52 protein-coding genes, 1 pseudogene and 1 other annotated feature (2 of these 54 running past the window's edge) are annotated in these 56,883 nt (G+C 56.9%); of the genes and pseudogenes, 24 read left to right on the top strand and 29 right to left on the bottom strand.

The features are described 5' to 3' along the window. A pseudogene (locus ACNQ0W_RS02460) lies at window positions 1-1,278 on the top strand (PLP-dependent aminotransferase family protein); it begins 166 nt to the left of the window's first position. On the opposite strand, the gene ACNQ0W_RS02455 reads toward ACNQ0W_RS02460, so the two are convergent. From ACNQ0W_RS02455 to acrA, 6 genes are all read right to left on the bottom strand, one after another. Beyond that, a complete protein-coding gene (locus ACNQ0W_RS02455) occupies window positions 1,250-1,717 on the bottom strand; it encodes a YlaC family protein (RefSeq protein WP_017383209.1) in 468 nt (155 codons plus the stop codon). The pseudogene ACNQ0W_RS02460 and the gene ACNQ0W_RS02455 overlap by 29 nt on opposite strands. Window positions 1,718-1,833: 116 nt before the next feature. Continuing rightward, window positions 1,834-2,385, bottom strand: coding sequence for a maltose O-acetyltransferase (gene maa / locus ACNQ0W_RS02450; RefSeq protein ID WP_017694396.1), 552 nt, complete (start codon window positions 2,383-2,385; stop codon window positions 1,834-1,836). A gap of 208 nt (window positions 2,386-2,593) precedes the next feature. Continuing rightward, window positions 2,594-2,812, bottom strand: coding sequence for an HHA domain-containing protein (locus ACNQ0W_RS02445; RefSeq protein ID WP_015571250.1), 219 nt, complete (start codon window positions 2,810-2,812; stop codon window positions 2,594-2,596). Between the two features lie 27 nt (window positions 2,813-2,839). Next, window positions 2,840-3,214 (bottom strand): Hha toxicity modulator TomB, encoded by a 375-nt coding sequence (gene tomB, locus ACNQ0W_RS02440; RefSeq protein ID WP_006809850.1) that lies wholly within the window; start codon window positions 3,212-3,214, stop codon window positions 2,840-2,842. 508 nt (window positions 3,215-3,722) lie between these two features. Next, the gene (acrB, locus tag ACNQ0W_RS02435) at window positions 3,723-6,869 is read right to left on the bottom strand and encodes a multidrug efflux RND transporter permease subunit AcrB (RefSeq protein ID WP_062932281.1); all 3,147 of its coding nucleotides are present in this window, start codon (window positions 6,867-6,869) and stop codon (window positions 3,723-3,725) included. Between the two features lie 22 nt (window positions 6,870-6,891). Then, window positions 6,892-8,085, bottom strand: coding sequence for a multidrug efflux RND transporter periplasmic adaptor subunit AcrA (acrA, locus tag ACNQ0W_RS02430; protein ID WP_062932280.1), 1,194 nt, complete (start codon window positions 8,083-8,085; stop codon window positions 6,892-6,894). A gap of 141 nt (window positions 8,086-8,226) precedes the next feature. On the opposite strand from acrA, the gene acrR reads away from it, so the two are divergent. Together acrR and mscK are read left to right on the top strand one after the other, a co-directional pair. After that, on the top strand, window positions 8,227-8,880 hold the full coding sequence (acrR, locus tag ACNQ0W_RS02425; protein WP_062932279.1) for a multidrug efflux transporter transcriptional repressor AcrR: 654 nt from the start codon (window positions 8,227-8,229) through the stop codon (window positions 8,878-8,880). 113 nt (window positions 8,881-8,993) lie between these two features. Continuing rightward, complete coding sequence (gene mscK / locus ACNQ0W_RS02420) at window positions 8,994-12,341, top strand: mechanosensitive channel MscK (RefSeq protein ID WP_062932278.1); 3,348 nt, start codon at window positions 8,994-8,996, stop codon at window positions 12,339-12,341. A gap of 1 nt (window position 12,342) precedes the next feature. Here the strand turns inward: mscK and rsmS are convergent, their stop codons facing one another. Together rsmS and priC are read right to left on the bottom strand one after the other, a co-directional pair. Further along, complete coding sequence (gene rsmS, locus ACNQ0W_RS02415) at window positions 12,343-12,519, bottom strand: pleiotropic regulatory protein RsmS (RefSeq protein ID WP_022650501.1); 177 nt, start codon at window positions 12,517-12,519, stop codon at window positions 12,343-12,345. Window positions 12,520-12,531: 12 nt separating this feature from the next. Next, on the bottom strand, window positions 12,532-13,059 hold the full coding sequence (gene priC, locus ACNQ0W_RS02410) for a primosomal replication protein N'' (protein ID WP_062932277.1): 528 nt from the start codon (window positions 13,057-13,059) through the stop codon (window positions 12,532-12,534). Between the two features lie 50 nt (window positions 13,060-13,109). Between priC and ACNQ0W_RS02405 the strand changes: the two genes are divergently transcribed. The 9 genes from ACNQ0W_RS02405 to ACNQ0W_RS02365 all read left to right on the top strand — a co-directional run bounded on the left by ACNQ0W_RS02405 (window position 13,110) and on the right by ACNQ0W_RS02365 (window position 22,499). Beyond that, on the top strand, window positions 13,110-13,487 hold the full coding sequence (locus tag ACNQ0W_RS02405; protein WP_015571246.1) for a DUF454 family protein: 378 nt from the start codon (window positions 13,110-13,112) through the stop codon (window positions 13,485-13,487). 151 nt (window positions 13,488-13,638) lie between these two features. Next, complete coding sequence (gene apt / locus ACNQ0W_RS02400) at window positions 13,639-14,190, top strand: adenine phosphoribosyltransferase (RefSeq protein ID WP_000127359.1); 552 nt, start codon at window positions 13,639-13,641, stop codon at window positions 14,188-14,190. Between the two features lie 88 nt (window positions 14,191-14,278). Continuing rightward, on the top strand, window positions 14,279-16,207 hold the full coding sequence (gene dnaX, locus ACNQ0W_RS02395) for a DNA polymerase III subunit gamma/tau (RefSeq protein WP_045615006.1): 1,929 nt from the start codon (window positions 14,279-14,281) through the stop codon (window positions 16,205-16,207). Next, window positions 15,537-15,601, top strand: a sequence feature (DnaX frameshifting element). (Overlaps the previous gene by 65 nt.) A 53-nt stretch (window positions 16,208-16,260) precedes the next feature. After that, window positions 16,261-16,593 carry a YbaB/EbfC family nucleoid-associated protein gene (locus tag ACNQ0W_RS02390; RefSeq protein WP_003858972.1) on the top strand — a complete coding sequence of 111 codons (333 nt, stop codon included), beginning with the start codon at window positions 16,261-16,263 and terminating at the stop codon, window positions 16,591-16,593. Beyond that, window positions 16,593-17,198 carry a recombination mediator RecR gene (gene recR / locus ACNQ0W_RS02385; protein WP_006809843.1) on the top strand — a complete coding sequence of 202 codons (606 nt, stop codon included), beginning with the start codon at window positions 16,593-16,595 and terminating at the stop codon, window positions 17,196-17,198. Before ACNQ0W_RS02390 ends, recR begins: the two co-directional genes overlap by 1 nt. Before the next feature lie 110 nt (window positions 17,199-17,308). After that, on the top strand, window positions 17,309-19,183 hold the full coding sequence (htpG, locus tag ACNQ0W_RS02380; protein ID WP_047717979.1) for a molecular chaperone HtpG: 1,875 nt from the start codon (window positions 17,309-17,311) through the stop codon (window positions 19,181-19,183). A gap of 217 nt (window positions 19,184-19,400) precedes the next feature. Continuing rightward, window positions 19,401-20,045 (top strand): adenylate kinase, encoded by a 645-nt coding sequence (adk, locus tag ACNQ0W_RS02375; protein ID WP_006809841.1) that lies wholly within the window; start codon window positions 19,401-19,403, stop codon window positions 20,043-20,045. Between the two features lie 124 nt (window positions 20,046-20,169). Then, window positions 20,170-21,132: a ferrochelatase gene (gene hemH, locus ACNQ0W_RS02370; RefSeq protein WP_017383216.1), complete on the top strand. Its 963-nt coding sequence runs from the start codon at window positions 20,170-20,172 to the stop codon at window positions 21,130-21,132. Between the two features lie 62 nt (window positions 21,133-21,194). Then, window positions 21,195-22,499 (top strand): inosine/guanosine kinase, encoded by a 1,305-nt coding sequence (locus ACNQ0W_RS02365; RefSeq protein WP_032104066.1) that lies wholly within the window; start codon window positions 21,195-21,197, stop codon window positions 22,497-22,499. 93 nt (window positions 22,500-22,592) lie between these two features. Here the strand turns inward: ACNQ0W_RS02365 and ybaL are convergent, their stop codons facing one another. Together ybaL and ACNQ0W_RS02355 are read right to left on the bottom strand one after the other, a co-directional pair. Next, the gene (gene ybaL / locus ACNQ0W_RS02360) at window positions 22,593-24,269 is read right to left on the bottom strand and encodes a YbaL family putative K(+) efflux transporter (protein WP_017383218.1); all 1,677 of its coding nucleotides are present in this window, start codon (window positions 24,267-24,269) and stop codon (window positions 22,593-22,595) included. Between the two features lie 232 nt (window positions 24,270-24,501). After that, complete coding sequence (locus ACNQ0W_RS02355) at window positions 24,502-25,722, bottom strand: MFS transporter (RefSeq protein WP_015571242.1); 1,221 nt, start codon at window positions 25,720-25,722, stop codon at window positions 24,502-24,504. Window positions 25,723-25,886: 164 nt separating this feature from the next. Between ACNQ0W_RS02355 and ushA the strand changes: the two genes are divergently transcribed. Further along, window positions 25,887-27,539 carry a bifunctional UDP-sugar hydrolase/5'-nucleotidase UshA gene (ushA, locus tag ACNQ0W_RS02350; protein WP_062932276.1) on the top strand — a complete coding sequence of 551 codons (1,653 nt, stop codon included), beginning with the start codon at window positions 25,887-25,889 and terminating at the stop codon, window positions 27,537-27,539. An 89-nt stretch (window positions 27,540-27,628) separates the two neighbouring features. Here ushA and ybaK read toward each other — a convergent pair whose 3' ends face one another. From ybaK to copA, 3 genes are all read right to left on the bottom strand, one after another. Then, the gene (ybaK, locus tag ACNQ0W_RS02345; RefSeq protein WP_062932275.1) at window positions 27,629-28,108 is read right to left on the bottom strand and encodes a Cys-tRNA(Pro)/Cys-tRNA(Cys) deacylase YbaK; all 480 of its coding nucleotides are present in this window, start codon (window positions 28,106-28,108) and stop codon (window positions 27,629-27,631) included. Between the two features lie 198 nt (window positions 28,109-28,306). After that, the gene (locus tag ACNQ0W_RS02340; protein ID WP_062932274.1) at window positions 28,307-29,101 is read right to left on the bottom strand and encodes a TraB/GumN family protein; all 795 of its coding nucleotides are present in this window, start codon (window positions 29,099-29,101) and stop codon (window positions 28,307-28,309) included. 50 nt (window positions 29,102-29,151) lie between these two features. After that, window positions 29,152-31,650, bottom strand: a complete 2,499-nt coding sequence (gene copA, locus ACNQ0W_RS02335) for a copper-exporting P-type ATPase CopA (RefSeq protein ID WP_003858946.1) — start codon at window positions 31,648-31,650, stop codon at window positions 29,152-29,154. A gap of 108 nt (window positions 31,651-31,758) precedes the next feature. On the opposite strand from copA, the gene cueR reads away from it, so the two are divergent. Next, window positions 31,759-32,169: a Cu(I)-responsive transcriptional regulator gene (cueR, locus tag ACNQ0W_RS02330; RefSeq protein ID WP_017383222.1), complete on the top strand. Its 411-nt coding sequence runs from the start codon at window positions 31,759-31,761 to the stop codon at window positions 32,167-32,169. Here the strand turns inward: cueR and ACNQ0W_RS02325 are convergent. The 3 genes from ACNQ0W_RS02325 to ACNQ0W_RS02315 all read right to left on the bottom strand — a co-directional run bounded on the left by ACNQ0W_RS02325 (window position 32,166) and on the right by ACNQ0W_RS02315 (window position 34,538). Further along, entirely contained in the window at window positions 32,166-32,618 is a 453-nt protein-coding gene (locus tag ACNQ0W_RS02325) for an NfeD family protein (protein ID WP_047051108.1), read from the bottom strand. The two genes, cueR and ACNQ0W_RS02325, sit on opposite strands and share 4 nt — an antisense overlap. After that, complete coding sequence (locus ACNQ0W_RS02320; protein WP_003858941.1) at window positions 32,615-33,529, bottom strand: SPFH domain-containing protein; 915 nt, start codon at window positions 33,527-33,529, stop codon at window positions 32,615-32,617. Before ACNQ0W_RS02320 ends, ACNQ0W_RS02325 begins: the two co-directional genes overlap by 4 nt. A gap of 154 nt (window positions 33,530-33,683) precedes the next feature. Next, complete coding sequence (locus ACNQ0W_RS02315) at window positions 33,684-34,538, bottom strand: hypothetical protein (protein WP_015571236.1); 855 nt, start codon at window positions 34,536-34,538, stop codon at window positions 33,684-33,686. Window positions 34,539-34,680: 142 nt separating this feature from the next. Between ACNQ0W_RS02315 and fetA the strand changes: the two genes are divergently transcribed. Further along, a complete protein-coding gene (gene fetA / locus ACNQ0W_RS02310) occupies window positions 34,681-35,352 on the top strand; it encodes an iron efflux ABC transporter ATP-binding subunit FetA (protein WP_015571235.1) in 672 nt (223 codons plus the stop codon). After that, the gene (fetB, locus tag ACNQ0W_RS02305) at window positions 35,345-36,127 is read left to right on the top strand and encodes an iron efflux ABC transporter permease subunit FetB (protein WP_017383223.1); all 783 of its coding nucleotides are present in this window, start codon (window positions 35,345-35,347) and stop codon (window positions 36,125-36,127) included. The genes fetA and fetB overlap by 8 nt, the downstream gene beginning before the upstream one ends. A 51-nt stretch (window positions 36,128-36,178) precedes the next feature. Here fetB and ACNQ0W_RS02300 read toward each other — a convergent pair whose 3' ends face one another. From ACNQ0W_RS02300 to tesA, 3 genes are read right to left on the bottom strand one after another with little or no spacing between them, the layout of a single operon-like run. Continuing rightward, window positions 36,179-37,033 carry a co-chaperone YbbN gene (locus ACNQ0W_RS02300; RefSeq protein WP_003858935.1) on the bottom strand — a complete coding sequence of 285 codons (855 nt, stop codon included), beginning with the start codon at window positions 37,031-37,033 and terminating at the stop codon, window positions 36,179-36,181. 58 nt (window positions 37,034-37,091) lie between these two features. Then, entirely contained in the window at window positions 37,092-37,901 is an 810-nt protein-coding gene (locus ACNQ0W_RS02295) for an SDR family oxidoreductase (protein ID WP_116329812.1), read from the bottom strand. Next, window positions 37,882-38,514 (bottom strand): multifunctional acyl-CoA thioesterase I/protease I/lysophospholipase L1, encoded by a 633-nt coding sequence (gene tesA, locus ACNQ0W_RS02290; protein WP_062932312.1) that lies wholly within the window; start codon window positions 38,512-38,514, stop codon window positions 37,882-37,884. The genes ACNQ0W_RS02295 and tesA overlap by 20 nt, the downstream gene beginning before the upstream one ends. On the opposite strand from tesA, the gene ybbA reads away from it, so the two are divergent. The 3 genes from ybbA (at window position 38,485) to ACNQ0W_RS02275 (ending at window position 42,910) form a co-directional block, all read left to right on the top strand. Next, on the top strand, window positions 38,485-39,171 hold the full coding sequence (gene ybbA / locus ACNQ0W_RS02285) for a putative ABC transporter ATP-binding protein YbbA (protein WP_062932272.1): 687 nt from the start codon (window positions 38,485-38,487) through the stop codon (window positions 39,169-39,171). The genes tesA and ybbA overlap by 30 nt on opposite strands. Then, window positions 39,168-41,582, top strand: a complete 2,415-nt coding sequence (gene ybbP, locus ACNQ0W_RS02280; protein WP_062932271.1) for a putative ABC transporter permease subunit YbbP — start codon at window positions 39,168-39,170, stop codon at window positions 41,580-41,582. Before ybbA ends, ybbP begins: the two co-directional genes overlap by 4 nt. 182 nt (window positions 41,583-41,764) lie before the next feature. Continuing rightward, on the top strand, window positions 41,765-42,910 hold the full coding sequence (locus ACNQ0W_RS02275; protein ID WP_017383228.1) for a porin: 1,146 nt from the start codon (window positions 41,765-41,767) through the stop codon (window positions 42,908-42,910). Between the two features lie 90 nt (window positions 42,911-43,000). On the opposite strand, the gene mnmH is transcribed toward ACNQ0W_RS02275, so the two are convergent. The 5 genes from mnmH to ppiB form a co-directional block, all read right to left on the bottom strand. Continuing rightward, on the bottom strand, window positions 43,001-44,071 hold the full coding sequence (gene mnmH, locus ACNQ0W_RS02270) for a tRNA 2-selenouridine(34) synthase MnmH (protein ID WP_062932270.1): 1,071 nt from the start codon (window positions 44,069-44,071) through the stop codon (window positions 43,001-43,003). 84 nt (window positions 44,072-44,155) lie between these two features. Then, window positions 44,156-45,223: a 5-(carboxyamino)imidazole ribonucleotide synthase gene (gene purK / locus ACNQ0W_RS02265; protein WP_062932269.1), complete on the bottom strand. Its 1,068-nt coding sequence runs from the start codon at window positions 45,221-45,223 to the stop codon at window positions 44,156-44,158. Next, window positions 45,220-45,729 (bottom strand): 5-(carboxyamino)imidazole ribonucleotide mutase, encoded by a 510-nt coding sequence (purE, locus tag ACNQ0W_RS02260; protein ID WP_003858921.1) that lies wholly within the window; start codon window positions 45,727-45,729, stop codon window positions 45,220-45,222. Before purE ends, purK begins: the two co-directional genes overlap by 4 nt. A 119-nt stretch (window positions 45,730-45,848) precedes the next feature. Then, window positions 45,849-46,571, bottom strand: coding sequence for a UDP-2,3-diacylglucosamine diphosphatase (gene lpxH, locus ACNQ0W_RS02255; protein ID WP_062932268.1), 723 nt, complete (start codon window positions 46,569-46,571; stop codon window positions 45,849-45,851). Between the two features lie 3 nt (window positions 46,572-46,574). Further along, window positions 46,575-47,069: a peptidylprolyl isomerase B gene (gene ppiB / locus ACNQ0W_RS02250; protein ID WP_000256009.1), complete on the bottom strand. Its 495-nt coding sequence runs from the start codon at window positions 47,067-47,069 to the stop codon at window positions 46,575-46,577. Window positions 47,070-47,244: 175 nt separating this feature from the next. Between ppiB and cysS the strand changes: the two genes are divergently transcribed. Beyond that, window positions 47,245-48,630, top strand: coding sequence for a cysteine--tRNA ligase (gene cysS, locus ACNQ0W_RS02245; RefSeq protein WP_022650518.1), 1,386 nt, complete (start codon window positions 47,245-47,247; stop codon window positions 48,628-48,630). 89 nt (window positions 48,631-48,719) lie between these two features. Here the strand turns inward: cysS and ACNQ0W_RS02240 are convergent, their stop codons facing one another. From ACNQ0W_RS02240 to folD, 5 genes are all read right to left on the bottom strand, one after another. After that, the gene (locus ACNQ0W_RS02240; protein ID WP_062932267.1) at window positions 48,720-49,247 is read right to left on the bottom strand and encodes a metal-dependent hydrolase; all 528 of its coding nucleotides are present in this window, start codon (window positions 49,245-49,247) and stop codon (window positions 48,720-48,722) included. Window positions 49,248-49,320: 73 nt separating this feature from the next. Further along, entirely contained in the window at window positions 49,321-50,337 is a 1,017-nt protein-coding gene (malI, locus tag ACNQ0W_RS02235; RefSeq protein ID WP_023296051.1) for a Mal regulon transcriptional regulator MalI, read from the bottom strand. 83 nt (window positions 50,338-50,420) lie between these two features. Then, window positions 50,421-51,920, bottom strand: a complete 1,500-nt coding sequence (locus ACNQ0W_RS02230; RefSeq protein WP_003858916.1) for a PTS transporter subunit EIIC — start codon at window positions 51,918-51,920, stop codon at window positions 50,421-50,423. A 282-nt stretch (window positions 51,921-52,202) separates the two neighbouring features. Further along, window positions 52,203-52,415: a ribosome-associated protein YbcJ gene (gene ybcJ / locus ACNQ0W_RS02225; protein ID WP_017694378.1), complete on the bottom strand. Its 213-nt coding sequence runs from the start codon at window positions 52,413-52,415 to the stop codon at window positions 52,203-52,205. A 2-nt stretch (window positions 52,416-52,417) separates the two neighbouring features. After that, window positions 52,418-53,284 (bottom strand): bifunctional methylenetetrahydrofolate dehydrogenase/methenyltetrahydrofolate cyclohydrolase FolD, encoded by an 867-nt coding sequence (gene folD, locus ACNQ0W_RS02220; RefSeq protein WP_006809817.1) that lies wholly within the window; start codon window positions 53,282-53,284, stop codon window positions 52,418-52,420. 311 nt (window positions 53,285-53,595) lie between these two features. On the opposite strand from folD, the gene fimA reads away from it, so the two are divergent. The 4 genes from fimA to ACNQ0W_RS02200 all read left to right on the top strand — a co-directional run. Continuing rightward, the gene (gene fimA / locus ACNQ0W_RS02215) at window positions 53,596-54,159 is read left to right on the top strand and encodes a type 1 fimbrial major subunit FimA (RefSeq protein WP_003858911.1); all 564 of its coding nucleotides are present in this window, start codon (window positions 53,596-53,598) and stop codon (window positions 54,157-54,159) included. Window positions 54,160-54,228: 69 nt separating this feature from the next. Next, window positions 54,229-54,771, top strand: a complete 543-nt coding sequence (gene fimI / locus ACNQ0W_RS02210) for a type 1 fimbrial protein subunit FimI (RefSeq protein WP_062932266.1) — start codon at window positions 54,229-54,231, stop codon at window positions 54,769-54,771. A 34-nt stretch (window positions 54,772-54,805) separates the two neighbouring features. Then, a complete protein-coding gene (fimC, locus tag ACNQ0W_RS02205) occupies window positions 54,806-55,498 on the top strand; it encodes a type 1 fimbria chaperone FimC (RefSeq protein WP_062932265.1) in 693 nt (230 codons plus the stop codon). Between the two features lie 14 nt (window positions 55,499-55,512). Next, window positions 55,513-56,883, top strand: partial view of a fimbrial biogenesis usher protein gene (locus tag ACNQ0W_RS02200; RefSeq protein WP_062932264.1) — the 5' portion only. Its footprint extends 1,188 nt past the window's final position; only the first 1,371 of its 2,559 coding nucleotides appear in the window; the start codon lies at window positions 55,513-55,515; the stop codon falls past the right edge of the window.

Below are 56,883 nucleotides of genomic sequence, written 5' to 3'. Positions count from 1 at the left end.
AATACCGTCAACGCGGCGCTGGACCAGCTCACGCTCGAAGGTTATTTGCTGCGTAGCCGCCAGGGCACGCGGGTGGGGCAATTCGCTCCTCGGACGATTGCCCGGACATTACCGGACCCGGACGTCAGGCTGACAAAACGTGTCGCCCTGCTGCCCGCGCCTGTGCCGCGCGACACTCCGGTGATGGCGTTTACGCCGGGAACGCCTGCCATCAACTATTTCCCCTTGCCGCTGTGGCGGCGGTTGTACGATCGCGTCCTGCGCGAGGAGGGTAGCGCCCTGTTAGGATATGGCGACCCGGCCGGTGAGCCGACGCTGCGGGCCGCCATTGCCCGCCATCTTGCGCTCTCCCGCGGCATTGACTGTGACGCCAGCCAGATAGTGATAACCGAAGGGGCGCTGGAGGGCGTCAATCTGTGCACGATGCTGTTAAGCGAGCCGGGGGATGTCGCCTGGGTGGAAAATCCCGGCTATAGCGGCGCCAAAAGCGCTTTTGTCAAAACCGGCCTGGCGATGACCGGCATACCGGTGGATGACGAGGGGATGTGCTGGGAAGGGCTGTCTGCGCCTTCACCCACGCTGATTTTTACTTCGCCATCGCATCAGTTCCCTTACGGAAGCGTGCTCAGCGCGCGGCGGCGTCTGGCGCTGCTGGAACTGGCCCGGCAGCACAGCGCGTGGATCATTGAGGACGATTACGACAGCGAATTTCGTTATACCGGTGAGCCCGTCCCGGCGATGCTGGGCATGCTCAACAATGCGCCCGTTGTGTATCTGGGGACGTTCAGCAAAACGCTGTTTCCGTCGCTCCGGATGGGGTTCATGGTGTTACCGCCAGCGCTGGCGAAGGCGGCGCGTCCTGCCATCGGCTCGCTGCTGCGCGGCGGGCATCGCGCTGAACAGCGCACCCTGGCGCTGTTTATTGAGGAAGGCCACTATGCACGACATCTTGCCGCCATGCGCCGCCTTTACCGTAAGCGTTACCGCCAGCTGAGGGAGGTGCTGAGCGCAGAGCTTCATACGCCGTACCGTGTTCTTGCCGGGGAAGGGGGAATGCACCTGACGCTGGCGATTGACGGTATCGACGACCAGCGGCTGGTGGAGCAGGCAAGAGCGTTTCAGCTGGCACCCGCTGCGCTGAGCGGATATTACCTTGAGACGAAGCAGGGACAAACCGGTCTGGTTTTAGGTTACGGCAATACCTCTGCTTCGCAGTTTGCGCCGGGTATCCGACGTCTTCAGGCGCTCATTACGCAGCAGTGGAGCGGGAAAGGGTAAAGACATCATAAAAAGAGAGCTGGCCCTTGGTGGTGACCATTTTCTGCAACTTCTCTTTTTGCCCGGCTTCGACGGCCGGCGAGTGCAGGATGCTGTCGATCAGCTCTTTCGGCACGTAACGCGTGTTGTACCACTCCCCGTTGTAGCACACGCGGAAATCGAGTACGTCGATATCTTCATACCGGTAACGTGGATTGACGTCGAAAAAGAAAAACGCGTTAAACACCACGAACAGCACAACCAGCAGCCAGACGGAATCGACCAGCGTTTCAGACTTCAGCATGACGATAAGCGTTGCCAGCCAGGCGGCGTACATGGCGACGAACAACCCGGGGTGTTTGCGAATAAAGCTGATGCTAAAGCGCGGGCGATTGTCGCGCTTTTCGCGGGTATTGAGATCGTCGATGGTGGCGGTAAGCAGGCGCTGTATCTCTGTCATTTTTTGCCTTTATGATTGTTGAAAATACAGGTGATCTGCCTATTTTATGAGAGGGGTTTAGGCGATGAAAGTAACAGTTATGCCAGGAAAAAGCATAACAGTTACTCAGGATGCGCTTACAGCATTTTAATGATTTTCGCCGGATTGCCGCCCACGACAGCATTGGCCGGTACGTCTTTGGTCACTACCGCGCCGGAAGCGATAACCGCATTATCGCCAATGGTGACGCCCGGGTTAATGACTGCACGTCCGCCGATCCAGACATTATCACCAATGGTGACCGGTTTACCGTACTCCAGCCCGCTGTTACGTTCGGTCGCATCCAGAGGATGCGTGGCCGTATAAATGTGCACTCCAGGCGCAAGCATACAGTTATCGCCAATGCGGACAGGGCAGACGTCCAGCATGACGCAGTCAAAGTTGGCGTAAAAATTTTTACCCAGATAGATGTTATACCCGTAGTCGCAGCGGAAGCTCGGCTCTATATAGGCGCCTTCGCTTTGACCCAGCAGGTCAGCTAATAAGGCGCGACGTTCGGCCTTCTCATCGGGGGCGGTATGGTTATAGCGATGAACAAGATGACGCGCGCGTAAACGGTCAGCCCTCAGCGTGTCATCGCCAGGGCGGTAATATTCACCTGCAATCATCTTCTGTTTTTCTTCACTCATGGGAACCTCTCTGGAATCGTTTTACGTAGCGTAAAGAGGATTAACCAGAAAGGGAACGTTCCCTAAAAGTGGCTGTGACGGGAGTCACAACATTCTTGCGCATAAATACGTTTTATACGGGAACCTGGCGTTTGCACTTGAAGCGTAATTCGAAAGGTAAATTCAGCTTAACAACGGGCGTAGTGCCTTTACAGTCTCTCTTCAATGATTAACGAACAAATTTCCATACCGAAGAGGGGATCTTGTCATACAGTTTATTCATGGTCAGTTCAGCCAGACGATGGTCGGCAGCTGAATAAAATACCGCCAGTTCATTATCAGACAGCTCGTATTTATTTTTCTCAATAACACGTTCGAGGGTGTCAATTGACTGGCAGCGTCGCAGGCGCATCAAATAATCGACTTTTGTTAATGGTTTATCAGACATAAATTCACCTTAGTAATTGTAATAATTTTAACAGGAAAGACTAACCGGATTAGCTCTGCTGACATTAGTGAAGCAGCGAAATAGACGGTTTCCTGATTTACGCCATTTCTGCAAATCCTGTGCGTTAATGCCGTAGCTGCTGAACAACATAAAGGTGTCGTCCAGGTATTCATCAATTTGCTCTATCAACTTATTATCTTCATTGTACTTAATTTTATAATTAAGTGCGAAGGTGGCGATATGCTCGATCAGCTCGTTGAGCTGTAAATTGATAGCAGACGTTGGATCGTTCACCCAGCCATGGTTACTTTCTTCAAGATTGGCAAGGCAGTCATGGTACAAGGATTCGCAGAGAAATTTCAACTGCGCGATATCATGCCTTTTTGGCGAGTACTCGTCCATAGCGCATCCCCTTCTGAGTGATTTTTTACTCACCGAACATCATGTCGGGATGGATACAACTTGCTTAGCCACACGGGAGCTGTGTTCCTGATAACTCTAACTATAAGCCACTCTGATCAAGATTTCACCGCGCTATTACGAAAAATTACAATTAAATCGTTACTGTTCGAGCCTTTACGCAAATCTACCTTTTGCCGCGACCGCGTTAATCAATAAAAAAGACGATTTTTATCGGTTCCTTAGAATTCATTGAGTTAGCGCAAAGTTTCATGTGAAGTCCGAAACCAGATATCTTCAGATATTTTCCATTGCTTAGGAATAGTCCGAATAATTTACGTCACGAAATGATAATAAAAGAATGCTGAGTTCCTGGTGTAAGTTATCGGCCTATTATGCCAGGCGTGATTAAAAAGAAAAAATAAATAGAAAGGCAATAGGTCTATTTTATGATTTTTTCTGAAAATGAAAAAGGCCGCAAATGCGGCCTTTTTATCATGTGAAACCGGTATCAGTGATGTTCTACCGAATGATTGTGCTCAACATCTTCATTTTTGCGGCTGAAGCGGCGACGAACCACCACGAAGAACACCGGCACAAAGAAGATGGCGAGAACGGTCGCCGTGACCATACCACCCATTACACCCGTACCTACGGCGTTCTGTGCGCCGGAGCCCGCACCTGAACTGATCACCAGCGGCATAACGCCAAGGATAAACGCCAGGGACGTCATCAGGATTGGACGCAAACGCATACGAACCGCTTCCAGCGTTGCTTCAATCAGGCCTTTTCCTTCTTTCTCCATCAGATCTTTGGCGAATTCGACGATAAGTATCGCGTTCTTCGCCGACAAGCCAATGGTTGTCAGCAGGCCTACCTGGAAGTAAACGTCGTTGGTCAGCCCACGGAACGTTGCGGCAAGCAGCGCACCGATAACCCCCAGCGGAACCACCAGCATAACGGAGAACGGAATCGACCAGCTCTCATACAATGCCGCCAGACACAGGAACACCACAATCAGGGAAATGGCGTACAGGGCAGGGGCCTGGTTACCCGACAGACGTTCCTGATAGGACATGCCGGTCCAGTCGTAGCCGATACCCGCAGGCAGTTTGCTGGCCAGTTCTTCCATCAGGTTCATGGCTTCACCGGTGCTTCGGCCCGGCGCTGCCTGACCGAGGATTTCCATCGATGGCAAGCCGTTATAACGCTCCAGACGCGGCGAACCATATTCCCAGCGCGAGGTTGAGAAGGCGGAGAACGGCACCATCTGACCATTGCTGCCGCGAACGTACCAGTTGTTGATATCGTTCGGCAGCATGCGGTATTGCGCTTCGGACATCACGTACACTTTCTTCACGCGACCACGGTCGATGAAGTCGTTGACGTAGCTGCCACCCCAGGCTGCACCCAGCGTGGTATTAATGTCGCTGATGGACACACCCAGCGCCTGCGCTTTTTCCTGGTCGATATCGATCTTGTACTGCGGCGTATCTTCCAGACCGTTAGGACGTACGCCCACCAGCAGGTCAGGGTGTTTTGCCACCTCGCCAAACAGCTGGTTACGCGCCTGAGTCAGTTTTTCGTGGCCCAGACCGCCCTGGTCAATCAGCTGGAAGTCGAAGCCGGTCGCCGTACCCAGTTCAACAATCGCTGGCAGGTTAAAGGCGAAGACCATCGCATCTTTAATCTGTGAGAAGGTGCCCATCGCGCGACCGGTAATGGCTTCTACCTTGTTCTCTGCGCCCGGACGTTCAGACCAGTCTTTCAGAGAAACGAAGGCGATACCAGTGTTCTGACCACGACCCGCGAAGCCAAAGCCGTTAACCGCAAACACGGATTCGACGTTGTCTTTCTCTTTGGTCAGGAAGTAGTCGGTCATCTCATCCAGCACTTTCTGCGTACGCTCTTGCGTCGCACCGGCCGGGAGCTGCGCCATACTCAGGAACACGCCCTGGTCTTCATCGGGCAGGAACGAGCTTGGCAGACGAACGAACAGGAAAGCCATCCCCACCACGATGATGATATAGAGCAGCAGGTAACGACCGGTGCTGCGCAGGATGTTACCCACGCTGTCGGTGTAGTGGTGCGTGCTCTTATCAAACATGCGGTTGAACCAGCCGAAGAACCCTTTATGCTCGCCGTGACCGCCTTTCTGAATCGGCTTCAGCATCGTCGCGCACAGGGCTGGCGTCAGGATCAGTGCAACCAGTACCGACAGCGCCATCGCCGAAACAATGGTGATGGAAAACTGACGGTAAATCGCACCGGTAGAGCCGCCGAAGAAGGCCATCGGGATAAATACCGCAGACAGTACCATCGCGATACCGACCAGCGCGCCCTGGATCTGGCCCATAGATTTACGGGTTGCTTCCTTCGGCGGCAGGCCTTCTTCCGCCATGACACGCTCGACGTTTTCGACCACCACGATGGCGTCATCCACCAGCAGGCCGATGGCGAGCACCATCCCGAACATTGTCAGGGTGTTTATCGAGTAGCCAAATATCGCCAGCACCGCGAAGGTCCCGAGCAGTACAACCGGCACGGCGATGGTTGGGATCAGCGTTGCGCGGAAGTTTTGCAGGAACAGGTACATCACCAGGAAGACGAGAATGATCGCCTCAACCAGGGTTTTCACCACTTCGTGAATCGAAATTTTAACGAACGGCGTGGTGTCATACGGATAAACGATTTTCAGACCTGACGGGAAGAACGGTTCCATCTTCTTCAGTTCTGCACGGATAGCCGTCGCGGTGTCCAGGGCGTTCGCGCCGGTCGCCAGTTTGATACCCAGACCGGAAGCCGGTTTGCCGTTGAACTTCGCAATGATGTCGTAGTTCTCGCCGCCCAGCTCAACCTTCGCCACGTCACGCAGGCGAACCTGCGAACCGTCCTGATTCACCTTCAGCAGAATTTTGCTGAACTCATCGGCGGAGGTCAGACGCGTTTGCGCGATGATCGACGCGTTAAGCTGCTGGCCTTTCACTGGCGGTGTACCACCCAACTGACCGGCGGCAACCTGGGCGTTCTGCGCTTTAATTGCGCTGATCACGTCAACCGGCGTCAGCTGGAAGTTGTTCAGTTTATTCGGATCCATCCAGATACGCATCGCGTACTGGGAACCGAACAGCTGAACGTCACCCACACCAGACGTACGGCTGATGGCGTCCTTCATGTTGGCGCCCACGTAGTCGGAAATATCCTCCTGCGTCATGGTGCCGTTGGTGTTGATCACGCCGACAACCATCAGGAAGCTACTGGACGATTTCTCGACGCTCACGCCCTGCTGTTGTACTTCCTGCGGCAGCAGAGGCATCGCCAGCTGCAATTTGTTCTGCACCTGAACCTGTGCAATGTCCGCATCCGTACCGGATTCAAAGGTCAGGGTGATCTGAACCGTACCGGTTGAGTCACTGTTTGAGGACATGTACATCAGGTTATCGATACCGTTCATGTTCTGTTCGATAACCTGCGTAACGGTATCCTGCACCGTTTTGGCATCAGCGCCCGGGTAAGTTGCGGAGATCGTCACTGCTGGCGGCGCAATCGTTGGATATTGCGCGACAGGCAGCTTCAGGATCGCAAGTCCCCCGGCCAGCATGATGATTATGGCGATCACCCACGCAAATATGGGGCGATCGATAAAGAAATTAGGCATGTCTTAACGGCTCCTGTTTAAGTTAAGACTTGGTTTGTTCTGACTGGCCAGCGGCCGACGCTTGTTGTTTGTCGTCAGATTTCACTTCCTGAGCTTTGACCTGCGCGCCAGGACGAACTTTTTGCAAACCAGTAATAATCACGCGATCGCCATCTTTCAGACCTTCCGTTACCAGCCACTTGTCGCCAATCGCCTGCGTCGCAGTGATATTGCGGGTTTCGACTTTGTTATCGGCACCCACAACCAGCGCGCTCGCATCGCCGCGTGGCGTACGGGTCACACCTTGCTGAGGAACCAGAATGGCGCTTGGGTTAGTCCCTTCCTCAAGACGGGCGCGTACGAACATCCCCGGCAGCAGGGTTTTATCCGGATTCGGGAAAATGGCCCGGATGGTGATAGAGCCGGTGGTCTGATCGACGGTCACATCAGAAAATTCCAGTGTGCCGGTCTGTGAGAACTTGATACCGTCGTTGGTAACCAGTTCCACTTTGGCTTTACCGTTTTCCTGTTTCAGGGTGCCGTTAGCCAGCTCCTGTTTGAGACGCAGGAAATCGTTGCTGGACTGGGTGACGTCAACGTAGATCGGGTCAAGCTGCTGCACGGTGGCCAGCGCGGTGGTTTGACCGTTCTGCACCAGTGCACCTTCGGTGACGGCAGATTTACCAATGCGACCGCTGATAGGGGAGGTCACTTTGGTGTAGGCCAGGTTAATACGCGCGGTTTCTACCGCCGCTTTCGCCGCCACAACGGCTGCGTTGGCTTGCTGTGCATCGGCCAGGGCAGAATCATAATCCTGTTGGCTGATGTACTGCGTGCCGAGCAGCTTCTTGTAACGATTCAACGTCAGCTGCGAAATTTTGGCTGCCGCTTCTGCTTTCGCCAGATCGCCTTTAGCGCTCTCATAAGACGCCTGGTAGGTTGCTGGATCAATCTGATACAGAGACTCTCCTGCCTTGACATCACCGCCTTCGGTGAAGTTACGTTTCAGGATAATACCGCTTACCTGCGGACGCACTTCCGCAATGCGATAGGCGCTGGTGCGGCCCGGTAGTTCTGTTGTCATCTGGAGAGGTTCGGATTTGAGCGTCACGACGCCAACTTCTGGCACCTGCTGAGCTCCTTGTTGAGCCTCTTTGTCGTCACATCCTGTAAGCGCTAAGCTGCCTGAGAGCATCAGAACGACCGCCAGAGGCGTTAACCCTCTGTTTTTGTTCATATGTAAACCTCGAGTGTCCGATTTCAAATTGATCAAGGGTCCTGAGTCTAAAAACCCATTGCTGCGTTTATATTATCGTCATGCTATGGTACATACATTCATAAATGTATGTAAATCTGACTCCTGTAAATTCATCAACGTATGGCACGAAAAACCAAACAACAAGCGCTGGAAACCCGACAACACATTCTGGATGTGGCAATGCGTTTGTTCTCACAGCAGGGTGTTTCGGCAACCTCGCTGGCACAGATTGCTCAGGCCGCGGGCGTCACGCGGGGAGCGATTTACTGGCATTTCAAAGACAAGTCCGATCTGTTTGGTGAAATCTGGGAGCTTTCAGAGTCCAGCATTAGCGATCTTGAGAGTGAGTATCGGGCAAAATTCCCTCACGATCCACTCTCAGTGTTAAGAGAAATTCTAGTATATATCCTTGAAGCGACGGTTGTTGAAGAGCGTCGTCGTCTGATGATGGAAATCATCTTCCATAAATGTGAGTTCGTTGGTGAAATGGCGGTGGTTCAGCAGGCGCAGCGCGACCTGTGTCTGGAAAGCTACGATCGCATCGAACAGGTCCTCACGGAGTGCATGCAGGCCAAAATGCTTCCTGCCACATTACTCACCCGCCGGGCGGCGATCCTGATGCGCAGCTATATTTCCGGCCTGATGGAAAACTGGCTTTTTGCTCCGGAGTCGTTCGATCTCAGATCAGAGGCGCGCAGCTACGTCGAAATTTTTCTTGAGATGTGCCAGCTCTGTCCGACCCTTCAACGTAAACTTAGCCCGCGCTCTGCCTGATCGGGCATGGGAAAAATCGTAGACCCTTTCCGTCGTACTATTCTGCTTCAGCCGGGCGTGATATCCTTCATGCCCGACTATTTCCGGTCATTTCTCACATCACATTCACAACTATGCTGCACATCAATCGCTCGCAACATCCTGTTCTGGCCCTGTTTTTGATCCTGCTGTTTTACTTTGCAGCCGCGCCGCTTTCCTGGGCCCGTGCAGACAACGGCAGTGACATTCCCACGCGTGCTGATGTTCAGTCGCAACTCGACACCCTGAATAAGCAAAAAGATCTCTCCGCCCAGGAAAAACTCGTTCAGCAGGATCTGACGGAAACCCTGGAAACGCTGGACAAGATCGATCGCATCAAAGCCGAAACGGCCCAGCTGCGGCAGAAGGTCGCTCAGGCGCCGGAAAACATGCGTAAGGCTACGGAGGCGCTGAATGCGCTCAGCGACGTCGATAACGACGATGAAACCCGAAAAACGCTTGCCACGCTGTCGTTGCGCCAGCTTGAGTCGCGCGTGGCGCAGCTGCTGGACGATCTGCAAACGGCGCAGTCCGATCTCTCAACCTACAACAGCCAGCTGGTTTCGCTGCAAACCCAGCCTGAGCGCGTGCAGAACGCCATGTACTCGGCGTCGCAGCAGCTACAGCAGATACGTAACCGTCTGAATGGCGTCACCGTGGGGGAAGGGGCGCTTCGTCCCACCCAGCAAACGCTGCTGAATATCCAGCAGACGCTGCTAAACGCGGAGATTGAACAGCAGCGTAAGAGCCTGGAAGGCAACACGGTGCTACAGGATGCGCTGCAAAAACAGCGTGACTACGTGACCGCGAATATCAACCGGCTTGAGCATCAGCTTCAGCTGTTGCAGGAAGCGGTGAACAGCAAGCGCCTGACGCTGACTGAAAAAACGGCGCAGGAAGCGGTTTCGCCAGACGAGACGGCCCGTATTCAGGCCAACCCGCTGGTGAAGCAGGAGCTGGAGATTAACCACCAACTGAGCGAGCGTCTGATTCAGGCGACTGAAAACGGCAGCGCGCTGGTGCAGCAGAATATTAAGGTCAAAAACTGGCTGGATCGCGCTTTGCAGGCCGAGCGCAACGTCAAGGAGCAGATTGCCGTCCTGAAGGGCAGCCTGCTGCTGTCGCGCATTCTCTACCAGCAACAGCAGACGCTGCCGTCCGCCGACGAGCTGGAAGACATGACCAACCGCATTGCGGATTTGCGTCTTGAACAGTTTGACGTCAACCAGCAGCGCGATGCGCTATTCCAGAGCGATACCTTCGTTGCCAAAGTGGAAGAGGGCCATTCAGGTGAAGTGAACGCCGAGGTTCACGACGCGCTGTTGCAGGTGGTGGACATGCGCCGCGAACTGCTCGATCAGCTTAACAAGCAGCTGGGCAACCAGCTGATGATGGCGATTAACCTGCAAATCAACCAGCAGCAGCTGGTGAGCGTTTCTAAAAGCCTCCAGGAGATCCTGACCCAGCAGATTTTCTGGGTAAACAGCAATAAACCCATGGACTGGGACTGGTTTAAATCTTTCCCGGAAACGCTGAAATCCCAGATCAAAAGCATGAAAATTACCGTGAACTGGGAGAAAGCCTGGCCTGCGGTAATGATTGCCTTCCTGGCGGGTCTGCCTTTGCTGCTCATCGCTGGCGTAATTCGCTGGCGTTTGAAATGGCTGAAACAGTACCAGGCGAAGCTGGCCTCGGAAGTGGGGCAACTGCGTAACGACAGCCAGCTGCACACCCCGAAAGCGATCCTGATCGATCTGATCCGTGCTCTGCCGGTCTGCCTGCTGATACTCGCCGTGGGCCTGATCCTGTTGACCATGCAGCTGAATATCAGCGATCTGCTGTGGGCGTTCAGCAAGAAGCTGGCGCTGTTCTGGTTGGTGTTTGGCCTGTGCTGGAAAGTGCTGGAAAAAGATGGCGTAGCGGTACGTCATTTCAACATGCCAGCTCAGCTGACCAGCCACTGGCGTCGCCAGATTGTGCGCATCAGCCTCGCGCTGCTGCCGCTGCACTTCTGGTCCGTTGTGGCCGAGCTTTCGCCGCTGCATCTGATGGATGACGTACTGGGCCAGATCGTCATACTGCTGAACCTGCTGCTGATTGCCGTCCTGATGTGGCCGATGTGCCGCGACAGCTGGCGGGATAAAGAGTCCCACAATCTTCGTCTGGTTACCGTAACGGTGCTGGCGATCATTCCGCTGGCGCTGATGGTGCTGACGGCAACGGGTTACTTCTATACCACGCTTCGTCTGTCAGGCCGCTGGATCGAAACGGTTTATCTGGTGATTGTGTGGAACCTGCTGTTCCAGACCGTGCTGCGTGGTTTGAGCGTAGCGGCGCGCCGCATTGCGTATCGTCGTGCCGTTGCCCGTCGGCAGCATCAGGTGAAAGAGGGGGCTGAAGGGGCAGAGCCGCAGGAAGAGCCGACCATCGCCCTGGAGCAGGTTAACCAGCAAACGATGCGTATTACCATGCTGGTGATGATCGCCCTGTTTGCGGTGATGTTCTGGGCCATCTGGTCTGATTTAATTACCGTCTTCGCCTACCTCGACAGTATCACCCTCTGGCAATACAACGGTACCGAAGCGGGCGCTGCGGTAATGAAAAGCGTCACCATGGGTAGCCTGCTCTTTGCGCTGGTGTCGTCAGTGGTTGCCTGGGCGTTGATCCGCAACCTTCCGGGTCTGCTGGAAGTGCTGGTGCTGTCGAGACTGAACCTGCGTCAGGGGGCATCGTACGCCATTACCACCATCCTGAACTACGTCATTATTATTGTCGGGGCGATGACGGTATTCGGCTCGCTGGGCGTCTCGTGGGATAAACTCCAGTGGCTGGCGGCGGCGTTGTCGGTGGGTCTCGGCTTCGGCTTGCAGGAGATCTTCGGTAACTTTGTCTCTGGCCTGATTATCCTGTTCGAACGTCCGGTGCGTATCGGCGATACCGTCACCATCGGCACCTTCTCCGGGACCGTCAGCAAGATCCGTATTCGTGCGACCACCATAACCGACTTCGATCGTAAAGAGGTGATCATCCCGAACAAAGCCTTTGTCACCGAGCGCCTGATCAACTGGTCGCTCTCGGATACCACTACCCGCGTGGTGATCCGACTCGGGGTGGCCTACGGTTCAGATCTGGATAAAGTGAAAGAGGTCCTGCTGGAAGCCGCGAAATCACATCCTAAAGTGATGCACGATCCTGCGCCTGACGTGTTCTTCACCACCTTCGGGCCAAGCACGCTGGATCATGAGCTGCGCCTGTACGTACGCGAACTGCGCGATCGCAGCTACACCGTCGATGAGCTGAACCGCACCATTGACCGTCTGTGTCGTGAAAACAACATTAATATCGCCTTCAACCAGCTTGAAGTGCACCTGCGTAACGAGAAAGGTGACGAGCATACGGAAGTGAAGCGCGAGGTTAAGGGGGACGACCCTACTCCCGCTTAAACTATTTCCCTCTCCCCTCTGGGGAGAGGGCAGGGTGAGGGGGAAGTTTCCCCTCAAAATCCCGCCGCACAATCTCCAGCGCTTTCAGCACCGTCTCCGCCGGGATCGCATGATTCTCCAGCAGCATAATTAAATCGACGGCCAGTTTGACCTCGTCGGGGGCATTTTCCAGTGACATCAGTGGCTCCTGTTAACGGGTCAGGCGTTCAATAACGCGTTCAATCTCATCCAGCGCCTGACGGCAGCGGACGATGCGGCCTTCCAGCGCGCTGATTTCACGCATTAATAACTGCTGCTCTTCCAGCGTTTCGCTGGTGTTCAGGCGGGCTTCGCGCTCACGCTTCATCTCAAACAGACGGCGCTCAAACTCCTGGTTCTCCAGCCGCTTGCGCTGCCATTTACCGAGTCCCGGCGAGGCGCTGTCCCACACTCGTAACGGCCAGGCGGCGATTTCCCGGTGCAGGGCGGTGATCTGCTCGGTAAGATGCTCCGCAAGCCACGCGACCTGTTCCCGCTGTTCACTCTCAACCGCGTGGCGAAGCTCGTCGAGGTTGGTCTGCGCTTCAGCCAGATAATCCTGAATGACGGTGCTGCGGGTGCGGAAGAGCTGCCGGTCAAAGCGTGGTTTCAGCGTGGCGTGACCCATCAGCGGCGTGGCCTGCGCCCGCAGCGCGATCAGCTGATTTTGCAGCCTCTCAAGAAGCAGTGCTGTTTTCAAGGCGCTCTCCAGTGGTAAAGTAGCCGTTCAGTTTGATAACGATTCGCATTATGCAGCGTACTATTTTAATCATCATTGGCTGGCTCGCGGTAGTGCTGGGCACACTGGGTGTGGTTTTACCCTTGCTGCCGACCACCCCGTTTATCCTGCTGGCCGCCTGGTGCTTCGCCCGCTCGTCGCCGCGTTTTCACCACTGGCTTCTGTACCGTTCGTGGTTTGGCGGCTACCTGCGGCACTGGCAAAAACACCGGGCCATGCCGCCCGGGGCCAAGCCGCGCGCCATCGCCTTCATCCTGATCACCTTCGCCGTCTCGTTATGGCTGGTGAAAATGATGTGGGTGCGCATTCTGCTGCTGGCGATCCTGGTCTGCCTGCTAATCTTTATGTGGCGGATCCCCGTGGTTGATGAAAAGCAACAAAAGCACTGAAGCCTCATCATGGCGGTTGCAATTATGGCGCACAGCCAGTAAATTCGACCGTTTTCGAGCACAGGTGCGCCTGGTCAAAGGTTAAACAACTGTTACTTTGACCGACTCGTCGCGCGCCGTGAGTAACACTGTTTCATTTAGGCACAAACCGATGACCGCAACTGCACAGCAGCTTGAATATCTGAAAAATAGCATCAAAAGTATCCAGGACTATCCAAAACCTGGCATTCTTTTCCGCGATGTCACCAGCTTGCTGGAAGACCCGAAAGCGTACGCCCTCAGCATTGAACTGCTGGTTGAGCGTTATAAAAACGCCGGGATCACCAAAGTAGTAGGTACAGAAGCCCGTGGCTTCCTGTTTGGCGCACCGGTTGCGCTGGCGATGGGCGTGGGTTTTGTGCCGGTGCGTAAGCCGCGCAAACTGCCGCGTGAAACCATTGCTGAGAGCTATGAGCTGGAATACGGCACCGATCAGCTGGAAATTCACGTTGATGCCATCAAGCCAGGCGACAAAGTGCTGGTGGTGGACGATCTGCTGGCAACCGGCGGCACCATCGAAGCGACCGTGAAGCTGATCCGTCGTCTGGGCGGGGAAGTGACCGACGCGGCATTCATCATCAACCTGTTCGATCTCGGCGGCGAGCAGCGCCTGGAAAAACAGGGTATTACCAGCTACAGCCTGGTGCCATTCCCGGGACATTAATCCCGTATCTCACAACCTCGCTCAATGGGTGAGGTTGTGATAGCATTCCCCTCCATTAATTCACCTTCCAGCGTTGCAGAGCCTGCCCATGAGTTATCAGGTGTTAGCCCGTAAATGGCGACCACAAACCTTTGCTGACGTTGTCGGTCAGGAACATGTGCTGACGGCCCTGGCGAACGGCTTGTCGCTAGGTCGCATCCATCACGCCTATCTTTTTTCCGGCACCCGCGGCGTCGGTAAAACCTCTATTGCCCGTCTGCTGGCAAAAGGTCTGAACTGCGAAACCGGGATCACCGCCACCCCGTGCGGCGTGTGCGACAACTGTCGTGAGATCGAGCAGGGGCGTTTTGTCGATCTGATTGAGATCGACGCCGCCTCGCGCACCAAAGTGGAAGACACCCGCGATCTGCTCGACAACGTGCAGTACGCCCCGGCGCGTGGCCGCTTCAAGGTCTATCTGATCGATGAAGTGCACATGCTGTCGCGCCACAGCTTCAACGCCCTGCTGAAAACGCTGGAAGAGCCGCCTGCGCATGTCAAATTCCTGCTGGCGACCACCGATCCGCAAAAGCTGCCGGTCACGATCCTCTCGCGCTGCCTGCAATTCCATCTGAAGGCGCTCGACGTTGAGCAGATCCGCGCTCAGCTTGAGCATATCCTCGATGAAGAGAACATTGTCCACGAGCCGCGTGCGCTGCAACTGCTGGCCCGTGCCGCGGACGGCAGCCTGCGCGATGCGCTGAGCCTGACCGACCAGGCAATTGCCAGCGGTGACGGTCAACTCTCCACCGACGCGGTCAGCACCATGCTCGGTACGCTGGATGACGATCAGGCGCTGTCGCTTATTGAAGCGATGATTGCCGCCAACGGTGAGCGGGTAATGACCCTCGTCAACGACGCCGCTGCCCGTGGCATTGAGTGGGAAGCGCTGCTGGTCGAGATGCTCAGCCTGCTGCACCGCGTGGCGATGCTGCAACTGTCTCCGTCGGCCATTGGCGCGGACATGGCGACCATTGAACAGCGGATGCGTGAACTTGCGCGCACCGTGCCGCCGGCTGACGTTCAGCTTTATTATCAGACGCTGCTGATTGGCCGCAAAGAGCTGCCGTTTGCACCGGATCGCCGGATGGGCGTTGAAATGACGCTGTTGCGCGCGCTGGCCTTCCATCCGCGCAAGCCACTGCCGGAGCCGGAAACGCCCCGGCAGTCCTTTGCGCCGGTTGCGCCGACCGCGGTAATGTCACCGCAGCAGGTGCCACCGCAACCGGCATCGCCGCCGCCGCAAAACGTGCCGCTGTCGGATGCCACCAGTTCGGTGCTTGCCGCACGAAGCCAGTTGCAACGTGCGCAGGGAGCAACCAAACCAAAAAAGAGTGAACCGGCAGCGCCTGCAAGAGCGCGGCCGGTGAACAACGCCGCGCTTGAACGACTGGCCTCGGTAACGGAGCGCGTGCAGTCGCGTCCGGCACCGTCCGCGCTCGAGCAAAAAGCCCCGGCGAAAGAAGAGGCATACCGCTGGAAGGCGACTACCGTTGTTGAAACGGTCAAGGAAGTAGTCGCCACGCCAAAAGCGCTGAAAAAGGCGCTGGAGCATGAAAAAACGCCGGAGCTGTCCGCGAAGCTCGCGGAAGAGTCCATCGAGCGCGACGCCTGGGCCGCCGAGGTCAGCAAACTGCAACTGCCGAAGCTGGTGGAGCAGGTCGCACTGAACGCCTGGAAAGAGCAGGACGGTAATCAGGTGCGTCTGCACCTGCGCCCTGGCCAGCGGCACCTCAACTCCCCTGGCGCGCAAAAGGCGCTGGCCGAGGCGCTTACCGCATTACAGGGTGTACCGGTTGAATTGACTATCATTGAAGATGATAATCCGGCGGTGAAAACGCCGCTCGAGTGGCGTCAGGCCATATATGAAGAGAAGCTCGCGCAGGCGCGCGAGGCGATAATTGCGGATAACAACATCCAGACCCTGCGCCGGTTCTTCGACGCCGATCTGGATGAAGAGAGTATTCGCCCCATTTGATCGTGAGTCTGACTTACGGTTGTAATCCTTAACGTGAAAGAAGAGAGAAGCCTATGTTTGGTGGAAAAGGCGGTCTGGGTGGCCTGATGAAGCAGGCTCAGCAGATGCAGGAAAAAATGCAGAAGATGCAGGAAGAGATCGCTCAGCTGGAAGTCACGGGTGAATCCGGTGCCGGTCTGGTCAAGGTGACCATCAACGGTGCGCATAACTGCCGTCGCGTTGAAATCGACCCGAGCCTGCTCGAAGACGACAAAGAGATGCTGGAAGATCTGGTTGCAGCCGCGTTTAACGATGCCGCTCGCCGTATCGACGAAACCCAGAAAGAGAAAATGGCCTCTGTTTCCAGCGGTATGCAACTGCCGCCGGGCTTTAAGATGCCATTCTGATGCAAACCAGTCCGCTGCTCACGCAGTTAATGGAAGCACTGCGCTGCCTGCCGGGCGTTGGCCCGAAGTCGGCGCAGCGTATGGCGTTTACGCTATTGCAGCGCGACCGCAGCGGCGGGATGCGCCTGGCGCAGGCTCTGACCCGCGCCATGTCAGAAATTGGCCACTGTGCGGATTGCCGGACCTTTACCGAGCAGGACGTATGTAACATCTGCACGAACCCGCGTCGTCAGGAAAACGGTCAGATTTGCGTGGTGGAGAGTCCGGCGGACATCTACGCCATCGAACAAACCGGGCAGTTTTCCGGCCGCTATTTCGTGCTGATGGGGCATCTCTCCCCGCTGGACGGCATCGGCCCGGACGATATCGGTCTCGATCGCCTGGAGCAGCGGCTGGAGTCGGAAACCATCAAAGAGGTGATCCTCGCCACCAACCCGACGGTGGAAGGGGAAGCAACCGCCAACTACATCGCCGAGCTGTGTGCGCAATACGGCGTTGACGCCAGCCGCATCGCCCACGGCGTGCCGGTCGGCGGTGAGCTGGAGATGGTCGACGGCACCACGCTGTCGCACTCGCTGGCCGGACGTCACAAGATTATTTTCTGACCAAACGGAGGCTGCGCGCGTGGCCTCCGCTTGAAAATTTCCCCCCTTATCCCCATCTCTCACTCAACGTTTTACAACCCCATTAAATGGCATTGTTGAGGTCGACTTAGATGAAAGGACAAGAAACCCGTGGTTTCCAGTCAGAAGTAAAACAGCTTCTGCACCTGATGATCCATTCCCTGTATTCCAACAAAGAAATTTTCCTGCGTGAGCTGATTTCCAACGCCTCCGATGCGGCGGACAAGCTGCGCTTCCGCGCGCTGTCTAACCCGGATCTGTACGAAGGCGACGGCGAACTGCGCGTGCGCGTCTCGTTCAATAAAGAGAACCGCACCCTGACCATCGCCGATAACGGCATCGGGATGAACCGCGACGAGGTGATCGACCACCTCGGGACCATCGCGAAATCCGGCACCAAAGCGTTCCTCGAGTCCATGGGCTCTGACCAGGCGAAAGACAGCCAGCTGATCGGTCAGTTCGGCGTAGGCTTCTACTCGGCGTTCATCGTGGCGGACAAAGTCACCGTACGCACCCGCGCCGCGGGCGACAGCGCCGAGAACGGCGTGCTGTGGGAATCCAAAGGGGAAGGCGAGTACACCGTTGATGACATCACCAAAGCGGATCGCGGCACCGAAATCACCCTGCACCTGCGTGAAGGCGAAGACGATTTCCTGAACGACTGGCGCGTGCGCTCCATCATCAGCAAATATTCCGACCACATCGCCCTGCCGGTTGAGATTGAAAAACAGGAAGAGAAAGACGGCGAAACCGTGGTTTCCTGGGAAAAAATCAACAAGGCGCAGGCGCTGTGGACGCGTAACAAAGCTGAAATTAAAGACGACGAGTACAACGAGTTTTACAAGCACATTGCCCACGACTTCACCGATCCGCTGACCTGGAGCCACAACCGTGTGGAAGGGAAGCAGGAGTATACCAGCCTGCTGTACATTCCGGCGCAGGCGCCGTGGGACATGTGGAACCGCGATCACAAGCACGGCCTGAAGCTGTACGTGCAGCGCGTGTTCATTATGGACGACGCCGAGCAGTTCATGCCGAACTACCTGCGCTTTGTGCGTGGCCTGATAGACTCCAACGATCTGCCGCTGAACGTCTCCCGTGAAATTCTTCAGGACAGCACCGTCACCCGTAACCTGCGTAACGCCCTGACCAAACGTGCGTTGCAGATGCTGGAAAAACTGGCGAAGGACGATGCGGAAAAATACCAGACCTTCTGGAAGCAGTTTGGCCTGGTGCTGAAAGAAGGTCCGGCGGAAGACACCGCGAACGTGGAAGCTATCGCTAAACTGCTGCGCTTCGCCTCTACGCACAACGACTCCTCCGCCCAGACCGTGTCGCTGGAAGAGTACGTCTCCCGCATGAAAGAAGGGCAGGAGAAGATCTACTACATCACCGCCGACAGCTATGCGGCAGCGAAGAGCAGCCCGCATCTGGAACTGCTGCGTAAGAAAGGCATCGAAGTGCTGCTGCTGTCTGACCGCATCGACGAGTGGATGATGAACTACCTGACCGAGTTCGACGGTAAATCCTTCCAGTCCGTTGCCAAAGCCGACGAGTCTATCGATAAGCTGGCGGATGAAGTGGACGAGAGCGCGAAAGAAGCCGAGAAGGCGCTGGAGCCGTTCGTTGAGCGCGTTAAAACGCTGCTGGGCGACCGCGTGAAAGAGGTGCGCTTCACGCACCGTCTGACCGATACGCCAGCCATTGTCACCACCGATGCGGACGAAATGAGCACCCAGATGGCGAAACTGTTCGCTGCGGCGGGCCAGGCCGTGCCGGATGTGAAATATATCTTTGAGCTTAATCCGGATCACCCGCTGGTGAAACGCGCGGCGGATACCCAGGACGACGCCCGCTTTGCGGAGTGGGTTGAACTGTTGCTGGATCAGTCCCTGCTGGCCGAACGCGGCACGCTGGAAGATCCTAACCTGTTCATTAAACGTGTGAATGCGCTGCTGCTGGCGTAATCTTCCCTCACCCCGGCCCTCTCCCAAAGGGAGAGGGTGAAAGAGTTCCCTCTCCCTGTGGGAGAGGGTTAGGGTGAGGGCACCAGACCGCACGAAGCCAAATTATCTCCCCTCATTAACCGTTTCAGCCTCCCCGCCTTCCTTGAGCGATATCCGTTCTGGTGGTATTGTTTAGCGCTTTTGAAAAATTGAATCGACATTTGAGGGGATTTTCGCAATGCGTATTATTCTGCTTGGCGCTCCGGGCGCGGGTAAGGGAACTCAGGCTCAGTTCATCATGGAGAAATACGGTATTCCGCAAATCTCCACCGGTGACATGCTGCGCGCCGCTGTTAAATCTGGCTCCGAGCTGGGTAAACAAGCGAAAGACATCATGGACGCAGGCAAACTGGTGACCGACGAGCTGGTTATCGCGCTGGTAAAAGAGCGCATTGCTCAGGAAGACTGCCGCAATGGTTTCCTGCTGGACGGTTTCCCGCGCACCATTCCTCAGGCTGACGCCATGAAAGAAGCAGGCATCAACGTGGATTACGTGCTGGAGTTCGACGTACCGGACGAGCTGATCGTTGACCGTATCGTTGGCCGTCGCGTGCACGCTGCCTCTGGCCGCGTTTACCACATCAAATTCAATCCACCTAAGGTTGAAGGCAAAGACGACGTGACCGGCGAAGAGCTGACCACCCGTAAAGACGATCAGGAAGAAACCGTGCGTAAACGCCTGGTGGAATACCATCAGATGACCGCACCGCTGATCGGCTACTACACCAAAGAAGCACAGGCGGGTAACACCAAATACGCGAAAGTTGACGGCACCAAAGCCGTGGCTGACGTACGTGCAGAGCTGGAAAAAATCCTCGGCTAAGCACACCTCTCTCACCCGGAGTCCCGGGTGAGAAAAATTCTCATCTTACCTATTACAGCAATGGGTTTCGTTTAAACGCATTTCCGCTACAATTGACAACCTATCAAATGGTTAAGAGGCGTGAATGAGTCAGGCGAAAACCGGCATCCTGCTTGCCAATCTGGGCACCCCAGAAGCACCTACTCCAGCGGCGGTCAAACGCTACCTGCGACAATTTTTAAGCGACACGCGCGTCGTGGATACCCCAAGACTGCTGTGGTGGCCCCTGCTGCGTGGCGTCATTCTGCCGATTCGTTCCCCGCGTGTGGCAAAGCTCTATCAGTCCGTGTGGATGGAAGAGGGCTCGCCGCTGATGGTCTACAGCCGTCGTCAGGAGAAGGCGCTGGCCGCCCGTCTGCCGGACATGCCCGTTGCGCTCGGCATGAGCTACGGTAAGCCGTCCCTGGAAAGCGCCGTCGACTCTCTGCTGGCGCAGGGCGTTGAACACATTGTGGTGCTGGCCCTTTATCCGCAGTATTCGTGCTCCACGGTGGCTGCCGTCTGGGACGAACTGGCGCGCATTCTGGCGACCCGCCGCCGTATACCGGGCATCACCTTTATCCGCGACTACGCCGATAACGAGCTGTACATTCAGGCGCTTGCCAGCAGCGCGCGCGCGTCGTTTGAAAAACACGGCGAGCCGGATCTGCTGCTGCTCTCCTATCACGGTATTCCGCAGCGTTTCGCGAACGAAGGGGACGATTACCCCCAGCGTTGCCGCGATACCACCCGCGAGCTGGTCTCCGCCCTCGGCCTGCCGCCTGAGAAGGTGATGATGACCTTCCAGTCGCGCTTTGGCCGTGAACCGTGGCTGACCCCGTATACTGATGAAACGCTTAAAATGCTGGGCGAGAAGGGCGTGAAGCACATTCAGGTGATGTCGCCGGGCTTCTCGGCGGACTGTCTGGAAACGCTGGAAGAGATTGCCGTCCAGAACAAAGAATTCTTTATGGAGGCGGGCGGAACGAAATACGAATACATTCCTGCGCTTAACGACTCCCCTGAACACATCGACATGATGGTCTCACTGGTCACCACCCGCCGCTGATCGCGTTACGGGCCGGGTTTGTGCTACCATTCCCGGCCCGTATTCTTTGCACAGTTCAGACCATGAAATTTCCCGGTAAACGTAAGTCCAAACACTATTTCCCCGTCGATGCCCGCGATCCGCTGTTACAGCAAATTCAGCAGGAAAGCGAAACCAGCGCTGCCTGGGTGGTCGGTATCGATCAGACGCTGGTGGACATTGAAGCCAAAGTGGATGATGCGTTTGTCGCACGTTACGGTCTGAGCGCCGGGCACTCGCTGGTGATTGAGGATGACGTTGCTGAAGCGCTGTATCAGGAGCTGGTGCGCGAAAATCTTATCACCCACCAGTTTGCCGGCGGCACCATCGGCAACACCATGCACAACTACTCCGTACTGGCAGACGACCGCTCGGTGCTGCTTGGCGTGATGTGCAGCAATATCGAAATCGGTGGCTACGCCTACCGCTACCTGTGCAATACCTCCAGCCGCACCGATCTGAACTATTTGCAGGGCGTTGACGGGCCGATTGGCCGCTGCTTTACGCTGATAAGCGATTCCGGCGAGCGTACCTTTGCCATTAGCCCCGGCCATATGAATAAGCTGCGCGCTGAAAGTATCCCGGAAGAGGTGATCGCGGGCGCGTCTGCGCTGGTACTGACCTCCTATCTGGTGCGCTGCAAGCCGGGCGAACCAATGCCGGACGCAACCATGAAGGCAATTGAGTACGCGAAGAAATACAACGTGCCTGTGGTTCTGACGCTGGGCACCAAATTCGTCATTGCCGACAACCCGGAGTGGTGGCAGGCCTTCCTGAAAGAACACGTCTCGATTCTGGCGATGAATGAAGAAGAAGCCGAAGCGCTGACCGGCGAAAGCGATCCGCTGCTGGCGTCTGATAAGGCGCTGGACTGGGTGGATCTGGTGCTCTGCACCGCCGGGCCGGTCGGGCTGTACATGGCGGGCTTCACGGAAGAAGAGAGTAAGCGGAAAACCCAGCACCCGCTGCTGCCGGGCGCAATCGCCGAATTTAACCAGTACGAGTTCAGCCGCGCCATGCGTCATAAAGACTGCATCAACCCGCTGCGTATCTTCTCCCACATCGCACCGTATATGGGTGGCCCCGAGAAGATCATGAATACCAACGGCGCAGGCGACGGCGCGCTGGCCGCGCTGCTGCACGACATCACTGCCAACGCCTACCACAAAACCAATGTGCCGAATTCCAGCAAGCACACCTTCAACTGGCTGACCTACTCCTCGCTGGCGCAGGTGTGCAAGTACGCGAACCGCGTGAGTTATCAGGTGCTGAACCAGCATTCACCGCGCTTAACGCGGGGGCTGCCGGAACGGGAAGACAGCCTCGAAGAGGCGTATTGGGACAGGTAAAAGCAAAACGGCAACCTGTGGTTGCCGTTTTTAGTGTTTGTTCCCTCTCCCTGTGGGAGAGGGCCAGGGTGAGGGCATCAGGCCGCACAAAACTTACCCCGTCACCGCCTCTTCAACCGGCGGTTTCGTCAGCATTGTCAGCATCGTATTCGCAATCTCACGCTCACCCATCACCACCTGGTTCGCGCCGCGCTCGGTGATGTACTCCACTTCGTCATCATAATGGGCACGGGCAATGATTTCGATATGCGGGCATTTTTCACGGGCTGTGGCGACAATCTCGCCAGCCTCGTAACCGTTCGGGATAGTGAGTAACAGCCAGCGGGCGCAGTCCAGATGCGCCAGATTCATAATCTCTTCGTTAGCCGCGTTGCCCAGCACCGCACGGATGCCGCGCTCGCGAAGCTCATCTACGCGGGTGCGTGACGTCTCAATCACCACCAGCGGAATGCCCTGGGCCATCAGCTTCTCACCGAGCAGGCTGCCGACGCGGCCAAAACCGACCAGCAGCGCGTGGTTGCAGATATCCACCGGGATCTGTTTCTCCTCCTCAATCGCCTCTTCCAGGGTTTGCTCTTCGAGGGTTTCGGTCTTCTCGAGATATTTTTCCAGCAGGGCAAACAATACCGGGTTTAGCATGATGGAGAGGATCGCCCCCGCGAGCACCAGATTTTGCCCCGCCTGTGGCAGCAGGTTCAGGGCCATCCCCAGACCGGCCAGAATAAAGGCGAACTCGCCAATCTGCGCCAGGCTGGCGGCAATGGTCAGCGCCGTGCGCGGCGAATGGCCGAACATCCGTACCAGGAAGAAGGCGGCAACGGACTTACCAAAGATGATGATTGCCAGCGTACCCAGCACGGCCAGCGGCTGCTGAATGAGGATCAGCGGGTCGAACAGCATCCCGACGGAGACGAAGAACAGCACCGCGAATGCATCACGTAGCGGCAGGGTATCGTGCGCGGCACGGTGGCTCAGCTCGGACTCGTTCAACACCATCCCGGCGAAGAACGCGCCCAGCGCAAAGGAGACGTCAAACAGCTCGACGGCGCCAAAGGCAATGCCCAGCGCCAGCGCAAGGACCGAAAGCGTGAACAGTTCACGCGAGCCCGTGGCGGCGCTGCGGGACATGATCCACGGCACCAGACGGCGGCCCACCAGCATCATGATGGCGATAAACGCCACAACCTTACCGATGGTAATGCTCATATCCAGCGCCAGCGAGGCGAAGCCGATATTCTCTTTTTCCATCATCCCGGCAACGGCAGGCAGCAGTACCAGCGTCAACACCATCACCAGATCTTCAACAATCAGCCAGCCTATCGCGATTTGCCCGCGCTGGCTGTCTATCAGCTGTCTCTCTTCAAGCGCGCGCAGCAGCACCACGGTACTGGCGGTTGAAAGACACAGCCCAAATACGATACCGGTCATGATTGACCAGCCCAGCACCGCCGAAAGCGCCATGCCCAGCAGCGTCGCCACCCCTATCTGAGCGATCGCTCCCGGTATGGCGATCGACTTTACCGCCATCAGATCCTTCAGGGAAAAATGCAGCCCGACGCCAAACATCAGCAGGATCACGCCCAATTCCGCCAGCTCAGGCGCCAGTTTGGTATCTGCGACAAAACCCGGCGTAAAGGGCCCTGCCAGAACGCCCGCCAGCAAATAGCCTACCAGGGGCGAAATACGCAATTTATTGGCAATCATGCCGAGAATAAAAGCGAGCACAAGTCCACCAACAATGGTGGTGATAAGCGGTGTGGCGTGGTGCATTCCGTCTCCTTTCGCGATGGGTGATCCATTTTTGGTGCAAATACCAAAAAGCCGATTAATAGTTTATGACAATTTTTACGCTTATGTTTATGAATAATTGTTGAAATCACAATAAAAAGGCAATAAGCATGAAAAAAGGCAGATTTTGATAAATTTGCTGAGGGGAGGGAGAGGAAAGCCTTATGACATCAGGTTATCCGGCTGCCAAAGTTTAACTTTGGCAGCCGTGAAGTCACGCTTTATGACGATTGTCAGGCAGGAATATGGTCAACATCCCCAGAAGTGGCAGGAAAGCGCAGATTTTATAGACCAGGAAGATGCTGGTGTGGTCTGCAACCATCCCCAACACGGCTGCGCCAAGGCCGCCCATGCCAAAGGCAAAACCGAAAAAGAGGCCGGAAACCATACCGATACGTCCCGGCAGCAGCTCCTGCGCGTAGACGAGGATGGCTGAAAATGCCGATGCGAGAATAAAACCAATAATCACCGTCAATATTCCGGTCCATTCCAGCGTTGCGTAGGGTAAAACAAGCGTAAACGGCGCAACGCCGAGGATAGAGCCCCAAATCACATATTTACGTCCGATTTTATCCCCCACAGGACCGCCAATCACCGTGCCTGCCGCCACCGCAAACAGGAAGGCAAAGAGGTGGAACTGGGCGTTTTGTACCGATAATCCGAATTTTTGCATCAGATAGAAGGTGTAATAGCTGCTGATGCTCGCCATATAGAAATATTTCGAGAAAATCAGCACCAGCAGCACGCTGACGGCAAGGATCACCTTATTGCGCGGAAGGGGATTGGTTATCTTCGCGGCAGGTTTTCCCTTATTTACGCGATGCTGCGCGGCATACCAGCGGCTGATTTGCGCCAGAACGACAATCGCCAGCAGCGCGGCCAGCACAAACCACGCCACGTTGCCTTTACCGTAAGGCGCGATAATTACCGCCGCCAGCAGAGGACCGAGGGAGCTACCAAAGTTCCCCCCCACCTGGAACAGAGACTGCGCCAGCCCGTGGCGTCCGCCGGAGGCCATACGCGCCACGCGGGACGATTCCGGATGGAACACCGATGAACCGGTTCCCACCAGCGCCGCGGCAACCAGTACCGCCTCAAAGCTGCCCGCCATGGCCAGCAGCACCAGCCCGCTCAGGGTGAAGCACATCCCAATGGGCAGCGACCATGGCATCGGGTATTTGTCCGTCCAGTAGCCCACCACCGGCTGGAGCAGCGACGAGGCCAGCTGGAAGGTCAGGGTGATCATCCCGATCTGCACGAAGGTTAATGAGAACTCAGACTGCAACAGCGGGTAGATCGCCAGAATCAGCGACTGGATCATGTCGTTGAGCAGATGAGAGAGACTGATTGCGCCTAATACTTTAAAGGAAGTGCGCGATTTCGGCGGCGACGCCGGAGCGCCCTGGACGGGCTGGGTTGATTCACTGATTGCCATAAATACCACGTCGATTTGTTATTAGAGATGCAGGGAGTAATTATTATCCGACTAACATACCCGTCCGTGACATTTGAAGAAAGTCGCAATTCTGAAAACTTATTTGTCTATTCTTGTGAGTCACTGTAATTTTTGCGTTTGTCTATGGGTCAGGGAGAGAGAAGATGAAGTTAATGAAGCGTGGCGTCGCGCTGGCGCTCATCGCCGCATGGGGGCTGACAAGCCTGCCCGCGCAGGCGTATGAAAAAGATAAAACCTATAAAATTACCATTCTGCATACTAACGATCATCACGGCCATTTCTGGCGCAGCGAATACGGTGAATATGGCCTGGCGGCGCAAAAAACGCTGGTGGACGGCATTCGTAAAGAGGTCGCGGCCCAGGGCGGCAGCGTCCTGTTGCTGTCGGGCGGGGATATTAATACCGGCGTACCGGAATCTGATTTGCAGGATGCCGAGCCTGATTTCCGCGGCATGAATTTAGTTGGTTACGACGCGATGGCGGTCGGAAACCACGAGTTTGATAATCCGCTGAGCGTGTTGCGCCAGCAGGAGAAGTGGTCCAAATTCCCGTTCCTTTCCGCCAATATTTATCAGAAAAGCACCGGCGAGCGCCTGTTTAAACCGTGGGCGCTGTTTAAGCGTCAGGATCTGAAGATCGCGGTCATCGGCTTAACCACCGACGATACGGCCAAAATTGGTAATCCTGAATTTTTCACCGACATTGAATTCCGTAAACCGGCGGACGAAGCGAAGCTGGTGATCCAGGAGTTGCAGCAGAATGAAAAACCGGATGTGATTATCGCGACCACCCACATGGGGCATTACGATAACGGTCAGCACGGCTCTAACGCGCCGGGCGACGTGGAGATGGCGCGCAGCCTTCCTGCGGGCTCGCTGGCGATGATTGTGGGCGGTCATTCGCAGGATCCGGTCTGCATGGCCTCTGAGAATAAAAAGCAGGTAGATTATGTGCCCGGCACGCCGTGCGCGCCGGATCGTCAGAACGGGATCTGGATTGTACAGGCCCACGAGTGGGGTAAATACGTTGGCCGCGCGGATTTCGAATTCCGTAACGGCGAAATGAAGCTGGTGCACTATCAGCTCATCCCGGTCAACCTGAAGAAGAAAGTGACCTACCCGGACGGCAAAAGCGAGCGGGTACTTTACACGCCAGAGATCGCTGAAAACCAGCAGATGCTCTCGCTGCTGACGCCGTTCCAGAGCAAAGGGAAAGCGCAGCTGGACGTGAAGATTGGCACGCTTAACGGACGACTGGAAGGGGACCGCAGCAAAGTCCGCTTCGTACAGACCAACATGGGGCGTCTGGTGCTGGCCGCGCAGATGGCGCGCACGAATGCGGATTTCGGCGTGATGAGCGGCGGCGGTATTCGTGATTCCATCGAAGGCGGAGACATCACCTATAAAGACGTGCTCAAGGTGCAGCCGTTTGGCAACGTGGTGGTCTATGCGGACATGAGCGGGAAGGAGGTGATTGACTACCTGACCGCCGTGGCGCAGATGAAGCCGGATTCCGGGGCGTATCCGCAGTTTGCTAACGTCAGCTTCGTCGCGAAGGACGGCAAGCTCAACGATCTCAAAATCAAAGGCGAACCGGTTGACCCGGCGAAAACCTACCGCCTGGCAACGTTAAGCTTTAACGCCACCGGCGGCGACGGCTATCCGCATATCGATACCAAACCGGGTTATGTAAATACCGGGTTTATTGATGCGGAAGTGTTGAAGCAGTTTATCCAGCAAAATTCACCGATTGACGTGAACATGTATGAGCCGAAGGGCGAGGTGAGCTGGCAGTAGTGCGTTTTTTTGCCGGGTGGCGGCTTCGCCTTACCCGGCCTACATTCGAATCGTAGGCCCGGTAAGCGCAGCGCCACCGGGCAATTTTCTCAATCCCGGCGCGCAATATCCGCAAATTTCGCGTCCAGCATTTTCGCCAGATCGCCTGCGGCCAGTTCGATATCCAGCCCGCGTTTGCCGCCAGAAATATAGATCGTCTCAAATTCCTGCGAAGGCGAATCGATCAGCGTCGGCAGACGCTTTTTCTGGCCGAGCGGGCTGATCCCGCCGACCAGATAACCCGTTGTGCGTTGCGCAACCATCGGGTCAGCCATATCGACCTTTTTCGCTCCCAGCGCTTTGGCCACTTTCTTCAGATCAAGCTGTCCGGCGACGGGCGTCACTGCCACGGCGAGGTGCTTCATATCGCCGTTCACCGCGACCAGCAGCGTTTTGTAGACCTGGTCCGCGTTCAGCCCCAGCTTGCGCACCACTTCATCACCAAAGTTGGTTTCGTTCGGATCGTGATCGTAGGTGTGGATCCGGAAAGAAATTTTGTTTTTTTCGAGTAATTTAACGGCGGGAGTCATGGCTATCCTTCTTACGACAGACGATTCATGCCAGCAGCATACGCCTGACGTTTGTCTAAAAAATAGCACCATCTTGCGCAATAGTATTGGCAGTGATGGTTACTTTGAGCGACAATCGGCGTAGCCGAAGGTCACTTCGGTATAATAAAAACGATGAAATTCCTCTTTGACGGGCCAATAGAGATATTGGCCATTTTTTTATTTCAGCAGCGACGGCAAATTCCCTTCTCCGTACAAATGCAACGCGCCAACCGCGACAACATAACGACCGGCAGGCAGGGCATAAAGCGTCTCCCGCCACGCCTGGTTGCGCGCGTTCATCAGCACATCATACAACGATTCACTGAACGTCGACGGTAACGCCAGCTTACCGTCTGCGGGCGGCGCATCCAGCCACCAGCCAATCATCGTTTGCAGCAGACGAGCGTTGGTGTGCCAGTGGGTCAGGGTATCATCCAGCAGTATCAGGCCGTCATCGGGAAGCTGGCGAAGGAGCGCAATCTGGCTGTCCGTGCCTTCCAGTTCAATAACGGACAGGTTGCGCGCCCTTGCCGCATTCAGCAGTTGATAATCGATACCGTAATCGCCGCGCAGCCCCAGGCGCTGCGCCTGGGTTGCCTGTAGCACCATGGCAATTTGCCACAGGGGCAGAGTGTCGAGCATTGAGAGCGAGACGCCGGTCTCATCCGCAAGACGGGTAAGCTCAGCCAGCTGCGTCTCGTTAAGACGTTCCGCCAGGGGGAGATCGCTTTCCAGCCCGGCAAACGGCGATTCATGGCCGGAGATGTCGGCTTCGACGATCAGCGCGTCGGCGCGCTTCAGCAGTTTAATCAGGCCGGAGGGCAGGGGGAACATATCCTGCGTGCCCATATGAATACTTCCCACCAGGTGCAGATGCTGCCCGCCCGGAAGCGAAATATCCATACCGGGCCAGGCATAACGGCGAGGAAAGAGGGCGCGAAACGATGTTTTTAGACGATTAAACAGACCCATACGCGCTCCATGACCGGAAAGGTTCATGCTAGCGCGTACGGGTACAAGGTTCAATCCTTCGGTTTAAACCGCAGCAGACGGTTAGCGTTGCTCACCACGGTAATTGACGAGAGCGCCATCGCCGCACCCGCAACAACCGGGTTCAGCAGGGTACCGGTCAGCGGCCACAAGATCCCGGCGGCAATCGGAATGCCGAGCGAGTTATAGACGAAGGCCCCCAGCAGGTTCTGCTTCATGTTGCGCAACGTGGCTTTCGAAATCGCCAGCGCATCCGCCACCCCCATCAGGCTGTGGCGCATCAGGGTGATCGCCGCGGTTTCAATGGCGACATCGCTCCCGCCGCCCATCGCAATGCCTACGTCAGCCTGCGCCAGCGCCGGGGCGTCGTTAATGCCGTCGCCCACCATCGCCACCTGGCGACCCTGACTTTGCAGGTTCTTGATGGCGTCCGCTTTGCCGTCCGGCAGCACGCCCGCGATCACCTCATCAATCCCGGCTTCTTTCGCAATGGCGTTGGCGGTGGTCGGGTTGTCCCCGGTTAACATCACCAGACGATAGCCCGCGCGGTGCAGGCGCTGTAAGGCATCCACGCTGTCCTGGCGTAACGGATCACGCACGGCCAGCAGCGCCGCCACCTGACCATCCCTCGCCAGCAGAACCGGCGTCGCGCCCTGAGAAGCCTGCGCGTTCAGCTCTGCGTCCAGCGCGGACGTATCAACGCCGTGTTCAGTCAGCAGTGCCTGGTTACCCAGCAGCAGCGTATGGCCTTCAGCTTCACCGCTGACCCCTAAACCGCGCAGGGTGCGGAAGTTACTGACCTGCGGCAGACGGGCATCACCGGCTTTCTCCAGGATGGCGCGCGCCAGCGGGTGGCTCGAACCTTGTTCCAGCGCGGCGGCCAGGCGCAGGGCGTCCGTCTCCGTACAGCCAACGGTACTGACGGCCACCACCTGCGGTTTGCCCTCGGTGAGCGTGCCGGTTTTATCAAAGACAAGGGTGTCCAGCGTGCTTGCCCGTTGCAGGGCGTCAGCATCACGGACCAGTACGCCAAATTCGGCGGCGCGTCCGACGCCAGAGATAATCGACATCGGCGTGGCCAGGCCAAGGGCGCAAGGGCAGGCGATGATCAACACCGTGGTGGCGATCACCAGGGTGTAGACAATCTGCGGCGCCGGGCCGAAGAAATACCATATCGCCGCGCTCAGCAGGGCAATACCGACGACCACCGGCACAAAAATGGCGGAGATTTTATCGGCAAGCTGACCAATCTCCGGCTTACTGCTCTGCGCCTGGCGGACCATGCGAATGATGCGTGACAGCGTGGTATGGCTTCCGACCGCGCTGGCGCGGAACAGTACGCTGCCGTCCTGTACCACCGTACCCGCATGCACCGCATCGCCCTGAGACTTCTGCTGGGGTATCGGCTCGCCGGTCAGCATCGCTTCATCCAGCCAGGCATCGCCCTGGGTGATTTCACCGTCGACGGGCACGCGGTCGCCGGTGGTCAGGCGCAGCGTCATTCCCGGCTGTACCTCTGAGAGCGGAACGCTTTTTTCCCCGTCGTCCGTGACCACGCGGGCCGTCGGCGGGGTTAAATCGAGTAATCTTTCCAGCGCTTTCGACGAGCGCTGACGCGCGCGGGCTTCGAGCATATGGCCTAAGTTAATCAGACCGATAATCATCGCACTCGCTTCATAATAGAGATGGCGCGCCTCCATCGGGAACCATTGCGGCCAGACGTTAACGCTCATCGAATAGAGCCATGCGGCTCCGGTACCGAGTGCGACCAGCGTGTCCATCGTCGCGGTGCGGTTTTTCAGGCTCTTCCAGGCGCTGGTATAGAAATGTCCGCCAGCAAACACCATTACCGCAAGGGTAATCAGACCAATCACCAGCCACAGGGTGCGGTTGTCTGCGGTGACCATCATGTTGTCACCCATCATGCCCCACACCATCACCGGAATACCGACCAGCAGGGCGACGATCGCCTGCCAGCGGAAGCGCTTCATGGTGGCGACAGCCGTTTCCTGCTGGCGCTCGCGGCGCTCGGCATCATCTTCGATGGCCTCCGCCCCGTAGCCCGCTTTCTCCACGGCCTGCACTAACTCTGCGGCGGAGGCGCTGCCCATCACCAGCGCAGTACGCTCCGCCAGGTTTACCCGTGCCTGTGCGACGCCCGGTACCGCCTGTAAGGCGTTTTGTACCCGGGAGACGCAGCTGGCGCAGCTCATGCCGTTGATCAGCAGCTGTTGGCTGTCATCAATGTCATCAGCTACCGGAAGCTCAGGAGTGGCCGCTGTCAGTGCTTCCGACGGGGATGATGACTCTGCCAGCGGTTTAGCCTTTGGGTGGCTTAACTCCGCCCCGTAACCGGCCTGTTTAATGGTATCAATCAGCGCGTCGGCGCTGGCGCTGCCGGTCACGGCGGCATGATCGATAGTCACCTCAGCGCTTTCCACGTCAGGACGCTGCTCCAGGCTTTCTTTAACGCGTTTGACACAGTGGCCGCAGGAGAGGCCGTCCAGTGTCAGGTCAATAGTGTGAGACATAACAAAACTCCCGTATAATGTTCTGGTCAATTGTTGACCTTCACTCTGCTTTTCGCTAACTGTTATGAAGGTTAAACCTTCCATCAAGGGGAAGGTCAAGGGGGAAATGTGAATATCAGCGATGTTGCGAAAAAAACCGGCTTAACCAGCAAAGCGATTCGCTTTTATGAGGAAAAAGGGCTGGTGACGCCACCGTTGCGCAGTGAGAACGGCTACCGCAGCTATACGCAGCTGCATCTTGATGAACTGACGTTACTGCGCCAGGCAAGACAGGTAGGATTTAACCTTGAAGAGTGCGGCGAGCTGGTTAACCTGTTTAACGATCCGAAACGCCACAGTGCCGACGTGAAAAAACGTACGCTGGAAAAAGTGGCGGAGATCGAACGCCATATCATCGAATTACAGGCGATGCGTGAGCAACTGTTACAGCTGGCAGAATCCTGCCCGGGAGATGACAGCGCCGAGTGCCCGATTATCGACAATCTTTCCGGCTGCTGCCACCGTAAAACCCATGCCTAACAGGCTTTAACCCGCAGGGTAATGCCTTCCACCGCAATGACCTCAACCCGTGTGCCGGCGCTGAGGTCATCGTCGGCCACTACCGGCCACGAACTGTCCCCCACGCGCATATGACCGCGTCCGTTGATCAGCGCGTTATCAAGCGTAAAACGCTTACCCACGATCTGCTGCCCACGCTGGTTGAGATGCGCGTCGACCGGCTTCTGCGCCTTCACCCGTTTGTTCAGCCAGCGCCACCACAGCCAGGCGGCCACCAGCGTCAGCACGGCAAACAGCGCGCCCTGCCACTCCCAGCCGACAGGCAGTAGCCAGACGACCAGCCCGGTAATCACCGCGGCAACCCCGCTCCACAGCAGATAACCGTTGCCGCCAAGCATCTCGGCGGCCAGCAGCAGTCCGCCAAGGCTGAGCCAGAATGCATGAGGATGTGCAACGATGAGCTCAATCATTTTTTACGCTCGTTTCCGCCGTCTTTGATCAGTTCGGCAATTCCGGCGATAGATCCCATCAGGCTGCTGGCATCCAGCGGCATCATCACCACCTTGCTGTTGTTCGCGGAGCCGATCTCCTTCAGCGCATCGGTATATTTTTGTGCGACGAAGTAGTTCACGGCCTGAATATCCCCGGCGGCAATCGCCTCGGAAACCATTTGCGTTGCGCGGGCTTCCGCTTCTGCCGAACGTTCACGCGCTTCCGCCTGGAGGAAGGCAGACTGACGATCGCCCTCGGCTTTCAGGATCTGCGACTGTTTTTCCCCTTCCGCTTTCAGGATCTCGGCCTGACGCACCCCTTCGGCTTCAAGAATATAGGCGCGCTTGGTACGCTCGGCCTTCATCTGCGCGTTCATGGAAGCAATCAGCTCTGCCGGTGGACGCACGTCGCGGATCTCAATGCGGGTCACTTTGATCCCCCACGGATTGGTGGCTTCATCCACAATGTGCAGCAGGCGGGTATTAATGCTGTCACGCTGGGAGAGCATTTCGTCCAGCTCCATTGAGCCAAGCACGGTACGGATGTTGGTCATGGTCAGGTTGACGATCGCCAGCTCCAGGTTGCTCACCTCATAGGCCGCTTTCGGCGCATCAATCACCTGAATAAAGCACACCGCATCGATGGTGACGTTGGCGTTATCCTTGGAGATGACTTCCTGGGAAGGGATATCCAGCACCTGCTCCATCATATTGATCTTGCGCCCAATTCTGTCCATGAAAGGAACGATCAGGCTTAAACCCGGCTGAAGGGTATTGGTGTAGCGACCGAAGCGTTCGACGGTCCACTGGTAACCCTGCGGGACAATTTTGACGCCTGCGCCCACGATAACCAGCGCAACGAAAATAAGGACAGGAACAACGATGAGCATAAAAACCTCCTGTTTTGCATGCCGTAACGAGAAAAACTGCGTATTTGTTGAACGTAAGTATATCGGCTAACGAAGAGGATTTCGCCCCTGTAAAGAGGTGGGAACCGGACTGGCAGAAATAAAACGCCCCGTTCGGAATGCGGGGCGCAAAACGTTACTTTTCAGACCAGGTATAGCTGAAGTCGGTGATAAACCCATCCCCGGCGTCAGCGATGGCTTTTGATAAGCCCTGATAGTATTTTTCCAGGCCGATGGCCTCTATCTGCTGGATCTGCTCGCGAACGGGAGCGCAGAACAATACCGCATTGCCCGCCCCGACACGTTTGTTGTTCGGCGGCAGATCGCCGGTAATCGCCTTAAACCAGGTTCTGATCCCTTGCTTTAAGCTGTGCGGCGCTTTTGTAAGATCCTCCTGGCCGGTCAGCACCTGTAGGGTAGGGAATTCATTAGCATTGACGGCGGTTTTCATACGCGCAAAGAACGCGGTAAAAAGCTCAAAAGAGCCGAGATCCGTGACGCGAGGCTTGGTGGTTTTTCCGTTTTTATTGCCCATTTTTCCGGCAGGGGCTGTAGGCGCCGGAACCACATTGACCTTATGCAGATCCAGACCAAACAGCAGATTGCAGTGCGCCCGGCGCTCTTTAAGCGGATAGGACATCAGCACGTCAATAAACGCCGTCGCCTTCACATCGGCCAGATCATGGTTAATCAGCCATTGCGAGCGGGCAAATTCCGCAGGGGAAACGAACCAGTCCGGCACCTCAGTAAAGCGTCTGGATTTACCCTTGCCGTCAAACTCGAGAAAGTAAGCTCCATCATCGAAAGCAAAATAGCAGTTTTTAAAGCTACCGATTGTGGTGTTAACGATGAGCGCCTTCTTAACAAAATCGACCACCTCTGCACCCATGACAAAACGCGTGAGTTCAGAAGAATTGATGACTTCCATTAATGTTTCCACATCAGGAACACCAGGCTTCAGGGAAGAGAACTCATAAAAGATATGTGTCATGTTGCTGACTTCCTGTAGTTATAGAGGTGACAATTAGCGAGCAAAAAGTTTAACACTTGCTATAGGTTAAGGCTATTCGCGCTGCGTAGCGGAAAGGATTATGCTAAAGGCTGTTCTTATTACAGCGGTTAATGGAATCGGAATGAATAATAAAAAAAATCTTCTGGATATCAGGGATGTTGGCTTTCGTGTGGGTGATAACACCATCCTTCAGCACGTCGATTTTTGTCTCTCTCCGGGCGAATTTAAACTGATAACTGGCCCCTCCGGCTGCGGCAAAAGCACCCTCCTGAAAATCGTGGCTTCGCTACTGAGCCCAACGGAGGGAACCATCCTGTTTGCAGGAAAAGATATCGCCACGCTTTCACCGGAAAGCTATCGCCAGCAGGTGTCATACTGCGTGCAAACGCCGTCCCTGTTTGGCGACACGGTGTACGACAATCTGGTTTTCCCTTGGCACATCCGCAACCAAACGCCTGATCCAAAAAAGTTTACCGACGATCTGACCCGGTTCGGGCTTTCGCCGGAGACGCTGACCAAATCGATCGCCGAACTGTCGGGAGGGGAAAAGCAGCGCGTCTCGCTGATCCGTAACCTGCAATTCTTGCCGAAGGCGCTGTTGCTGGACGAAATCACCAGCGCGCTGGATGACGCTAACAAGCGCAACGTCAATGACATTATCCATCGCTACGCCCGGGAGCAGAATATTGCCGTGCTGTGGGTGACGCATGATTCAAATGAAATTACCCATGCGGATGATGTCATCACGCTCAGGCCGCAGGGCGGGAAAATGGAGGAGGCTCATCGTGGGTGAACATAACATAACCAACGAATCGCTGGCGCTGTCGATGGTCCTGGTGCTGGTGGCGATTGTGGTCAGCTACCGGGAAAAGCTGGGGCTGGAAAAAGATATTCTTTGGAGTATCGCCCGCGCGGTCATTCAGCTCATCATCGTCGGCTATGTGCTGAAATACATCTTCAACGTCAATCATGCCGTGCTGACCCTGTTGATGGTGCTGTTTATCTGCTTTAACGCGGCATGGAACGCGCAGAAACGCAGTAAATACATCGATAAAGCGTTCATTTCGTCGTTGATCGCCATCACTACCGGGACCGCGTTAACGCTGGCGGTACTGGTACTCTCCGGCTCGATAGAATTTACGCCGATGCAGGTGATCCCCATTTCCGGGATGATTGCGGGCAATGCGATGGTGGCGGTCGGGTTGTGCTACAACAATCTGGGGCAACGGTTCAGCAGTGAACAGCAGCAGCTTCAGGAGAAGCTAAGCCTGGGCGCGACGCCGAAGGTGGCCTCTGCGCGGTTGATCCGCGACAGCATTCGCTCTTCGCTGATCCCAACGGTGGATTCCGCCAAAACGGTGGGTCTGGTGAGCCTGCCGGGCATGATGTCGGGGCTGATTTTTGCCGGTATCGATCCGGTAAAAGCGATTAAGTACCAGATTATGGTGACGTTTATGCTGCTCTCTACGGCGAGCCTGTCCACCATCATTGCCTGCTACCTGACCTATCGGAAGTTTTACAACGCGCGCCACCAGCTGGTGGTGACGCAGTTGAAAAAGACGGGGTAATATCGGCTTTTGTAGGCCCGGTAAGCGTTAGCGCCACCGGGCATTTTTTTGCTAGTAGAGCAACGCGTACAGCTGACGACGATATTTCGACGCCAGCGCGTCACCGGTACCCAGCGCGGCCAGGATCTCCTGGAACATCTTCCGCGCCTGTCCGTCTGCGGCGCCCAGGTCCTTCTGAAGATGGCTAAACAGCAGCTCCAGCGCCTCTTCGTTACGCCCCACCTGATGAAGCTGAAGCGCCAGCTGGCTTGCCAGCGCGGCATCCTGCGGGTTGTCCGCAACCTGCTGCTGAAGCTGCTGAATTTCAGGGGTATCGGCCGCCTGTTTCAGCAGATCAATCTGCGCCACCAGACCCTGATAACGGGTATCCTGATCCTGCATCGGCACCGTTTTCAGCACGGCTTCCGCGTCTTCAGGGCGGTGCAGCGCAATCTGGGTCTCTGCCAGCAGCAGACCAATCTGGCTGTTCTGGTTCGACAGCTGCCACGCGTCTTTTAACAGCGGCAGCGCCTCGTCGTACTTGCCTTCCTGCATCAGCGCCATGGCTTCCTGCGCTTTCAGCTCTTCTTCGCGCGGCAGGACTTTATCCAGCAGGGCGCGGATCGCCTCTTCTGGCTGCGGCCCCTGGAAGCCATCCACCGGCTGACCGTTCTGGAACAGGTAGACGGTGGGGATCGCGCGCAGGCCAAACTGGGAAGCCACCATTGGTTCGGCGTCACAATCCAGCTTCGCCAGAATGAACTGACCGTTGTACTGCGCGGCAAGGCTTTCCAGGACCGGCGTCAGTTGCAGGCAGTGTTGGCTGCGTTCAGACCAGAAGTAGAACAGCACCGGTTTAGTCATTGACTGTTCGAGCGTCTGTTGCAGGTTAGCTTCAGTTATGTTGACGATATTCTGTACGGACATGCGGCATTCTCTTTTATCGGTTTACTCTTTACATGGGGGTAAGCGTGGTCGCTTCAACTCAACCCTGCAAAATTTTGTCCATCATCCGCCCCGGCAGCAGGCGTTTCAACCAGCCGACGGCATGGGTCACCAGCGTGACCGGATAGCGCATTTTAGGGGTATCGCTCTCAAACGCGTGGCGCACTTTGGCAACGACGGCTTCTGGCCCAAGCGTAAAACGCGCCGCGATACCGGGATTTTCGACCGGTTTGTCCGCCTGCGTCTGGTTAACGTTTTCCGTAAAGCGGGTGCGGATCGGGCCCGGTTCAATCAGGCTGACCTTAATACCGCTGTGGCGCAGCTCCATGCGCAACGCATCGGACCAGGCTTCAAGCGCATATTTACTGGCGGCGTAAGCCCCGCGGCCCGGCGTGGAGATCAGGCCCATAACTGAGGAGGTCATCACGATGCGCCCTTCGCCGTGCGGCAGCATGGCCGGGAGAAGGCGCATGGTAAGCTGATGCGCCCCGAAAAAGTTTGCGGAGAACTGCTGCTCCAGCTGTTCCCGTGAGAGAGTCTGTAGCGGGCCGTACACGCCATAGCCCGCATTGTTGAACAGACCGTAAAGACGGTTGTTGGTCAGGGCGATAACCTCATCGGCGGCCTGCTCCACGCTCTCTGGCGAATCGAGATCCAGCAGAATGCCGGTAAATCCCAGCCCTCGCATGCGTTCGACATCCTCGGATTTGCGGCAGGCTGCCAGCACCCAAAACCCCTGACGTTTCAGTTCAAGGGCGCTTTCAAGGCCAATTCCGCTGGAACATCCTGTTATTAAGACCGATTTTTGCATAACTTTACCTGTCAGGTTCTCAGCTGTTTGACGAGTCATGTTTTACTAAAGGAGCCAGCCGGGTTGCCATCCAGTCGGCAATGAACGGCTGGGCATCGCGATTGGGGTGAATGCCATCATCCTGCATCCACTGGGGTTTCAGATAGACCTCTTCCATGAAAAATGGCAGCAGCGGAATATCAAACTCTTTGGCAAGCTTAGGATAGATCGCGCTAAACGCCTCATTATACCGACGGCCGTAGTTAGCGGGCAGGCGAATTTGCATCAGCAGCGGCTGGGCATTGGCGGCCTTAATGGTCTGCAAAATGGTCCGCAGCGTTTGCTCCGTTTGCTGAGGCTGGAAGCCGCGCAAACCATCATTACCGCCCAGTTCGACAAGCACCCAACGCGGTTGATGCTGCTTAAGCAGGGCAGGCAGGCGCGATAAGCCTTGCTGCGACGTATCGCCGCTGATGCTGCCGTTCACGACAGACGCCCGGGACTGCCATTTATCATTGAGCAGGGCGGGCCAGGCCGCACTGGCGGCCATACGATAGCCCGCGCTCAGGCTGTCGCCCAGAATCAATAACGTGTCCGCAGCCGCCGCGCGGAAGGTCATCAGTATCAAAAACAGGAAGGGCAAATGCCAGCGGAAAACATTGTTGAAGTTCATCGTCTTAAGAAGTCCGTCGGTCAGGGAGAACACGAGCTTTCCATCCTCACCGGAGTTGAACTCGTTGTCAAACGTGCCGAAACCATCGCCCTGATTGGTGAATCCGGTTCCGGTAAGTCCACGCTGCTGGCCATTCTCGCTGGTCTGGACGATGGCAGCAGTGGGGAAGTGAACCTGGTCGGCCAGCCCCTCCACGCGCTTGATGAAGAGGCCCGCGCCGCGCTGCGTGCCCGGCATATCGGGTTTGTCTTTCAGTCATTCATGCTGATCCCGACGCTGAACGCGCTGGAAAACGTTGAGCTGCCCGGCCTGCTGCGCGGTGAAAATACCCGTGAAAGCCGCGATCACGCGAAGGCGTTGCTGGAACAGCTGGGGCTGGGCAAACGTCTCGACCATCTTCCGACACAGCTTTCCGGCGGTGAGCAGCAGCGCGTGGCGCTGGCCCGGGCGTTTAACGGGCGCCCGGAAGTGCTGTTTGCCGATGAGCCAACGGGCAATCTCGACCGTAAAACCGGGGACAAAATTGCCGATCTGCTGTTTTCCCTCAACCGCGAGCACGGCACCACGCTGATTCTGGTTACCCACGACCCGCAGCTGGCCGCCCGCTGCGACCGCCGCCTGCGGCTGGTGAACGGTATTCTTCAGGAGGAAGCATGATTGCCCGCTGGTTCTGGCGCGAGTGGCGCTCGCCCTCGCTGCTGATTGTCTGGCTGGCGTTGAGCCTGGCGGTGGCCTGCGTGCTGGCGCTCGGCAGCGTCAGCGATCGTATGGAGAAAGGGCTTAGCCAGCAGAGTCGGGAATTTATGGCCGGGGACCGGGCTCTGCAAAGTTCTCGCCCCGTGCCGCCGGGCTGGATTGAGGAAGCGCGCAAAGAGGGGCTGAAGGTAGGGGAGCAGATCACCTTTCAGACCATGACCTTTGCGGGCGACACGCCGCAGCTTGCCAGCGTAAAAGCCGTGGATGACATCTACCCCATGTACGGTGACTTACAAACCAGCCCGCCGGGGCTAAAACCGGTGGCCGGTACGGTCCTGCTGGCATCGCGACTGATGGCGCTTCTTAACCTGAAACCCGGCGACAGTATCGACGTCGGCGACGCGACACTCAAAATTGCCGGGGAAGTGGTGCAGGAGCCCGACTCCGGATTTAATCCGTTCCAGCTTGCGCCGCGCCTGCTGATGAACACCGCGGATGTGGCGAAAACCCACGCCGTCCAGCCGGGAAGCCGTGTCACCTGGCGGTATAAGTTTGGCGGGACGCCTGCGCAGCTGGAGGCGTACGAAAAATGGCTCCTGCCGCAGCTCAAGCCGGAACACCGCTGGTACGGGCTGGAGCAGGATGACGGGGCGCTCGGCAAATCCCTCGAACGTTCCCAGCAGTTCCTGCTGCTGTCGGCGCTGTTAACCCTGCTGCTTGCCATTGCGGCGGTTGCCGTGGCGATGGGGCACTACTGCCGCAGCCGTTACGATCTGGTGGCGATCCTCAAAACCCTCGGCGCGGGCCGCGCGCAGCTGCGCAAGCTGATTGTCGGCCAGTGGCTGATGGTGGTGGCGCTGTCGGCTCTGACCGGCGGGGCGATAGGGTTGCTGTTTGAAAAGCTGCTGATGGTGCTGCTCAAACCGGTACTGCCCGCGGCATTACCGCCTGCCAGCTTCTGGCCGTGGCTGTGGGCAATCGGCGCGATGACGACGATCTCCCTGCTGGTGGGGCTACGCCCGTACCGGCTGCTGCTCGCCACCCAGCCGCTGCGCGTGCTGCGCCGCGATGTGGTGGCCAGCGTCTGGCCGCTGAAGTTCTACCTGCCGGTGATTATTGCGGTGGCGGTCGGGCTGTTGGCCTGGCTGATGGGCGGCAGCACGCTGCTGTGGGCGGTGCTGGCGGGCGCGGTGGTGCTGGCGCTGCTGTGCGGCGTAGTGGGCTGGATATTGCTTAATGTCCTGAGAAAGCTGACAGTTAAATCACTCCCCATACGGTTAGCGGTTAACCGCCTGCTGCACCAGCCGTGGTCTACCCTCAGCCAGCTCTCGGCATTTTCGCTGTCGTTTATGCTGCTGGCGCTTCTGCTGGTGCTGCGCGGGGATCTGCTGGATCGCTGGCAGCAGCAGCTTCCGCCGGAAAGCCCGAACTATTTCCTGATCAACATTGCTCCCGAACAGGTGACGCCGCTGAAGGGTTTCCTGTCTGAGCATCACATTATTCCGGAATCGTTCTATCCGATCGTGCGCGCCCGCCTGACGCAGATCAACGGCCAGTCGACGGAGGGAAATAAGGATGAATCGCTCAATCGCGAACTCAACCTGACCTGGCAGGCGAAACGTCCGGACCATAACCCGATCGTTGCCGGCACCTGGCCGCCGAAAGCGGGGGAAGTGTCGATGGAGGAGGGGCTGGCGACACGCCTGAACGTGAAGCTCGGCGACAGCGTGACCTTCACCGGTGATACCCAGGACTTCACCGCCAAAGTCACCAGCCTGCGTAAAGTGGACTGGGAAAGCCTGCGGCCAAACTTCTTCTTCATCTTCCCGCCGGGTGCGCTGGACGGACAGCCGCAGAGCTGGCTCACCAGCTTCCGCTGGGAAAACGGCAACGGCATGCTGACGCAGCTTAACCGGGAATTTCCGACCGTGAGCCTGCTGGATATCGGCGCGATCCTCAAACAGGTCGGGCAGGTGCTGGAGCAGGTGAGCCGCGCGCTGGAGGTGATGGTAGTGCTGGTGACCGTCTGCGGCGTGCTGTTGCTGCTGGCGCAGGTGCAGGTGGGCATGCGTCAGCGTCATCAGGAGCTGGTGGTCTACCGCACGCTGGGAGCCAGTAAACGGCTGCTGCGCGCCACGCTGTGGAGCGAATTTGCCCTGCTCGGTCTGGTGGCGGGACTGGTGGCGGCCATCGGGGCGGAAACCGCGCTGGCGGTACTCCAGAGCAAGGTCTTCGACTTCCCGTGGGAGCCCGACTGGCGGCTGTGGCTCACGCTGCCCGTCTGCGGCGCCGTGCTGCTGTCCCTGTGCGGCGGCTGGCTCGGAACCCGGCTGTTGAAAGGTAAAGCGCTATTCCGCCAGTTTGTCAGCTAGTTTACTGATGTGATGATGACGCACCGGCATTTCTGCTGATGCGTCATCGCTTAACGGCACAAATCGTTAATGACCATGCATTTAGTAGCACAAAACATTAAAAACCCGCCCACACAGCCCGAATTTTTCCGGTTAATATTCACCAGCTAAATATTTAGCAGCGTGTCTATCAAGGAAAAAGAATGACTATAAGAAAAACAGCGCTGGCGACAACGATCGGCGCAGCAGTGGCATTGGCTTCATTCGCATCTCAGGCGGAAATCACCCTTCTGAAACAGGATCCGCAGGCGGGTAACCCGCTGAGCCGCCTGAACTTCACCGTTGGCGGCAGTATTCGTCCTCAGTTCCAGAATATGACCGGTGATGACGGCAAAAACAGCTACAAGCGCAACGGCTTTGACGGCGGCACCCGCTTCCGTTTCGCGGCAGACTACTACCTGTTCGATGACATCAGCTGGATCAGCTACTACGAGCTGGGTGTGAACATTCCGGCGCAGTTCAACTGGGATCATCACTATGCCGACGGCGCGCACGACACCTCTCGTCGTATGCTCTACACCGGTCTGAAGAGCGACACCTGGGGTACGCTGACCTTCGGCCAGCAGAACAGCGTGTACTATGACGTGGTGGGCGCAAAAACCGACATCTGGGACTACGACATGATTGGTCAGGCGCCAGGTAACGGGATCAACGGCGACTATGACGGCTCTTACCGTTCACGCCAGATGCTGAAGTACAAGAAAACCGTGGGCGATGCTGACATCTACGCCTCTTACCTGTTTGAAGACAGCGAATACCTGCCGGGCAACGGCCTGCGCTACAAGCGTAAAGGCGGCGGTTCACTGGGTATCGATTATCACCTGACTACCGATCTGACCTGGGGCGCAGCGTGGAACTACACCCGCGCGGACATGCGTAACCCGGACAACGGCGACAGCAAATCCTACGACCAGAACATCCTTGGTACCGCCCTGAGCTGGACGCCGGATAACTGGACCTTCTCCGCAGGCGGCGGCTGGTATCAGAACTTCCTGACCACCAAAAAAGTGTCCGTTAACGACTACTTCGCCGGTGATGCATGGGGTATTGAATACTTTGCGGGTTACAAGTTCCCGGTTGGTCAGTATGCGGTGAAATCCATCCAGCCGTACTTCATGGGCGACCGTATCGAGTACGTGAATGGCCGTAACTACCAGCGCATCGACAACGGCGTGGGTATCAGCTTCCAGCTGGATTACGGTTTCCGCGTGGATTACGAACACGTGTTCACCTCCAGCACCGACAACCTGGGCGACATGAACCTGGTGCGTCTGCGTTACGACTTCTAAGTGGTTTGTTCCCCGGTGGCGCTGCGCTTACCGGGGCTACAAAAGCACGCGTAGGCCGGGTAAGGCGTAGCCGCCACCCGGCTTTATTTTTCAGCGATCAAGCCACTCGGCAATTTCTTCGTACGTCCCGCGATACACAATCTTCTCCGCCTTTTTCTCCAGCTGATAGCCGTACATCGGGTCGTAATAGTCCTTCAGCAGCGGCACAAGCCAGCTGAAGTGCGCGTCAGTGCTTCCAGAGCGTTGTTGTTCCAGCAGCGCGGAATCTAACAGCGCGGTAAATTCCGCAAAACGCTGTAGCCCCAGACGGCGACGAATGGCGTACAGGCCGTGATGCAGATATTCGCTGTACGCTTTCCAGCCCGCCTCTTCACCGCAGGCGGCAGAAAAGTCGGCCCACATGTGGTCGAAATACTCTTCGCGCAGGCGTTCAAGACGGATCTCAAACGGATCTTCGACCACCACGACAGGCGCTTCAGCCATGCGGTCGCGCAGACACTCCGGCAGGTGGTTGGAGCCAATCATCCGGCCCTCGTCTTCAAGCACCCAGCGCGCGGCGTCTTTTTTCAATAGCTCAGCCGCAAGGTGATTCTCGAAGCTCGCCTGAGAAAGCTGCGGGGTGAGCGTGCGGCCAAACGACGAGCCGCGATGGTGCGCCAGCCCTTCCAGATCGATGCCCTGCGCATGCTGCTTCACCAGCAGCGTTTTACCGTTACCGGTACAGCCGCCGATAAGCACCATCGGCTTTTGTGACTGCTCAATGGTCACCTGAATCGCCGTCTGACGCAGGGCCTTATAGCCGCCGCGGATCAGCGGGTAGTCGATGCCCGCCTCTTTCAGCCAGGCCTGGGAGATGTGTGAGCGCTGGCCACCGCGCGCGCAGCAAAGGTAGCCCTCAGGATGGGCCAGGCAGGCTTCCCGCCAGGCGTTGATGCGCGCCTCTCGCGTTTCGCCGTTGACCAGGCTATGACCGAGCGCCAGCGCGGCGTCCGGACCCTGGCGTTTATAGCAGGTGCCGACGGCGGCACGCTCGTCGTCATTCATTAAGGGCAGGTTGAGTGCGGCGGGCATCGCACCCTGGGCAAATTCGATCGGCGCGCGAACGTCGATTAAAGGGGTATCGGACGCGAGGATCGCGCGATAGTCCGTTCCATCGTTCATGGTGATTCCAGAAGAAAACTGAGCAGCAATGGGCGGGGATTGTACGCCGGGGAAGGGGAAGGTCAACTCCCCGGCGGGGGATACTTACTTCAGTTTTGACTGCGCCCAGACAATACCGCTCGCATATTCTGGCGGCAGCAGGGGAACAATCGCTTCCAGCGTGGCGCTCAGGCGGTCCGTGTCGGTATCGTTCAGGTTCAGGTGGCCGACCTTACGCCCCGGACGCACCTCTTTGTCGTACCAGTGCAGGTGCACCAGCGGCAGCTTCAGCCAGTTGTAGTTCAGATCGGTGCCGATCAGGTTGATCATCACCGACGGGCTGGTCACCACCGGCTGCGGCAGCGGCAGATCGGTGATGGCGCGCAGGTGCAGCTCGAACTGGCTGATGGAGGCGCCGTTTTGCGTCCAGTGGCCGCTGTTGTGCACGCGCGGCGCAAGTTCGTTGATCAGCAGACCCGACGGCGTGACGAAACACTCCATCGCCATCACGCCCACATAGCCCAGCTCATGCATAATGGCAGACAGCATCTCTTCCGCCTGCGTCTGCTGGTCAGCATTGGCGTGCGGGAAGGCGACGCTGGTGCGCAGAATGCCGTCCTGATGCAGGTTATGCGTTAGCGGGTAAAAAACGGTGTGCCCGTCATGCCCGCGCGCGCCAACCAGCGACACTTCACCGCTGAAGTTAATGCCCTGCTCAACGATGCACTCGCCGTAGCAGTCATCCGGCAGCTCGGCGGTGTCGTTCGCGCGCAGGCGCCACTGCCCGCGGCCGTCGTAGCCGCCGACGCGACGCTTCACAATCGCCAGGTCTCCCAGCATCGCAAACACGTCATCCCACTCGTGCTTATCGGAAAGCAGCTGCCACGGCGCGGTCGCGAGGCCGAGCTTGTCGAAAAGCTGTTTTTGCGTGAGACGGTCGGCAATGATCGGGAAGACGTCGCGGTTTACAAAGGCGTTATGGCGCGCCAGCTCGCGGGTCAGGGCGGTTTCCGGCCAGCGTTCAATTTCGGCGGTGATCACGCTCTGATGGAACGGCACGGCTTCCGGCTCGGCATCCAGCCCGACGGGCCAGACGGCAATACCCAGCGGCTCACCGGCCTGACGCAGCATCCGGCCAAGCTGACCATTACCAAGAACGCAAACCTGCTTCATGCTGCACCCCGCGGATCCGGGTTATCCAGCACCTCGTCGGTCTGGGCTTTACGCCACTCCGCCAGACGCTGATGTAACTCTTTATCATGAGTCGCCAGGATCTGTGCGGCCAGCAGGGCGGCATTTGCCGCACCCGCTTTACCAATCGCCAGCGTACCGACAGGAATACCGCGCGGCATCTGGACAATAGAGTAAAGGCTATCCACCCCGCTTAACGCGGCGCTTTGCACGGGAACACCCAATACCGGCACCAGCGTTTTGGCGGCAATCATGCCCGGCAGATGTGCTGCGCCGCCCGCACCGGCAATGATCACCTCGTAACCGTTCTCTTCGGCGCTTTCGGCGAAGCTGAACAGTTTATCCGGCGTACGGTGCGCGGAAACCACTTCGACGTGGTGCGGAACATTCAGGATTTCAAAGATTTCGGCGGCGAACTGCATGGTAGCCCAGTCGCTTTTGGACCCCATCACGATGGCGACACGCGCCGGATTATTGCGGGAAGACATGCGTCTTAAAACTCCTGTGGTGCGGAACACACTGCTTTCGAGGGCACAGAGAATAGCATGTAATACCGGCAAGGAAAACGGTTGCGTGGTCGGGAAATGAGCGAAAAGACGGGGGGGCGTTAAAACGGGAAGGCGATCAGTTCCACACCTTCCGGCGTGACTTTGACCATCGATCCTTCGCTGTGCCAGGCGCCTAAAACCACGCGATGGGCGGGCTCGCCGTTGGCGATAAGGGAATGTACATCGGGACGATGGGTATGGCCGTGGATCAGCCACTGAACGCGATGCTTCTCCATCACGTTCACCACCGCCTGCGGATTGACGTCCATGATGGTCATCGATTTGCTGCTGTTGGCGGCCTTGCTGCCCGCGCGCATTCTGGCGGCGATGCGGTTGCGGATAAACAGCGGCAGGGCGAGGAACACTTTCTGGATCCACGGGGTGTGAACTTTGGCTCGAAACGCCAGGTAGCCGGTATCGTCAGTGCAGAGCGTGTCGCCGTGCATGATCAGAATATTGCGGCCATAGAGGTTTAGCACCTGCTCTTCCGGCAGCAGCGTCATACCGCTCTCGCGGGCGTAGCGCTGGCCGATCAGGAAATCACGGTTGCCGTGAATGAAATAGCAGGGGACGCCGGAATCCACCAGCGCTTTAATGGCCGCAGCCATCTCACGGTGCAGCGGGTTCGGATCGTCGTCGCCTATCCAGGCCTCAAACAGGTCGCCCAGAATGTACAGCGCGTCGGCGCTTTTCGCTTCACCGTGTAAAAAACGCAGAAAACCGGCGGTGATCGCCGGTTCTTCTGTTTGCAGATGCAGATCCGCAATAAAGAGTGTCGCCACGAATTACTCGCTGACGGTCACGCTTGTGATCACAACGTCTTCTTTAGGAACGTCCTGATGCATACCGCTGCGGCCAGTAGAAACGGCTTTGATCTTGTCGACCACGTCCATCCCTTCAACCACTTCTGCGAATACGCAGTAGCCCCAGCCTTGCAGACTTTCGCCAGAGAAGTTCAGGAAGTCGTTGTCCGCTACGTTGATGAAGAACTGTGCGGTCGCAGAGTGTGGCGCCTGAGTACGGGCCATGGCCAGCGTACCACGGGTGTTTTTCAGGCCGTTGTTCGCTTCGTTTTTGATCGCTTCTTTCGTCTCTTTCTGGCGCATGCCAGGCTCGAAACCGCCGCCCTGGATCATAAAGCCGTTGATCACACGGTGGAAAATAGTGTTGTTGTAGAAACCTTCGCGGCAGTAGTCCAGGAAGTTTTTAACTGTTTCAGGCGCTTTGTCATCAAAGGTTTTGATTACGATATCGCCATGATTAGTGTGGAAAGTAACCATTTTTGCATCCTGTTCCGTTATTGTGGTGCGTCGACCCGTGCTCGGGTCACATATAGGGGCTTGTTATAGCATAACCACAGGACACGATCACCTTGCATTGTGTGCTGACCGTACTCCGAAATATGGGTATTATAAGGAACAAACAATCCACACACGTGTTTACATGGAATCTTCGATGTTAAAAATCTTTAATACAATGACGCGCCAAAAAGAGGAATTTAAACCTATCCATGCCGGGGAAGTCGGCATGTACGTGTGTGGTATTACGGTTTACGATCTCTGTCATATCGGCCATGGCCGTACCTTTGTCGCGTTCGACGTGGTGTCACGCTACCTGCGCTTCCTGGGCTACAACCTGAAGTACGTGCGCAACATCACCGACATCGACGACAAAATCATTAAACGTGCTAATGAAAATGGCGAAAGCTTTGTCGCGCTGGTGGATCGCATGATCGCCGAAATGCACAAGGATTTTGATGCCTTAAATATTCTGCGCCCGGACAGCGAGCCGCGTGCGACCCACCATATCCATGAAATCATTGATATCACCCAAAAGCTGATCGAGCGCGGTCACGCCTATGTGGCGGACAACGGCGACGTGATGTTCTCGGTGCCGACGGACCCAACCTACGGTGCGCTTTCCCGCCAGGATCTGGACCAGCTCCAGGCCGGTGCGCGCGTGGACGTGGTGGACGTGAAGCGTAATCCGATGGACTTCGTGCTGTGGAAAATGTCCAAAGCGGGCGAACCGAGCTGGCCCTCCCCGTGGGGCGAAGGGCGTCCGGGCTGGCACATTGAATGTTCCGCGATGAACTGCAAACAGCTGGGCAACCATTTCGACATCCACGGCGGCGGTTCGGATCTGATGTTCCCGCACCACGAAAACGAAATCGCGCAGTCCACCTGTGCCCACGGCGGCGAGTACGTGAACTACTGGATGCACTCCGGGATGGTGATGGTTGACCGCGAGAAGATGTCGAAATCGCTGGGTAACTTCTTCACCGTGCGCGACGTGCTGAAGTATTACGACGCGGAAACCGTGCGCTACTTCCTGATGTCTGGCCACTATCGCAGCCAGCTGAACTACAGCGAAGAGAACCTGAAGCAGGCGCGCGCTGCGCTGGAGCGTCTGTATACCGCACTGCGCGGCACCGACAAGTCTGTTCCGGCCGCAGGCGGCGAGGCGTTCGAAGCCCGCTTTGTTGAGGTCATGAACGACGACTTCAACACCCCGGAAGCCTACTCCGTGCTGTTCGACATGGCGCGTGAGGTGAACCGCCTGAAGTCAGAAGATATGGCGGCGGCCAATGCGCTAGCGTCTCATCTGCGTAAGCTCTCTTCCGTGCTCGGCCTGCTGGAGCAGGAGCCGGACGTGTTCCTGCAAAGCGGCGCGCAGGCGGACGACGGCGAAGTAGCGGAAATTGAAGCACTGATTAAAGCGCGTCTGGAAGCGCGTCAGGCGAAAGACTGGGCGGCGGCGGATGCAGCGCGTAACCGTCTGACCGAGATGGGCATTATTCTGGAAGATGGCCCGCAGGGAACCACCTGGCGTCGTAAGTAATTTTCCCCTCACCCTAACCCTCTCCCGCAGGGAGAGGGAATTGTTAGGTTTTCTCCCTCTCCCCGTGGGAGAGGGCCGGGGTGAGGGCATCAGCGCGCACGTTTTCGCCACCACAGCAACCCCATCAGCACCATCCCCGGCAGCCACACCCACAGCAGTTCTGAAATGATTACCTGATGCCCGTACGGCGTGGTATAGCGTGACAGCGCAAACGGCGCGACCTTAATCACCTGCCACGGCGCAAAGAAGCGCTCATCTGACCACGGCCACAGCCAGCCGACGCCTTTCCCGCCGGTGGTGATCGAATCCAGCAGGCTATGCGACAGCAGCGACACGGTTAAAAACAGCCAGCAGCGCATCAGGCTGGCCCTGAACCATCGTCGGCCTGCCAGCACGCAGAGTATCGGCACCACCAGGGCAAACAGTAGCGAATGAGTGAAACCGCGATGGCCGAAAATATTCCCGTAGGCGACACCGAATTTAAACGCCAGCACGTCGGCATCGGGCAGCATGGCGAGGACGATCCCGGCAAACAGCAGGCGGGGTGGGATGACTTTAGTTCCGAGCCCTAAGCCCAGACACAGAGGTACGGCAGCGTGGGTGATAACGGTAGGCATTGCATTTATCCATGGCAAATCATGGGAATATAGCAGCAGATCCGCCGCAGCAAACCTGTGCTAAATTCTGATTTTACGCCGATTCCCGCGCGATAAGCTGCCCGGAGAGGGTAATGCGCTGCGTTTGCAGATCCGGCTCTTTCAGCCTGCGGATCATCAGCCCTGCCGCCTGGCGGCCGGTCTCTTCGCTGGCAGACGAAACGTAAGTCAGCGACGGCGATGTAAGGTTAACGTGGAGCATATCTTCAAAACCGATCAGCGCCACCTGCTGGGTTAAAAACACGTCTTTACCCACCGTGCGCCCCACTTGGTGAATACCGGAGATCGAACCGATCATCGCGTCCGGTGAATGGCAGAGCAGGGCGGTAATCGTGTTGTTCTTCTCCAGCAACTGACGAGTCGCCATGGCCGCCGCCTGCGTGTCATCGGTGCAGGCGGGTGAATATTCCTCACGCCAGACCAGGCCGTTCTGCGTCATCGCGCTGCGAAAACCAAGCAGGCGCTGCTCGCGGATACGGCACCCGTCGCGCCCGCCAATGTAGGCGATGTTGCGGTGCCCGCGCTCGATAAGATAACGCGCGGCCAGGTTCGCCGCCTGGCGGTTATCGCGCATCACCAGGTTGCATTTCTCTTCCAGCAACGACTGCGAAACCGCCACAAGCGGCAGCGGGCAGTGGCGAATGTGTTCCGGGAGAGAGGCGGCGCGGGTGTCCGACGCCAGGTAGATGACGCCCGCTACGCCCTGCTGCTTAAACGAGAGCAGGGTACGCTCAAGATGTTCGCCGTCGTTCAGCGGCTGACCGAGAAAAACCATATAACCCTGCTTCTCCAGCTCCTGAACGATGCTCGCCATCACCTTGATGGAAAAGCTGTCGCTGAAGTCGCGCAGGATCAGGCCGATTAAGTTGGAGGTGTTGGCGCGAAGATTGGCAGCGGCGACGTTATGAACATAGCCCAGCGTTGTGATGGCGGCATTGACCTTCCCGATCGTCGCCTCTGAGATCTTCCCTTTCTGGCGCAGCACCAGCGAAACGGTAGAAACCGACACGCCCGCATGCTTTGCGACATCAATAATGCTGACTTTCTTCAAAACCGCTCCCTGAAATTTCCCGATTATCAGCCAGATAAGAGGCGTCCCCCAGCGTACAGGAGACGCCTCCTTCAGGCATCTTATTATTTGCCAATCATGGTGGACATGGTCTGGGCGATAAACTGTGCTCTGGCCCCGAAAATCACCTGTATCCCGTTGTCGCCCACGAACACCACGCCGCGCGCGCCAAGCCCGTTCAGCCCGTCCCGGTCCACCGCTTCGCTCTTCGCCACTTCCAGACGCAGACGCGTGATGCAGGAGCCGACGGAATCAATGTTCTGCGCACCGCCCAGCAGGCCGATGATTTCGGTGGCAAGTTCGGAATCGGACTTGTCATTCGCGCTGGCGGTCACTTCGGTGCGGCCCGGCGTTTTCACGTCGAAGCGACGGATCACGAAGCGGAAGGTGAAGTAGTAGATCAATGCCATCGGAATGCCGATGATAATGGCGCTCAGGAAGTTGGTCTGATAGCCGTTAAACGACGGCAGGATCCCGAACGACAGGTAGTCGATAAAGCCCGCCGAGAACGATTTGGCGATATGCGCATGCAGCAGGTACATGGTCATGTACGCCAGGCCCGCCATGATGGCGTTGAAAACGTAGAGAATAGGAGCCACGAAGATAAAGGTGAACTCCACCGGCTCGGTGATGCCCGTCAGGAAGCAGGTGAGCGCCGCAGAGAACAGAATACCGGCCGCGATTTTCTTATTCTTCGTGTGCGCTTCGTGGTACATCGCCAGGCACGCCGCAGGCAGCGCGAACAGCATCAGCGGGAACTCGCCCTGCATGAATTTCCCGGCGTTCTGGTAGGTGTCGCTGCTGAAGGATTTCACTCCCTCTTCCAGCATCTTGAACCAGATGGTCTGGTCGCCGTGGATCACCTGGCCCGCCTGGGTGGTGTAATCCCCGAACGAATACCAGAAGGAGGGATACCAGATATGGTGCAGGCCGAGCGGGATCAACGCGCGCTCCACCAGCCCGAAGATAAAGGTCGAGGCCGCCTGGTTATCGCCATTCACCACCACGGACAGGGCGTCGATGCCGGACTGAATATGCTGCCAGACGTACGGCAGCAGCAGGCCGAGCAGGAACGACAGAAACGCCGTCGCAATCGCCACAAAGCGCTTGCCGGAGAAGAAGCCGAGGAATTCCGGCAGTTGCATGGTGTGGAAGCGGTTGTAGCACCAGGCCGCAAGAATACCGCAGATCAGGCCGCCAAAGACGCCCATCTGCAACGTCGGAATGCCAACGACCATGGCGTATTTCCCGCCCTGAGAGGCCATTTCCGGCGTGATGCTCAGCACGGTGCTGATGGTGATGTTGGTGACAAACACGGAGACCGCCGCAGAGAGTGCGGCAATGCCGGATTCCGAAGCCAGACCGACGGCAGAGCCGATGGCGAACAGCATCGGCAGGTTATCAAAGATAACCCCGCCGGCGTTCATCATCAGCGGCAGATGGAACTTATCGCCGAAGGCCAGCAGCAGGCCCGCAGCGGGAAGCAGTGAAATTGGCAGCATTAAGGCGCGACCAATCATCGATAACTTAGACAGCGATTTAACAAACCCTGATATCAGGCTCATGCTGATTTCCCCCGAGTAGCGCTTTTTTCGCGCTGTTATTGTAAGTAGAACGTTTTAGTAGAACGTTCTACTTATCGTGGGGAAAGTCTGAAAATCGCGCAACTTAATTTTCACATTTCGCCAGAGGGAATAGTGATTATTTGAAGTTGATCGATAATTAACCGTGATGGGTGTGAGGGGATTGTGAGAGAAATTGCCGGGTGGCGGCTTCGCCTTACCCGGCCTACAAACGGAAACAGTACGTAGGCCCGGTAAGCGCAGCGCCACCGGGCATCAGACAGCTTACGCCGTCACGGTCACGCTCTGTCCTGCAAAGCTCACGGTCTGACCCGCGACAATTTTGCAGCGCTTGCGGGTTTCCACCGCGCCGTCTACTTTTACCTGCCCGTCGGCGATGACGATTTTCGCCTGCGCGCCGCTTTCGCTCCAGCCTTCCAGCTTCAGCAGATCGCACAGCTCAACGTGCGGGTGTTTACCTAAAGAAAAAGTTGCCATGATTACGCGTCCTCTACGTCGTGATACTCCTCGCACGCCTGCAAGGTATTCTGAATCAGTGTTGCTACCGTCATCGGGCCTACGCCGCCCGGAACCGGAGTAATATAGGATGCGCGCGCTGCGGCATCTTCATACACCACGTCGCCGACCACTTTGCCGTTTTCCAGACGGTTAATACCCACGTCCACGACGATTGCGCCCTCTTTGATCCACTCGCCCGGAATAAAGCCCGGCTTGCCGACCGCAACGATCAGCAGATCGGCGTTTTCGACGTGGTGACGCAGGTTTTTTGTGAAGCGGTGGGTAACGGTGGTGGTACAGCCCGCCAGCAGCAGCTCCATGCTCATCGGGCGGCCCACGATGTTGGAGGCGCCAATCACCACGGCGTTGAGGCCATAGGTATCGATGTTATAACGCTCCAGCAGCGTCACGATGCCGCGCGGAGTACACGGACGCAGGCGCGGCGCGCGCTGGCACAGTCGGCCCACGTTATACGGATGGAAACCGTCAACGTCTTTGTCCGGCGCGATACGCTCCAGCACCTTCACGTTGTCAATGCCCGCAGGCAGCGGCAGCTGTACCAGGATGCCGTCGATCTCTTTATCGGCATTCAGGGTGTCAATAAGTTCCAGCAGTTCCGCTTCGCTGGTGGTTTCAGGCAGATCGTAAGAGCGGGAGACGAACCCCACCTCTTCACATGCTTTGCGTTTGCTGCCGACATAAATTTGCGAAGCCGGGTTGCTGCCAACCAGCACAACGGCCAGCCCGGGGGCGCGAAATCCGGCGGCTTTACGCGCCTTCACTTTTTCCGCAACCTCAGAGCGCACCTGCTGCGCAATCGTTTTACCGTCAATAATCTTTGCTGCCATCAGAGAGAAGATTCCGTCTGTAACGTTAGAAAGGGGGGGATTGCCTGTATTTTGTCAGAAGCGAGCGCCGCTGTCAGTCACCCTTTACGAGATTTCATCGATGGCCTGCAAAATCCCTTCTCAGGGCATGGTCAATTTCTTAGAGGTGATTAGGATGTGACCTGGCAAAATGGCAGCGTTTTGACATATTACGAAATAGATTCCTGAGCTACTTTGTCCTCTCCGAAATAAGCCTTCAATTTTTTAATTGAACGTATTTCTTATTCCCGAATATGCGCGGGAAGGGTTATTTACATTTTAAAGGAATAGACATGAAACTCAGCAACATTGCTTCTACTGTTATTGCAACTCTGGCCCTGGTCGCGGGTGCCGCTCACGCAGAAGATCCGGTAGCGCCTGTATCTGTAAACGGTGGTACGGTGCATTTTAAAGGTGAATTAGTGAATGCCGCGTGTTCAGTGAATACTGACTCTTCAGAGCAGACAGTTAATCTTGGCCAGTACCGTACCGCGAAATTCACTAAAGTGGGTGACACCACCTCCAATATTCCGTTCACCATCGAACTGAACGACTGCGATCCTGCGGTAGCGAAAACCGCTGCTGTCGCGTTTACCGGCCAGATCGACGCCACCGACAAAACGCTGCTGGCGGTAAGCTCCGGTAACAACGACAACTCCGCGAAGGGCGTAGGTATTGAGATCCTCGACAGCAAATCCTCCACGCTGACCCCGGACGGCGCCACCTTCTCTGCGGCGCAGAACCTGATTGAAGGGACTAACACCCTGAACTTCACCGCGCGCTATAAAGCCACGGCGGCGACCACCGAGCCAGGCCAGGCAAACGCGGACGCAACATTCGTAATGAAATACGAGTAATGCCTGAGTACAGGGATGTGGCTGGCCTCAGGGAAGAGGTCTTTTGATCGCCTATACCGGGAGCGAAGGATGACAAGGACTGGGATACTGCTGTGCGCCCTTGCGATTGCCCCAGCGGTAAACGCACATACCGTGGTCATTGACGGCGGCAAACTACACCTCAGGGGAGAGCTGGTTAACGGCGGCTGCGCCGTGGCCCCGGACAGCCAGAATATGCGCGTGGATATGGGGCAATACCGCACAAACGCCTTTTCCGGCGTCGGCAGCTTTTCCACGGTTAATGTGCCTTTCACCGTACGTCTGCTGGATTGCAGCGTGGACGTCTCCCGCACCGTGGGGATCCAGTTCCAGGGAGTGACACCGGCAGAAGACCCGCAGGTTTTCCTGGCGACATCGCGGCCGGGGGAAAATGCGGTCAGCAGTGGTGTCGGGCTGGCGCTTTTTGACGAACAGCAACGTCAGATCATCCCGAACGCGACGGCGGTGAGCTGGTTACCCATTAACACCCGCGAGCTGGTATTTCATTTCAGCGCCCGCTACCGGGCAATTTCCGAACACCTTGTACCAGGCACTATTCAGTCGAATGTCTGGTTTACGTTGATTTATCCCTGACGCCTGCGAACTAATTATTAAAGGTACGGTTGTGATGAACACCCTGATTAAACCTGGACTGTTTTTAGCTTTTATTTTGATGATGGTTTCTGCCAGCGCGAATGCGTCCGGCGGAATTGCGCTGGGCGCGACGCGCGTTATTTATCCGGCCGATGCCAAACAAACGTCGCTGGCGATCACCAACAGCAATAAACAAGAGCGCTATTTAATTAACGCGTGGATAGAAAATGCCAACGGGCAAAAGGAAAAAACCTTTGCCGTCACGCCGCCGCTGTTTGTCAGCGAGCCGGCCAGCGAAAACACCCTGCGCATTATCTACGCAGGCCCGGCGCTGCCTGCCGATCGCGAATCGCTCTTTTACATGAACGTCAAAGCGATTCCCTCCGTCAGCAAAAAACATCAGGACGGCAACAACGTCCTGCAACTGGCTATTCTGTCACGCATCAAGCTGTTTGTTCGCCCGGCTAACCTGGCGATGCCGCCGGAAGAGGCGCTCTCACAGCTGCGTTTCGAGCACGTCGGCAACCATCTTAAGGTGAGCAATGCCTCGCCGTATTACGTCACGCTGGTCAATCTGAAGCTCGGCGGTCAGACGCTGGATAACCTGATGGTTGCTCCTAAAAGCTCGGCGCAGCAGGTGCTGCCTGCCGCCGCGAGCGGCACGCTCTCCTGGCAGAGTGTGAATGACTATGGCGCCATTACGCCGGCGCGTAGCGTCAGCCTGTGAGCAGAGACAGGGCGATGAACACTCAATGGCGTTACTGCCCGGTTGCGCTGGCACTGATGGCAACGCTCTGGCCACTCGCTGGCTGGGGCGAAAGCTACTTTAACCCGGCGTTTCTCTCCGATGACACGGCGAACGTGGCGGATTTGTCGCGTTTTGAAAAAGGCCACCAGCAGGCACCAGGCGTCTATCGCGTCGATATCTGGCGTAACGATGAGTTTATCGGCACGCAGGACGTGCGGTTTGAGCAAGCTGACAACACGCCGCCGGTCGCGGGCGGTTTGTCGCCGTGTATAACGCGCGCGATGCTCGATCGCTTTGGCGTCAATATCGCCGCCTTCCCGGAACTGAGCAACGTGCAGGGCGATACCTGCGTTCCGCTCACCACGGCGATTCCGGGTAGCGAAACGGCGTTCAACTTCGCCTCGTTGCGCCTGAACGTCAGCCTGCCTCAGGTGGCGATGCAAAACAGCGCCCGCGGGTATATTCCGCCTGAACAGTGGGATGAAGGCATCCCCGCCGCGCTGCTGAACTACAGCTTTACCGGCAACCGGGGCAGCGACGACGACAGCTACTATCTGAACCTGCAAAGCGGGTTGAACTATGGCGCCTGGCGATTACGCAATAACGGCGCGTGGCGTTATACCGAAAGCAACGGCCAGCGGCACAGCAGCTGGCAAAATATTGGTACCTGGGCGCAGCGTACGATCATCCCGCTGAAAAGCGAGCTGGTGCTTGGCGACAGCAACACCGGTAACGATGTCTTCGACAGCGTCGGCTTTCGCGGTGGTCGTCTCTATTCGTCCGACAGTATGTACCCGGACAGCCTGCAAGGTTACGCGCCTACCGTGCGCGGAATCGCCCGCACCCCTGCCAAAGTAGTGATCCGCCAGAACGGATACGTGATTTACCAGAGCTATGTGCAGCCGGGGGCTTTTGCGATAACTGACCTTAACCCGACCTCCTCAAGCGGTGACCTGGAGGTGACGGTGGAAGAGAAGGACGGCAGCCAGCAGCGCTACACCGTTCCGTATTCCACCGTTCCGCTGCTCCAGCGTGAAGGACGCTGGAAATACGATCTGGTGGCAGGGGACTATCGCAGCGGCAACAGCGAGCAGGACACGCCGTTCTTCACTCAGGGTACGATGATTGCGGGTCTTGCCGACGGCTACACGCTGTACGGCGGAACGCAGCTGGCCTCGCGCTATACCGCCATCGCCATTGGCGCGGGTAAAAACCTCGGTGACTGGGGGGCGGTTTCACTTGACCTCACCCATGCCCGCAGCCAGCTTGCCGATGACAGCCGCCATGAAGGGCAGTCCCTGCGGTTCCTGTACGCCAAATCCCTTAACGGATTCGGCACCAACTTCCAGCTGCTGGGCTATCGC

The organism is Enterobacter cloacae complex sp. 6730903 (assembly GCF_048283985.1).
Taxonomy (GTDB): domain Bacteria; phylum Pseudomonadota; class Gammaproteobacteria; order Enterobacterales; family Enterobacteriaceae; genus Enterobacter; species Enterobacter hormaechei_C.
The sequence above is the reverse complement of the archived record's forward strand: the minus strand, read 5'-3'. Positions and strand labels throughout refer to the sequence as shown.

Excerpts from the sequence above, each read along its gene's own strand:
- mscK (WP_062932278.1), top strand. The coding sequence starts at position 8,994 with ATGCTGCACATCAATCGCTCGCAACATCCTGTTCTGGCCCTGTTTTTG.
- adk (WP_006809841.1), top strand. The coding sequence starts at position 19,401 with ATGCGTATTATTCTGCTTGGCGCTCCGGGCGCGGGTAAGGGAACTCAG.
- ACNQ0W_RS02315 (WP_015571236.1), bottom strand. The coding sequence starts at position 34,538 with ATGACACATATCTTTTATGAGTTCTCTTCCCTGAAGCCTGGTGTTCCT.
- ACNQ0W_RS02320 (WP_003858941.1), bottom strand. The coding sequence starts at position 33,529 with ATGCTCATCGTTGTTCCTGTCCTTATTTTCGTTGCGCTGGTTATCGTG.
- tesA (WP_062932312.1), bottom strand. The coding sequence starts at position 38,514 with ATGAACTTCAACAATGTTTTCCGCTGGCATTTGCCCTTCCTGTTTTTG.
- cysS (WP_022650518.1), top strand. The coding sequence starts at position 47,245 with ATGTTAAAAATCTTTAATACAATGACGCGCCAAAAAGAGGAATTTAAA.
- ACNQ0W_RS02300 (WP_003858935.1), bottom strand. The coding sequence starts at position 37,033 with ATGTCCGTACAGAATATCGTCAACATAACTGAAGCTAACCTGCAACAG.
- hemH (WP_017383216.1), top strand. The coding sequence starts at position 20,170 with ATGAGTCAGGCGAAAACCGGCATCCTGCTTGCCAATCTGGGCACCCCA.
- ybbP (WP_062932271.1), top strand. The coding sequence starts at position 39,168 with ATGATTGCCCGCTGGTTCTGGCGCGAGTGGCGCTCGCCCTCGCTGCTG.
- ushA (WP_062932276.1), top strand. The coding sequence starts at position 25,887 with ATGAAGTTAATGAAGCGTGGCGTCGCGCTGGCGCTCATCGCCGCATGG.
- ybcJ (WP_017694378.1), bottom strand. The coding sequence starts at position 52,415 with ATGGCAACTTTTTCTTTAGGTAAACACCCGCACGTTGAGCTGTGCGAT.
- ppiB (WP_000256009.1), bottom strand. The coding sequence starts at position 47,069 with ATGGTTACTTTCCACACTAATCATGGCGATATCGTAATCAAAACCTTT.
- acrB (WP_062932281.1), bottom strand. The coding sequence starts at position 6,869 with ATGCCTAATTTCTTTATCGATCGCCCCATATTTGCGTGGGTGATCGCC.
- ACNQ0W_RS02405 (WP_015571246.1), top strand. The coding sequence starts at position 13,110 with ATGCAGCGTACTATTTTAATCATCATTGGCTGGCTCGCGGTAGTGCTG.
- htpG (WP_047717979.1), top strand. The coding sequence starts at position 17,309 with ATGAAAGGACAAGAAACCCGTGGTTTCCAGTCAGAAGTAAAACAGCTT.
- acrA (WP_062932280.1), bottom strand. The coding sequence starts at position 8,085 with ATGAACAAAAACAGAGGGTTAACGCCTCTGGCGGTCGTTCTGATGCTC.
- maa (WP_017694396.1), bottom strand. The coding sequence starts at position 2,385 with ATGAGTGAAGAAAAACAGAAGATGATTGCAGGTGAATATTACCGCCCT.
- purE (WP_003858921.1), bottom strand. The coding sequence starts at position 45,729 with ATGTCTTCCCGCAATAATCCGGCGCGTGTCGCCATCGTGATGGGGTCC.
- ACNQ0W_RS02365 (WP_032104066.1), top strand. The coding sequence starts at position 21,195 with ATGAAATTTCCCGGTAAACGTAAGTCCAAACACTATTTCCCCGTCGAT.
- ACNQ0W_RS02275 (WP_017383228.1), top strand. The coding sequence starts at position 41,765 with ATGACTATAAGAAAAACAGCGCTGGCGACAACGATCGGCGCAGCAGTG.
- ACNQ0W_RS02445 (WP_015571250.1), bottom strand. The coding sequence starts at position 2,812 with ATGTCTGATAAACCATTAACAAAAGTCGATTATTTGATGCGCCTGCGA.
- recR (WP_006809843.1), top strand. The coding sequence starts at position 16,593 with ATGCAAACCAGTCCGCTGCTCACGCAGTTAATGGAAGCACTGCGCTGC.
- ACNQ0W_RS02455 (WP_017383209.1), bottom strand. The coding sequence starts at position 1,717 with ATGACAGAGATACAGCGCCTGCTTACCGCCACCATCGACGATCTCAAT.
- ACNQ0W_RS02230 (WP_003858916.1), bottom strand. The coding sequence starts at position 51,920 with ATGAGCCTGATATCAGGGTTTGTTAAATCGCTGTCTAAGTTATCGATG.
- ACNQ0W_RS02325 (WP_047051108.1), bottom strand. The coding sequence starts at position 32,618 with ATGATTGAGCTCATCGTTGCACATCCTCATGCATTCTGGCTCAGCCTT.
- tomB (WP_006809850.1), bottom strand. The coding sequence starts at position 3,214 with ATGGACGAGTACTCGCCAAAAAGGCATGATATCGCGCAGTTGAAATTT.
- copA (WP_003858946.1), bottom strand. The coding sequence starts at position 31,650 with ATGTCTCACACTATTGACCTGACACTGGACGGCCTCTCCTGCGGCCAC.
- dnaX (WP_045615006.1), top strand. The coding sequence starts at position 14,279 with ATGAGTTATCAGGTGTTAGCCCGTAAATGGCGACCACAAACCTTTGCT.
- fimA (WP_003858911.1), top strand. The coding sequence starts at position 53,596 with ATGAAACTCAGCAACATTGCTTCTACTGTTATTGCAACTCTGGCCCTG.
- folD (WP_006809817.1), bottom strand. The coding sequence starts at position 53,284 with ATGGCAGCAAAGATTATTGACGGTAAAACGATTGCGCAGCAGGTGCGC.
- purK (WP_062932269.1), bottom strand. The coding sequence starts at position 45,223 with ATGAAGCAGGTTTGCGTTCTTGGTAATGGTCAGCTTGGCCGGATGCTG.
- mnmH (WP_062932270.1), bottom strand. The coding sequence starts at position 44,071 with ATGAACGATGGAACGGACTATCGCGCGATCCTCGCGTCCGATACCCCT.
- fetA (WP_015571235.1), top strand. The coding sequence starts at position 34,681 with ATGAATAATAAAAAAAATCTTCTGGATATCAGGGATGTTGGCTTTCGT.
- ACNQ0W_RS02340 (WP_062932274.1), bottom strand. The coding sequence starts at position 29,101 with ATGGGTCTGTTTAATCGTCTAAAAACATCGTTTCGCGCCCTCTTTCCT.
- ybbA (WP_062932272.1), top strand. The coding sequence starts at position 38,485 with ATGCCAGCGGAAAACATTGTTGAAGTTCATCGTCTTAAGAAGTCCGTC.
- fimC (WP_062932265.1), top strand. The coding sequence starts at position 54,806 with ATGAACACCCTGATTAAACCTGGACTGTTTTTAGCTTTTATTTTGATG.
- ACNQ0W_RS02240 (WP_062932267.1), bottom strand. The coding sequence starts at position 49,247 with ATGCCTACCGTTATCACCCACGCTGCCGTACCTCTGTGTCTGGGCTTA.
- ACNQ0W_RS02390 (WP_003858972.1), top strand. The coding sequence starts at position 16,261 with ATGTTTGGTGGAAAAGGCGGTCTGGGTGGCCTGATGAAGCAGGCTCAG.
- ACNQ0W_RS02355 (WP_015571242.1), bottom strand. The coding sequence starts at position 25,722 with ATGGCAATCAGTGAATCAACCCAGCCCGTCCAGGGCGCTCCGGCGTCG.
- ACNQ0W_RS02295 (WP_116329812.1), bottom strand. The coding sequence starts at position 37,901 with ATGACTCGTCAAACAGCTGAGAACCTGACAGGTAAAGTTATGCAAAAA.
- ybaL (WP_017383218.1), bottom strand. The coding sequence starts at position 24,269 with ATGCACCACGCCACACCGCTTATCACCACCATTGTTGGTGGACTTGTG.
- apt (WP_000127359.1), top strand. The coding sequence starts at position 13,639 with ATGACCGCAACTGCACAGCAGCTTGAATATCTGAAAAATAGCATCAAA.
- rsmS (WP_022650501.1), bottom strand. The coding sequence starts at position 12,519 with ATGTCACTGGAAAATGCCCCCGACGAGGTCAAACTGGCCGTCGATTTA.
- fimI (WP_062932266.1), top strand. The coding sequence starts at position 54,229 with ATGACAAGGACTGGGATACTGCTGTGCGCCCTTGCGATTGCCCCAGCG.
- acrR (WP_062932279.1), top strand. The coding sequence starts at position 8,227 with ATGGCACGAAAAACCAAACAACAAGCGCTGGAAACCCGACAACACATT.
- ybaK (WP_062932275.1), bottom strand. The coding sequence starts at position 28,108 with ATGACTCCCGCCGTTAAATTACTCGAAAAAAACAAAATTTCTTTCCGG.